This is a genomic window from Bacillus sp. FCW2, from assembly GCF_021228595.1.
Classification (GTDB): domain Bacteria; phylum Bacillota; class Bacilli; order Bacillales; family Bacillaceae; genus Bacillus; species Bacillus velezensis.
The window spans coordinates 2,637,806-2,695,476 of sequence record NZ_CP089436.1 but is presented as its reverse complement, the minus strand read 5'-3'; the positions used below and the strand labels follow the sequence as shown (position 1 = coordinate 2,695,476).

Sequence of the window (57,671 nt, the reverse complement as noted above, 5' to 3'; positions counted from 1 at the left end):
AAAGGCCCGGTAATCGGCGCCAGCATCGCCTCCGGAAGGAACGTGACCGCAATGAGCAGGGACGTGCCGATCGCGCCTTCCCCGTCAAAAATCAAAAACCATAGAATGGAATTAAAGGCAAAACCGTCGCCTGACAATTTAACCAGCCTTGAGATAAACAGAAGGGTGAAATTTTTATTCCAGATGCTCTCGCTCTTATTATATGTATCCATCTATCAAATCCCCCATTATTTTACAATGTTTCTTATAATATCTCATTTTTTAATTTTTCAGTCAATAATTCATAAGATACATTTTCCTCCTGTCAATAAAGGTTCAATTGATGGATATCTCTATAAAAAAACAGCCGGCTTGCTGCTGCCGGCTGAACAAAACATTATTCATCATCACGGAATACCGCGGCGCTTCTTTCATACTCTATATCCTGAACGCCCTGTCTTGCGTTAATCGCTCTTGCCGCCGCGAAAAAATAATCAGACAGGCGGTTCAAGTAACGCATCACCGTATCGTTTATCTCTTCTGTTTTGCCCAGTTTCACGACGAGACGCTCAGCCCGTCTCGTGACGGTCCGCGCGATGTGAAGCTGAGCAGCCGCCTTATGCCCGCCCGGAAGAATAAATTTCTCAAGCGGGGGCGCTTCAGCCGTGTAACGGTCTATGCACTCTTCCAATGCGGAAATAGATGTCTCTCTTAATGTATAGCTTCTATGTTCAGTGACCGTCGCCAAGTCGCCGCCGCAGTCAAACAGCTCATTTTGAATGTTTCGGAGTTCGGCTTTCACATCACCGCAATTCTCACAATCATCAAGTTCCGCAATCGCAAGCCCGATAAAGCTGTTCAGCTCATCGATCGTCCCGTAGCTTTCAACCCGCAGATTGTCTTTATCCGTTCTGCCGCCGATCAGGCTTGTCTGTCCTTTATCGCCGGTTTTCGTATACAGCTTCATCATTGTATTCCTCCTTCTTCCGCCGCTTTTACACATGCCGCGGTTCCTCTTCTAACGGCTCTTTCCGCTTGAGGGACGTCCATCGCCTCTCCTGTCTGCAAGGCACAAATGACAATGTCGCCTTTTGCCTGTCTGCCGGAAAGAGCCTGCATTCTCGCTTCTGCCGCTGCCGTTAACAGCCGTACAAATCCCTGTTCCGATAAACGTCCGCTGATCAGCACCCAAACGGTATGCAGCGCAGTCACGGCAATTGTGACCGAATCAAACGTACGGCAGATCAAACCAGCGGCCGCTGAGCCGGAAAGCCGGCGGCTCCACGAAAATCCCGGGCCGTCAGATGCGGTTGTCAACATTCTGAACGGCCGTTCTGTATGAAGCGTTACGGTATTTCCGCTTTTGTTTATCAGAGAGGCGAACGGAACGTTGACAGGCTCTCCTTCCTGCCGCGCTTCCGGCATGAAAGCGATCAGCGGTTTCGGCGACGATTGCTGGGCAACAGCGCTGACGGTGATACCGTAAATGTCTTCAATCGTCTCTTTTTTCAAAGCCTGATCCGGCGTCTGCTTCGGCAAAGCGCGTCCGTCTTTCATCATCAGGAGCTGATCACAATATTGGCCTGCGGCGTTTAGGTCGTGAAAAATACTGATGACCGTCAGGCCTCTTTCTCTCGTCAGCCGCTTCACCGTATCAAGCAGGTCTTTCTGATATTTGAGATCAAGAAAGGTCGTCGGCTCATCCAGACACAGTACCTCCGGCTGCTGAGCCAGCGCCTGCGCCAGATAGACGCGCTGCCGCTCCCCGCCGCTCAGATTGCGGACGGATTGCTGCGCATATCGGTCGATGCCCGTCATTTCCATCGCTTCCCGGACAATGTCTTCATCATGTTGATCCATCTGTCTGAAGAGTCCTTTTTGATACGGGTATCTGCCGAAGGACACTGTTTCCTTAACGGTAAATGTAAAAGCTTGCTCCGTATGCTGCGGCAAAACGGCCATGATTTTCGCAAGCTCCCGCGGCTTGTATCCGCCGACGGGCCTGCCTGCTACGAGCACCTCGCCTTTTGACGGAGAGAGCATTCCCGTCAGCAATTTCATCAGCGTTGTTTTTCCCGAGCCGTTCGGACCAAGTATGCCGACAAATTCACCTTTTTCGGCGGTAAAGCTGACATCTTCCACAATCATCCGGCCTCCGTACCCGCCGGACAGGCTGCTCACCCTGATCATAAGCGTTTCCCTCCATGATGCTGGCGAAGCAGAATCAAGGCAAATACAGGCGCTCCCGCCAAAGCCGTCATAATGCCGATCGGCAATTCGACAGGCTCAATGACGGTGCGGGAAAACAAATCCGCCAAAATGAGAAAACCGGCGCCCGTCAATGCTGACAGCGGCAGTAAATGGCGATGATCCGTCCCCCATAAGAGCCGTGTCACGTGGGGTATGACAAGGCCGACAAATCCGATCGTCCCCGAGACGGCAACCGCTCCTCCCGTCAGCAGAGATCCGGCGGCGATCATCAGCAGTTTTCTTTTTCCCGTACTGACGCCTAACAGCCTTGCCTTTTCTTCTCCATAAGTCATAATGTTTAATTCTTTGCCATTGATAAGCAGAAGCGCCGTCCCGGCCAGAAAAAAAGGCAGAAACAGCGCGACATAGCCCCAGCCCCTCATTGACACGCTTCCTAACAGCCAGCGGACAATCGGGAGCAGATCATTGCCCGTTAAAGCGATCACAAGCGAAATGAGAGCTCCGAGAAAAGAATTCATGATGATGCCTGTCAAAATGAGTGTCGAAACCGACATCGACGCATGAACGAGGCGGCTGAAAAACAGAACCGCCGCCATGACCGCAATGGCTGCGGCGATGCTGACAACCGGTAGTGTGAACCGGCCGATGACGGGTATCTGAATGCCGAAAAACAAGGTGATAACGGCTCCCGCCGAGGCTCCCGAAGATACCCCGAGTGTATAAGGGTCGGCGAGCGGATTTTTCAGAAGTCCCTGAAACGCCGCTCCCGCAATGGATAACGCGGCTCCGACAAGGGCAGCCAGAACGACTCTCGGCAGGCGGATATTCATCATAATATTTACATTCATAGGGTCAGCCGAGGATGTCCGGCCGATCCCGATCCAAAAAACGTCGGATAAAGGAATATGCAGACTGCCGATTGAAATGCCGAGTGCCGTACAAACGGCTAAAAACAGCAGGCTGACCGTGTAGGCCAGCGGGCGGTTACTTTTTAAACGTTTCAGGATAAACGCTTTCTGCAAGCTTCTCGACCCCTTTGACAAGGCGCGGGCCTGAGCGTGTGACAAGGTCAGGATCAACAGAATAGACATTGTGGTGTTTGACCGCATTGACGGCACCCCAGCCGGCGCGTTTTTCCACTTCAGCGGCCTTTACGCCGTCTGTCGTAATGATGACGTCCGGATTCATTTTGACAATCGCTTCATCCGTCAATTGCACCCAGCCGGTCTGGCTGCCGGCGGCGTTTTTCGCATGTATATCTTCAAGCATTTCGTTCATAAACGTGCCTTTCCCCGTCGTGTAGCCGTCAGGAGACACTTCGACGAATACTTTCTTTTCGTCTTTTTCAGAAATGGCCGCCGCTTTCTTTTCTATGCCGGAAAGGTCGGATTTCATCGATTTGATCAGCTTATCCGCCTGCTTTTCTTTGCCGGCCGCTTTTCCGATCATGCTGATTGATTTGTACACGTCTTGGAACGATTGCGCATCATTGACCGTTAAGACGGTGATGCCCGCATCTTTCAGTTGCTTCATCGCATCGGCGGAAGCGGACATAGAGGACGCGTGGGCAAGCACGAGATCCGGCTTCAGCGCGATGACTTTTTCAGCGTTCACATTCATATCTCCGACTTTCGGTTTTTTTACCGCTTCTTTCGGATATGTATCATTTGTCGTGACGCCTGCGACCTTATCTCCCAGTCCGAGCGCGTATGTAATTTCCGTATTGCTCGGCATGAGGGAAACGATTTTTTCCGGTGCCTGCTTTATGGTTATTTTTTCGTTCACGGCATCCTTAATGGTTACCGGGAATGCTTCGGTTGAGACGGCTTTTTGTTTGGCCGCGCTTCCTTCTTCCTGTGCGCCGGAACAGCCGGCGATCACAAAGGCGGTGACCAAGAGCGCCGCCCAGACGGCAGTGATCTTCTTCATTCTTTTAACTCCCCCTGATTATGGTAAACGATTGTCTCTTTGACATTCGTATCCTTTTTTCGCAGTAATTATACTATAAGTCTTTAAGGCTTGTATATCCGGCCTTTTTGCATGAAAGCAAATTGTTCGTACACACTAAAATTCATCATGTATACTGTTACACAATGGTGTAAAAAGGAGGATTATCATGGAATTACAGCTTGAACGAAAGCTCGTGTTGATTACAGGATCAACTTCAGGGATCGGAAAAGCCGCGGCAAAAAGCTTTTTAGCCGAAGGCGCCGAGGTGATTATAAACGGAAGAAAAAAAGAAACTGTGGAACGGGCGGTTGAGGAGCTTTCCGCTTACGGAACGGTTCACGGCATCGCTGCGGATTTATCGCGCCAGGATGAGGCGGATGACTTGATAAAGCGCGCCGGCGGAATCGGGGAAGTCGATATTCTCGTCAATAACCTCGGCTTTTTTGAAGTAAAGGACTTCGCTGAGGTGTCTGATGACGAATGGACTCGGTATTTTGAAGTGAATGTTATGAGCGCCGTGCGCCTGTGCCGGCGTTTTCTGCCGCAAATGCTCGAAAGAAACAGCGGACGGATTCTGAACATCTCCAGTGAAGCCGGAGTCAAACCGCTTGCGCAAATGATTCCGTATTCAATGACGAAAACGGCGTTAATCAGCTTGTCCCGGGGAATGGCGGAAATGACGAAAGGCACAAATGTCACGGTCAACTCCGTGCTGCCGGGACCGACATGGACCGAAGGCGTCGCTTCTTACATGGAAGGAGCCGCAAAGGCTGCCGGAGAAGACACGGACAGCTTCGTCCGGGATTATTTTAAAGTGAATGAACCGACATCATTGATTCAGCGCTATGCAACCCCGGAAGAAGTCGCCAATACGATTGTATTTCTCGCTTCATCAGCGGCTTCTGCCATTAATGGCACCGCACAGCGGGTTGAAGGCGGCATCATCCGCTCCATTTAACACAAAAAAGCCCGGCACAATGGGAACTTCCCCATATGCCAGGGCTTTTTTTTACATCATGCCTGCAAACGGAACCGGCTCCCAGCCGCCCGTCTCAAGCTCTGCTGAAAACAGGCCGCCCGCATGCGGCTGCTCAAGTCTTTCGGCTTCCGTCAATTTTTCCGTCGCGGTCGTAATGTATAACGTGTTCAATTCTCTGCCTCCGAACGCGCAGCAGGTGACGTATTTCGCCGGAACTTCGATAGATGCAATTTCCTTATGCAAAAACGGGTCAATCCGGACGGCACGGCCGCCTCCGAACAGAGCCACCCACAGCATTCCGTCACGGTCAATGGTCATTCCGTCGGGAGATCCTTGCGACTCCGGAAAGCGGTAGACCGTTTTCGGATCTGATACGGCTCCGGTTTCAGGATCGTATGCATAACAGACGATTTCCTGCGTCGGAGTGTCGATATAGTACATCAAGTTTCGGTCCCGATCCCAATCCAAACCGTTCGAGGTGGAGACCTGGTCTTTTATTTTGGCAAGGCTGCCGTCCGTATTCAGACGGTACAGCGAAGCCTCCTCTTCTTTGCCTTCCATGCTCGTCGTTCCCGCCCATAATCTGCCGGACGGGTCGCATTTTGCGTCATTGAAACGGATATCTTCCCGCATGTCTCTCGGCTGCTTCATCTTCGTCAATGTATCTTCCCGAAGATTGTACAGGTAAAAACCGTCTTTCATCGTCATCACCAGCTCTTCCTTTGAATACAAGGCCAGAGCTGTGACAAATGATTTGAATTTAACGGAACGGTTGATTCCGTCAGCCGGAGTGAAGATATGGAGCTGGCTGCCCAGTATATCCACCCAGTACAGGCATTGCTTGTCCTTGTCCCATAAAGGGCCTTCTCCGATAACCGCTCTCGTATCTGCTCGTAATGCTGCTTCCATGTGTGAACACCTCTTTTGCTTGTCAGTCTTCTATTGTTATTCCCGACAAAGCGGCGTCCAAACTCAATCTTTTTTAAAAAGAATCGTAATCACCGTTCCGGCGCTGATTCTGCTGTTGACATGGATGGTTCCGTTATGAAGGTGTACCAGCTCCTTGGCAATGGCGAGCCCGAGTCCCGTTCCTTCTGACGGGCCTTTCGTATTCGTTCCCCGGTAATAACGGTTAAACAGCTGGTGAATCGTTTCGTCGTCCATTCCTCTTCCGTTATCTTTCACCTTCAGAATGAGCTGTTCGGCTGATTCCTCAAGCACGACCCGAATGGCGGTCCCTTTCTTATTATGCTTAACCGCGTTTGCCAGCAGATTCTCCAGAATACGGCGGAACCACGCTTCATCAATGGCGAAAAGAATGTCTTCCTTTTTGGTTTCAAAGGCGATGTCATAGCCTTCCGAGAACGTGTTTTTCGTGAAATCGTTCGTGACGTTTCTGATAAACGGCACGACGTTGATCAGCCGCCGTTCGATCGGGAGGGCCGCGTTTTTGAGGCGGTATGTTAAGTTTAAGTCCTCAATCAGCTTGGACATATATTCTGATTTTTCCCGGACGATCTGCCCCATTTCTTTGACTTCTTCCGGGGTCCAGTCGTATTGCTTCGATTCAAGCATCATGCTGTAGCCGTAAATCGTGCTCAGCGGGGTTTTTAAGTCATGGCTCAGCCCGGCGATCCATTCTTCCCTTGTCGCCTGGATTTTTTCTCTGTTTTTCTTATCCCGCTTCAGCGTGTCGGTCAGCTGATCCATCGATTCGAAAATCTCGGCGAAAAAGCGGAACGGCTGTTTTGTTTTGCCTTTTTTGTTTTTGCTGACCGGCTGTCCTTTGCGGTTCTTCGGCTCTTCAAGCCGGCCCTTTGATAAATTGACGAGCCATTTGATGGTATGAAACAGCGGCCAGCCGAAACGGAAAGAGTACCAGATGGTCAGGATGCAGATCATAAATACCAGGATTCCGATCAAGAGGAAGAGGGTTTTCATCACATTTCTCAAAAATGATTTGTTAAACTCGTGATCGGGGATGTACACGGGGTTCGGCACCGACGCGACCATCCATTTCGTTTTATCGAGTCTTTTAAAAGAAATTTCCCGTTTGTAATTCCACGGCTTGGAACTGTATTTCAGCAATTCAAGCTCATTGACGGTGTTCCGTTCTTTTTTCGTGCTGTTGATATCCCCGAGCAGTCTGCCGCTGTCTTCGAGAAGGTAGACCGCCCCTTTTTCCCGTTTAATATAATCAATCGTGCTTTTTTTATATTGAGAAAGGGAAGCGAGGGATGGCTCCTGTGATTCGATGTAAGTGAGAAGCTGCTCACTGGCGGATTTCCAGCCGAACAGAATCAAATAGGTCTCATCATTTATCGTGACCGTCCAGTAATTCAGCTTGTAGTTGTCAAAATTCCGGTACTGATAAATGGATAAGAGGTCTTTTCTGCTGTAATGGCTCGGGACGTCTTTCGGCACTCTGTACGCGTAGTCCGTTTTTTCATTGTCATTAATGATCTGCAGCCAGCCCTTCTGCTTTCTGACCGACATCTTTAAAAACTCATCGACATCCCATGTGCCGTCTTCATTTTTATCAAGCCATGCTTCAAACGAGTCCGCCGTCGCTTTGGTCAGTCCCGCATTGGCTTCCGCTTCGCTGAAACGCCAATCCAAATAGAAGAAAGAAGCGACGGCCAAAACGGACATCAGCAAGATGACAAGCAGCAGCTGTCCGAAAAAGTGGAGCAGAAATTTTCCGCGCATTCTCATGAGCGGGTTCCTTTTTCTCCTTGATCGGGAATAAACCGATAACCGAGGCCGCGCACCGTTACAATATAGGACGGATTGCTGGGGTCTTTTTCAATCTTTTCTCTGAGCTTGCGGATATGCACCATGACGGTGTTGTTGTCGCCGTAAGACGGATATCCCCATACTTTTTCATAGATCTGATCTTTTGAGAGCACCACATCAGGGTGTTCACAGAAATATTGAAGCAGCTGCAGAAGCTGTGCGGAGCAGCTGACGGGCTCGCCCCCGACGATCAGCTCGGCGTTTTGCGGTGAATAGGAAAAATGGCTATATGAATACGTCTTTACCGCCGTTTTCTCTTCGCGCTTATAGGTTCTCTTTAACGTCGCCCTGATCCGCGCCGCCAATTCGAGCGGATTAAACGGCTTTGTTATATAATCGTCAGCTCCCAATGCAAATCCTGACAGCTTATCCGCATCAGAAGAACGGGCAGTCAGAAAAAAGATCGGAGCGTCGGTATAATTCCGGATTTCGGTGCATGCTTCAAAACCGGACATGCCTTCCATCATCACATCCAGCACGAGCAGATCCGCGGTTTCATGTTTAACAAACTCGATCGCTTCCTCAGCGCTTCCGGCTGTCTTAATGTTGTGATAGCCTTCTTTGACGAGAACGCGTTTGACCATATCAACGATCGCCTTCTCATCGTCTACAATTAAAATTGACGCATTTTCCACTTGGACGTTCCTTTCTCTTTGTTTTTTTCATCATATCATTATATGGATAAGATTTGGTACTTTTTTAGTGCGGAGGTCTTGCGGGGAAACAGAAAAGAAAAACGAGACCGGACATCTCTTCTCGTTTTTCTCACGTTGTCAGAGCGGAATATCCATCATTCCGCCGCTTTTGTCAGGAGCTTTCATTTATAAGATGAAGAATAAATTCCCAAAAACCCGGCACGTCCTGGCATAACAGCATGTCCGCTTTTTCAACTATTTTAATCTTCAATTCTTGTTCAAGATCTTCTCTTTCCTGGTATGATGTATTGCTCAGTTTTTTTTTTATCATTGGCGAAAAACGCGAAATCAAAAGTTCCATTTCGTCGGTATCTGTGTTCTCTTTGCTGAAGTCAAATGGCCCGTTCACTGCTTATTTTCCCCCTTTTTTTGCTTGTCCAGATGCTTTCTGAGATTATCGAGCCCTTTTTTATGAATATTAGAAATGTTCTGCCGTGATTCACCCAGCGACTCGGCAATCTCCTTCATCGTCGCTCCGTGAAGATAAATATTCGTCAGCACGCTTTTTTGCTTATCGGTTAACGTCTGAAGCGCTTCGTATAAATCACGGTTTTGGACATGCTGGCTCAAATCCCCCTGCTTCCGCAGAAACTCTTCATACGCGTCTTTTCCCATTTCATAGGGAAGCGCTTCACCTCCCTCCGGCTGATCCACCGTCAGCGGATAGCGCTTCTGATTTTTACGGATGCGCTTGTCAAAATCGATTGAGAAAATCCGGATCATAGAGTTCATATATTTGATGATCCGGATTTCCTTATAAAACTGCTTAAAATGGTCATCCAATGATTTTGCATCCTTCTCGTCTGAATGTTCCAGCACATTTTTAAATTTCTCGTAATGCTTTGGGTCACTTAAAAAATGTTTAACGATCGGATGTTTCATAATTTCCTTGCATTTTGACCGTAAAAGAACTTGATAGTCCATAAAACCGCCCCCTATTTAAATTAAATGAAAGAAAGCAAAAAAAAGTAAACTACTCCTTTCCGACTAAGATTCCGTATTCCTTATGTCCCGGTTTTGCCGGAACAAAAAAAAGACCCTCAACCGGGATATCAGGTTTACAGGAGCCGCTCTTTCTTTCACTTATATACATGACTGCAGGTCAAGTCAGGAGGTGGCTGATAATGGATCAGGTTTTTATAGAAGAAACGGTCAGACAGATCGGCAATCTCGGCTTTCCGGCTCTGATTGCCATGTATCTTCTCACACGGTTTGAGAAGAAGTTTGACGCCCTGATCGAACTGATGACGGAACTGAAAGATCAGAAAATGAAAAATTAATTTTCACTCGAAGTTGACTTTTCATCGGAACGCATCACTTAACAAAGCAGAAGGGAAAACGAAAGGCCTTTCACATTCTCTTTCTGAAAAAACAAAGCTTGAGAGGAGACGATTTACATGTCAAAAGAAAACAACTGCAATATCCCGCAGCCGATCAGAGGAGACAAAGGGGCGACCGTCACGATACCGCGCAACCTTGAAAGAGACCGCCAAAATCCGGATATGCTGACGCCGCCGGAAACGGATCACGGCACAGTGGATAATATGAAATTCTCTTTCTCAGATGTGCACAACCGGCTGGAAAAGGGCGGATACGCGCGTGAGGTGACCGTTCGCGAGCTGCCGATTTCTGAAAATCTGGCATCTGTCAACATGCGTTTAAAACCGGGTGCCATCCGTGAGCTGCACTGGCATAAAGAAGCGGAATGGGCATATATGCTGACGGGCAAAGCGCGGGTCACGATTGTTGATGAACAGGGACGCAGTTTTATCGATGACGTGAAGGAAGGAGATCTGTGGTACTTCCCGTCAGGCCTGCCGCACTCCATTCAGGCGCTGAAAGAAGGCTGTGAATTCCTCTTGGTTTTTGATGACGGTTCCTTCTCAGAAAACAGCACATTCCAAGTGACTGACTGGCTTGCCCACACACCGCTTGATGTCATCGCCAACAACTTCGGGGTTTCAGAAAAAGACCTCGCCGGCCTGCCCGGGAAAGAAAAATATATCTTTGAAGAGCCGGTTCCCGGGAAGCTGAAAGATGACATCGTGGAAGGCCCGAACGGTGAAGTGCCATATCCGTTCACTTACCGCCTGCTGGATGAAGGCCCGACTGCTGAGACGGATGGCGGCAAAGTATATATCGCGGATTCCACAAACTTCAAAGTGTCCAAAACGATCGCTTCAGCGCTTGTCGTGGTCGAACCGGGCGCAATGAGAGAGCTGCACTGGCATCCGAACACGCATGAATGGCAGTATTATATTTCCGGTAAAGGGCGGATGACGGTTTTTGCATCGGACGGCCATGCAAGAACATTTAACTATCAGGCCGGGGATGTCGGTTACGTTCCGTTCGCAATGGGCCACTATGTGGAGAATTTGGGAGATGAGCCGCTCGTCTTCCTGGAAATCTTCAAGGATGACCACTATGCCGATGTGTCCCTGAACCAATGGCTTGCCATGCTTCCCGAGAAATTCGTCCAGCAGCATCTGGATCTGGGCAAAGACTTTACGGATATTCTTTCAAAAGAGAAACACCCTGTCGTCAAAAAGAAATGCTGAAGAAGATACACACCGACTTGCAGAGTTCCGTCTCTGCAAGTCTCCTCTGTGTGAAAAGGAGCTGAACAGATGATCAATCAAAACGGGACGAAAATGTTATTTCTTCAGGTGCTCCGGTATGCCCTGGCAGCCGCTGCCGTATTATTCGGGTATTTTATCGTGATGATGGCTGTATTTTCATTAGCCGGGACGAGCTACGGATCGATGGCGTACGTCCTGCTTTTTTCCGTGCTTTTTATTCTTCTCGGTTTATGTTTTGAACCGCTTGAGCGGCTGATGATACATAGCTTTACCTTTTTTGGGACGGGCAGGCTGCCTTTTCTCCTTTTAGCCAGCACCGTTCAGCTGCTGTTCCTCTGGATGACCGCGTATACGACGGATAAACTGATTGAAAAGATTTGGCTGTCAACGACGGAGGAGCTGATTGTGGCGGGAGTTTTTTTCGTTTTGGATAAATGCGTCTCCGGACAAAAGCAGCCCCGGGCGCAATAAAAAAAAACGCAGGCCGGAATGGCTCTGCGTTTTTTTTCATCATACCGTTGCGTTTTCATGCCGGATTAAATCGTAGGTTAAGCAGACCGGTTTGTTCGTGCGCGGATCTTTTACAATCTGTGCGTCAATCTGAAAAACGTCTTCCAATATGCCGGGAGTCATGACTTCCTCCGCCGTTCCTTCCTTGATGACGCGCCCTTTTTTCAGGGCGATCATGTAATGGGAAAAACGGGCGGCATGGTTCAGATCATGAATGACCATTAAAATGGTGCGGCCCTGCTCCTTGTTTAATTTGTCCAGCAGCTGCAAAATTTCAAGCTGATGGGCGAGATCTAAATAAGTGGTCGGTTCATCAAGAAGCAGCAGCTCCGTTTCTTGAGCGAGCGCCATGGCGATCCACACACGCTGCCGCTGTCCCCCGGAAAGCGCTTCGATCGGCCGGTCGTAAAATTCGGCCATCCCCGTCTCTTCAAGCGCCCATTTGATCATGTCACGGTCTTTATCACTCAAACGGCCCATTCCGGACTGATGCGGAAACCTGCCGTAAGAAACAAGTTCGTACACCGTCAGCCCGCTCGGCGCTTCAGGCGTCTGCGGAAGAATTGCCATTTCCTTGGCGATGTCCTTCGTGGATTTTTGCATGATCGCCTGTCCGTTTAAATAGACGGCGCCGGATTTCGGTTTCATGATTCTTGACATCGTTTTGAGAACCGTCGATTTTCCGCAGCCGTTCGGACCGATCAGCGTTGTAATTTTTCCTTTCGGGATGGCGATATCCAATTCTTTCGCTATCAAACGGTCACCATAACCGACAGTAAGCTGTTCCGCCGATAATGAGTTCATCGCGGCAGCCTCCTTCCTCTATTTCGTTTTCATCAGCAAATATACAAAATACGGCGCTCCGAGCACGGAAATCACCAGGCCGACGGGAATTTCGGACGGTGCAAGCACATTTCTCGCCAGCGTATCGGCAAGCAGAAATAAAAATGCTCCGATTAAAGCCGAAACCGGGATAAGCGTCTGGTGGCGCGGCCCGGTAAGCCTTCTGGCCAAATGCGGTGCAATGAGTCCGAGAAAAGCGATTCCGCCGGCTGCCGCAACACATGACGCGGTCAGGGCAACGGCGGACATCAGCAGAACGCGCCGCTCCTTTTCAACCCGGGTGCCAAGCCCCGCCGCCAGCTGATCACCGAGCTGAAGCACATTTAAATACCTGGCTTTATAGAGGCTGAACGGTAAAAGAACCAGCAGCCACGGCAAAATGGACAGCACCATTTTCCAATTGGCGTTCCAAATCGAACCGGAAATCCATACAAGCGCCTGCATGAAATCCCGCGGGTCCATTTTCAGCTGAAAAATCAAGAGAAGCGCATTAAACCCCGCATTGACGCCGATCCCGACCAAAACGAGCCGGACAGGTGAAACGCCTTTTTTCCAAGCCAGAACATAGATGAGCAGCGCAGCCAGAAAAGCCCCCGCCAAAGCGCTCACCGGAAGCAGCCATGTACCGGCCATGCTTAAATCAACAGCTGATCCTTGGAAAAAGAAGATAAACAGAACGACCGCCAAAGACGCTCCGGCGTTAATACCGAGAATGCCCGGCTCCGCCAAGTCATTTTGAGACACGCTTTGAAAAATCGCGCCTGAAACCGCGATTCCGGCGCCGACCAGCAATGACAGCACCATGCGCGGCAGTCTGAATTCAAATAAAACGAGCTGATCCCGGGCATCCCCCTGTCCGAAAAAGACACGCAGCGTATCAAGAGGCGCAATCCGGATCACCCCCATGTTTAAACTGATAAAAAAGACGATGCATATGAGCAAAAACGTAACGGCCATGACCGCCAGCGGTTTTTTCGATTTTACATTCATTACAGCCCTCTCCTTTCCCTGCGCGCCAAATAAAAGAAAAAGGGAACGCCGATAAGGGCGGTTAAAGCGCCGACCGGTGTTTCAAACGGCGCATTGACGAGTCTTGCGGCAATATCACTGAAGACTAACAGAACGGCGCCGAATACCGCCGAACAGGGAATGATCCACCTGTAATCTACCCCGACTAAAAACCGGGTGATATGCGGAATCACCAAGCCGATAAAAGAAATGGCTCCGGCGACTGAGACTGAAGCCCCCGTCAAGAGGACAACGACAAACATTCCGATTACTTTCACAAGCGATGTGTACTGCCCGAGCCCTTTGGCCAGTTCCTCACCCAAGCTCAGCACCGTCACTGAGCGCGCAATCAGAAATGCCAGCAAAAGCCCGATAACCCCGACCGCCAAAAGCAGCTGCACGCCTTCCCATTTCACGGAAGCAACTCCTCCGGCATACCAGAACTTCACATCCTGGGCGACATCAAAACGGATCGCAATCGCGCTTGAAAGCCCCGTTAAGAAATAGCCGACTGCCGTACCGGCCAGCGCGAGCTTCACCGGTGTCAGACCGCCTTTTGAAAACAGGCCGATGCCAAACACAATAAGCGCTCCGATTCCCGCTCCCGCAAAGGACCACAAAACAAGTCCCGCCGCAGACAGACCCGGAAAAAAAGCAAATGCCAATGCGATCGCAAATCCTGACCCCGACGTCACGCCCATAATGGAAGGCTCAGCAAGCGGGTTCCGCGTCAGCCCCTGCATAATCGCCCCGGACACAGCTAAAAAAGCCCCGACGAGCGCGGCGGCGGCAGTTCTCGGCAGCCTCAGATCGCGTATGATTTGATGAGATGTATTTTGCGGCTGAAAGTGAAAGAGAGCATCCCACACCGTCCGCAGATGAATATCGGCAGCTCCGATGGAAACAGACAGAGCCGCGCCGATCAATAAAACCGCAATACCGGCACACAGCAGCACAGCAGCCCGGAATGAACGCGCCGTCCACTGGATTTCACTCCCTGATGCCCCTTGAGCCGTCATTGTCTGTTTCTTTTTCAATAGACCCAACACTCGTTCTTCCTTTCTCAAAACAAGAATGGTAATGATAATGATTATCAATGACTTGTTTCAGTATAGCACTTTTATCTTCTCTTTTAATAGACCTAATTTCATATAAAAAAAGAAAGTTTTTCTTAAAAAAGAGCGTGCTTCTCTATGAAAGCAGTGATATAATCACACTGATAATGATTCTCTTTATCACTAATTTTTATGAAAGAAGGAATGTCAGATGTTCCATACATACAAGAAAATCGGCGCAGCGCTGATTGCCGTGCTGCTCATCGCCGCTTTGGCCGCATGCGGCAATTCTTCAGACACGAAAGGTTCTTCTGAAAAAGAAGAAACCATCACGTATAAAGCCGAAAACGGCAATATTAAAATTCCGAAGCACCCGAAACGGGTCGTCGTCATGGCTGACGGCTACTACGGCGACTTTAAACAGCTCGGCATCAATGTTGTCGGCGCGCCGCAAAACGTATTTAAAAACCCTTATTACAAAGGGAAAACAAAGGGTGTGACAAACATCGGCGACGGCACGTCCGTTGAAAAAATCATTGACTTAAAGCCGGATTTAATCGTTGTCTGGACGACACAAGGCGCCGACATTGAAAAACTGGAAAAAATCGCGCCGACAATCGCCATTAAATATGACAAGCTCAGCAACATTGATCAATTCAAAGAGTTTGCGAAAATGACAGGCACTGAAGATAAAGCAGACAAATGGCTGACTGAATGGGATAAGAAAACCGCTGCCGCTAAAACAAAGGTTCAAAAAGCGGTCGGCTCAAAAACCATCTCCATCATGCAGACAAACGGAAAAGACATCTATGTATTCGGTAAAGACTTCGGCCGCGGCGGAAGCATCATTTATGACAAACTCGGGCTGAAGGCCACAAAACTGACGCAGGAAAAAGCCATTAATCAAGGGCCGGGCTACGCCAGCATTTCACTCGAGAAACTTCCTGACTTCGCGGGAGACTACATCTTTATGGGGCCATGGCAGGCCGGCGGTGACGACAAAGGCGTGCTTGACAGCTCAATCTGGAAGAACCTCGATGCCGTCAAACAAAACCATGTCTACCGCATTGATCCGATCGGCTTCTATTTCTCAGACCCGATCTCACTTGAAGGCCAGCTCGACTACATCACAAAAAGCTTAACGAAGTAACCCCGAAGCCGCTGTCACAGCGGCTTTTTATTACGCTTGAAACTTGACAAAAAAATTTATTTATGCTATAATTTACATTTTTGGATTAACATGTATAATAAGATTCTCCCGGCCGGAGATTGATGTAAATAACGGAGGATCTTTATATGAAAGAAAACAAGGCGAGTATGACTTCCCTGCTGTCCGCTTTCGGAAGGGCGTACCACAGTAAATACGACACCCCGGTGATATTTGATGATTTTTTGGCACAAGATCTGATTTCTGAAAAAGAGCATTCGGACATCCGCGATCATCTGATTCAAGGTATATCATTTTTCAGCAAAGACATGGCCCAGAGGCTTCAAGGCCAACCGGATGACATCTTAAAATGGGTGACTCAAGTCCAGCTGTCTCCTACACCGTTAGCCCGTGCCGCATATTGTGAAGAAGTGCTTTTCAATGAAGTGAAGCTCGGGGCCAAACAGTATGTCATCCTTGGCGCGGGGCTGGATACTTTTTGTTTCAGGCATCCTGAGGTGACAAACGCCTTAGACATATTTGAAATCGATCATCCCGCTTCACAGGAAGACAAAATAAACAGATTGAAACATCTGAACCTCGGCATTTCCCATCATCTGCATTTTGTACCGATGGACTTCGCCGCTTCGCTTTCTTTCAGCCGTCTGCATCAGGAAGGTTTTTCACGCCAAAAAACCTTTTTCAGCCTGCTCGGTGTGTCATACTATCTTACGAAAAAGCATCTCGCCCGCCTGCTCACACAATTATGTGCCGAAGTCCCGCCGGGAAGCTCTATCGTGTTTGATTATGCAGATGAGTCCCTTTTTGAAGAAAGAGGACTGTCAAACAGAGTGGAAAACATGGTAAAAATGGCTGCAGCAAGCGGAGAACCGATGTTATCGTGTTTCAGTTATAAAGAAATCGAAAAAATATTAGAATCATCAGGTCTGCTTATTTATGAACATTTATCTCCGGCGGACGTCAATGACCGTTTTTTCCGCGGACGCACTGACCATTTAACCGCATTCGAGACCATTCATTATATACACGCCGTCAAAAAGTAATCCGCTGCCGCAAATAAAAAAGACATCTCACAGACGTGAGATGTCTTTTTGTCATACCGATTGTCTGTTGTTTGCAAATTTCTTTGAGACGAAAGGATATAACAGCAAACCGACGAAAAACAGCCCGATACCGAGAATAAAGGTCGTTAAATCGGCCGTTCCGGTAATAATGACGTAAAAAGAATAAATGCAGGCAAGGATGGCGATGATACCGTCTCTTACTCTTGAACCCTTTATCTCGTCATACGTTTCACCCGTAAAAATGAGCTTCAGGCTGTAAAACGCTGATACGAGATACGGAATCAGATAAGCGAGCGTCGCCGCCGTCGTTAAAAACGTAAACGCGTCACTGATCGTCCGGGAAATAACTGAAAAGATAAAGATCTGTGACATCACGTTCGTTACGATTAACGACACAACCGGGCTTCCCTGTTTATTCGTTTTTGCAAAAGCAGCCGGAAAGTCTCCTGATTTCGCCGCTTGATACGGAACTTCAGAGCCGAGAAGAATCCAGCCGAGCATCGTTCCGAACAGACACAAAATCGCCAGAATCGCCATGATGACGCTTCCTGCATTGCCGACGATCGCGTACAATACGTCAACAAACGGTTTTTCCGAGCCGACAAGCTTACCATGCGGAAGCACGCCCATCGTAATCAATGTCACGATGATATAGATGCTGAGCGCGATCAATAATCCGGTAATGGTGGCGCGTTTCACGTCGCGCTGCGAACGGGCGCGCCCGGATAAAATGACTGCCGATTCAATTCCGACGAACGCCCATAATGTTGAAATCGCCGCATTGTGGATCTGTCCGCCGATTCCCTCAACTGTGTGAGGACCTGTTTGAACCGGAAAATAAAAATGATCGAAAAACGACGTTTGAAACACAAATAAACCTGCAATGATAAAGAAGATAAATCCTAATACTTTTGAAAACGTCGTGACAAAATTTAATTTACTCGCACCGTTAATGCTGGTGACGAGAATCGTGTGAGTGCCCCATAATAAAACCGTACATACGGCAAACGTCAGCAGCTGGCCGAGCGTAACAGCCTGACCGCCGATCGAAAACATTTCACGCTTATCCGTTAAAATCGGGAAAAATGATGTTAAATATCCGGCAAGGCTCGTGATGATCGCCACGTTGCTGATCCAGCTCGCCACCCAGTAGCCCCACACCATCGTGAAGCCCGCTGCATTCCCTTTTTTCCGATCACTGAACAGCGCACGCGCATAGCTTTGCGGCCCCGCCGTCAGCTCAGGCTTGCGGATGGATAAGTGGCCGAAGACCAGCGCGATCATTAACACACCGGCTCCCGTTAAAAGCCATGCCGATGTGGCGCCGAACGGGCTCGCGATTTTTGCGAGCGAACTCGGAAGCGAAAAGATGCCCGAGCCTACCATATTTCCTACGACAAACGCCGTTAATAACCAAAAACCCCATTTTTTCGTCTGTTCCATTCCTGTACCTCCTGGTTGTTCATTCGTACGGACCAGACCCCGAGACCATATTTACACGCAAAAAAAGCCTGAACAAAAGTCCATGCTTAAAGAAACACACACACCCTTGATCTCCGGATAGCCCTCCGCGAAAAAGCACGCGGCAGTCCTGCACTTATTCAGATACAGTCCCAGCATAAAGAAGGATCGGCTTTCTTTACACTTCGGCGCTGATGCCTTTAACACATGTTTTGCGGCCCCTATCAGCCTGGCATGTGCGACTCATCATCAAGCGCAACCTCTACCTCACCGAGAAAGAGTGAGGATTTTTATCATTCAATTCTACTCAGAGGTTATCAGAGATAAAAAGATCTGTCAAAGGGAAAAATTAGATGGAAAACGGATAGAGCGTTCGCCCTACCCGTCTTATATGGTCAGCGGTTGTTTTTTTTCTTTTGAACAGCCTCTTGAAGCGGATCGTCTTTCAGAGCTGCACCGGCGTCGTCAAGCGCGCCTTGAATGACGTTTTTGTTTTTATCGCTGTTTTTTCCTTTTTCTTTGTTAAAGAAAGCCATCTGTATCACCTCTTTATCAAATATAGGTACACCTATAATGTGTCTTTTTCCGCGGCAGAATATGCGGAATCCGCCTCTCCTTCCTTTTGGCGGAACAGGTAAAGTTTGTTGATCAAACATGCATTCTCTTGATATATTTGTAATTCAGGGGATTTTGGCAAAAATAAAAAGGAGAAGCGAAAAATGACAGGAAAAACACACATCATGGGAGGCATCGCTTCTTGTTCCGCAATTGCGTATTATTACGGGTATGATCCGGTCCTTGTGACCTCAGCGGGTGCCCTTGGGGCGCTGATTCCCGACATATGCCATACGAAAAGCAAAATCGGCAGAACGCTGCCCGTTCTGTCCAAAATCGTAAGCACGGTGTTCGGCCACAGAACGTTTACACACAGCCTGCTGTTTATGCTTATTATGTTTTTCATTACGGCATCCTATATTCCGAATCCGAGCATTTCCGCCGGACTGATGATCGGAATGGCGAGCCATCTTGTGCTTGACGCATGGACCGTCAACGGCATTAAACTGCTGTTTCCGTCCGCCATCCGCTTCCGTCTTCCCCTTTATATGAGAACGGGGAGCTTTTCGGAGCAGCTTGTGCTGGCCGGCTTAACGATTGTATCCTGCTATTATTTATACGAACTGGTTCACGGCCGCATCTCTTAAACAAAAAGCGTCTTTCGCTTTTAGAGTGAGGAGTCATACATATGAAGAAAACCTTTTTCAGCAATCATCGGTTTTTATGCCTGTCCATCCTGTTCATGTGGATGAAAACCTATGCCGTGTATAAGCTCGGTTTTGGTCTGCAGAACAATTCCGTTCTTGAGGAATGTCTGCTCCTCATTAATCCGCTGAGCTTCATTGTGCCGCTGTTCGGCATCGCCCTGCTGCTGACGGAAAAAAAACAGCGGATCTTTCTGCTTTCGGCAAATGTGATGCTGACGGGAATTTTAATCGCGAATACGGTGTTTTACGGGTTTTATATTGATTTTATCACCATACCGGTTTTGTTTCAGGCGAGCAATATGGGTGATATGGGAAGCAGCGTCCAAGAGCTGTTTCACCCGCTTTATATCGCTTTATTTTTGGATATTGCGGTTTTGTTTTACCTTGGTAAAAGGCATAAAGCCGATAAAGGAAAAGCGGGCGCCCGTACCGTTAAAGCGTATGCGTGGGCATCAGCCGGCCTCATGCTGTGCAACCTTGCACTGTCTGAGGCCGAGCAGCCGAAGCTGTTCAAGCACCCTTTTGATCGTGAAGCGCTCGTAAAAGGAATCGGCCTGTTCCACTTTCATTTGTATGACACCATTTCGCAGACGCTGAATGCAGGGGCTAAAGCGTTTGCCGACGAAGACAGCCTTGCCGCGGTCGCAAATTACACTCAAGCCGACTACAGCAGGCCGTCCGAATCAAAGTTCGGGCTGGCAAAGGGGCGCAATGTGATTTTTGTTACGCTCGAATCAACACAGCGTTTTGTAATGGATGAGCGGGTCAACGGGCGGGAGATTACCCCGTTTTTAAATAAACTGCGGAAAAAAAGTTATGACTTCACTCATTTTTATCAGCAGACTGAACAGGGAAAAACCTCAGATTCAGAATTCATTACTGCAAATTCGCTGTATCCGTCTTCAAGCGGCGCCGTTTTTTTTACAAAAAGCGGCCACCGGTTCAATACGATGTACCATATGTTAAAAGACCGTCAATACTATTCAGCCGTTCTGCATGCCAATCATAAGGCCTTTTGGAACCGGGATGAGATGTACGGGACATTCGGAATCGACCGTTTTTTCGACGCGGATGAATTTAAGGTGACACAGGAAAATTCAACAGGCTGGGGCCTGAAGGATAAGGAATTTCTCGAACAGTCAGCGGAAAAATTAAAGAAGCTTCCGCAGCCGTTTTACGCGAGCCTGCTGACTTTGACCAACCATTTTCCTTTTGAAATTGATAAACAGGATCAGCTCATTGAAGAACCGGACACAAGCAGCGATTTATTAAACCGCTATGTGACGACGGTCCGCTATGAAGATGAGGCCCTGAAACACTTTTTCAAGAAGCTGAAAAAAGAAGGACTGTATGACAACGCGATGATCGTCCTGATGGGAGATCATTACGGTATATCCGAAGCCCATAATCAAGGACTTGCCGAATTCTTAGGGAAAGAGGAAATCACTCCGTTTGATACGGTTCAGCTTCAGCGCGTGCCGTTTATCATTCATATTCCCGGGGTGACCGACCGTGCGCCGGAAACGATTGCTTCCGCCGCGGGACAGGTTGATGTAAGACCGACGCTGCTTCACCTGCTCGGCATTGAAACGAAAGGCAGCATTCAGTTCGGCAATGACCTGTTTTCCGGAGAGCGGACCCCGTTTGCGGTGCTGAGAAACGGCAGCTTTATCACGGATGATCATATTTATACGAAAAATACGTGTTACAGCCGTAAAACGGGTGAACCGCTTTCTGACATGAGCGCGTGCAGCGATGAGAAAGAAAAAGCGGAACAAGAGCTGATGCTTTCCGATAAAATATTAAACGGCGACCTGCTGCGGTTTTACAAGCAATAAAAAAAATCCCTCCGTTATATGGAGGGATTTTTCATGTTTCATATATGAGCCGTCCGGTCATTTTCGTATCATATCCGGATAATTGAGAAAGCTGAGACTTGAATTCCTCAGAATTCAGGATGTCCTGTACGCTTTGAACAAGCTCCCGGTTTTGTTTTAAGACGACCACATCGTACTGCTCACTGATCACCGGGATAAAGTCCGTGCCTGCCATATGCGCCGCATGCTGCGACCCGACTCCGATATCCGCCTTTCCGCTTGACACTTGTGAAGCCGCTGACAGATGATCCGTGACAATGTCATGGTAGCCGGCGACATCAGACGGCGTAATGCCGAAAGATCTGAGCTGTTCATCCAGCAGCACCCTCGCGCCTGATCCTTTTTCGCGATTGACGATACGGACATCCTTTCGGCTCAAGTCCTGAAAGCCCTGAATGTTCAGCGGATTGCCCTTTTTCACATATAATCCGGCCTGCCGCAGCACGACATGAAAAAGCGCAAACGGCTCCCCTGAAAGAATGCGCTTCACGTACGGGATGTTATACTGCCCCGTCTCCCCATCGTACAAATGCAGACTGACGATGTCACAAGCCCCGCGGTACATCTCGATCAGGCTGTTCAAACTGCCGCTGTACTTGCGGAGCGGAGCCGCCTGTATTGTTTGTTCCAGCTGTTTGCTGAGGAGGTCCATCGACACATCCTGCCCGCTGATGATAACGGACTGCCTTTTTTCCGGCTCCCGCCCGCGGGACGGGTCAGCAGCTTCTGATACGGATGGCTTTTTTGACATTCTCATGTTTGTTTTATATTGTTTTAAGTCCTCTTCATCGACCCTCATCTGTCTTCCGACCCTGTACGCCGGAATGAGTCCTTTTTTTATCAAATCATATACTGTCAGTTTTGAGACCTTCAAAAGGCCCGCAACTTCTTCTATTGTATAGGAAGTGGCTTCTGTCATATTATCACGCTCCATTTTTATTATAACTGTTCAGATATTGAAAAAAAACCGCACCATTACGTACAATTGCGTTATAATTAGTTTGATCTAATGATATTTAGCTATAAGGGGTGCACAATGTTGAAAAAGAAAGCGACACTACTCACAACTGCGGCTATGGCCGTTTTCCTCGCAACTGCGGGCTGCTCATCCGGACAATCCTCCAAAGGCGGACAAAACGAAAAAGTCACGCTGACCGTTTCTGCGGCAGCCAGCGCTCAGGATGCACTTGAAGAAATCCAGACCAACTACGAAAAATCACATTCAAACGTAACCATTCAAGACAACTTCGGATCATCAGGCACATTGCAGAAACAAATTTCACAAGGCGCGGGAGCTGATTTATTCTTCTCGGCAGCCGAAGATAAATTCGAAAAGCTCGTTCATGACGGAGATATCGATAAAAAGGACAGCACGGATCTTTTGAAAAATGATCTCGTCATGATCGTGCCTGAGAAAAACAGCGCACACCTGACACATCTGAATGACCTGAAAAAAGACAGCGCGGAAAAAATCGCGCTCGGCACGCCTGAATCCGTTCCGGCCGGACAATACGCCAAACAGTCATTGACGGCATTATCCCTGTGGGACAAGGTAAAAGATAAAGTCGTCTATGCAAAAGACGTTCGCCAGGTGCTTTCTTATGTTGAAACCGGAAATGTCGATGCCGGGCTTGTCTATAAAACAGACGCACTGATTTCGAAAAAGGTGAAAATCACCGATGAAGCGCCGGCGAAAACGCACGATCCGATCGTGTATCCGCTCGGCATCGTCAAGGATACAAAGCACCGTAAAGAAGCAGAAGCGTTTTATCAGTATCTGCAGTCTGATGAAGCGATGAAAGTGTTTAAGAAATATGGATTTACTGCCAAGTAACATTACGGCTTCGGAGTTTTTCACTCCCGTCGTACTGTCGTTTGAGGTGGCTTTGGCATCGGGCCTCGCCGTCATCATTCTCGGGACGCTTGCCGGCGCCTGGATGGCGAAAGCGCGATTTCCCGGAAAAACGGCTGTGGAGACCCTGTTTATGCTCCCGCTCGTTCTTCCGCCTACCGTTGTCGGCTTCATTCTCATTATTATTTTCGGGAAACACAGCTTTATCGGCCGGGCGATTGAGCGGATTTTTCACCAGCCCGTCATTTTCACGTGGTCGGCCGCGGTGATCGCTTCGGCTATTGTCGCCTTCCCGCTTATGTATCAGTCCGCTAAAACCGGCTTCGCCGCGGTTGATGCCGACATCGAGGGAGCGGCGAAAGTAGACGGAGCCGGCAGATGGCAGGTGTTCACCCGTATTTCCGTCCCGCTTGCCTTTCCCTCCCTCTTGACCGGAAGCATTCTCAGTATTGCAAGGGCGCTAGGTGAATTCGGGGCGACTTTAATGTTTGCGGGAAATATTCCCGGCGTCACCCAAACGCTGCCGACAGCGATTTACGTCGCGATGGACTCCGGCAATGAAACACTCGCCTGGGTGTGGGTGATCTGTATTGTGATCATTTCTTTTCTGATGCTGTTTTTCATCCAATTGAAAAAACCCGCTTAACCGATCCGCCTTCCGCGCACCTTTCGCCGGGAGGCTTTTTGATTTAAAATCGGATGGTATATAATGAAACAAAAAACACACAAAGGGTGCGGCCATGAAGATTAATGTCATTATCGCGGATGATAATTCTTTCATCAGAGAAGGAATGAAAATCATTTTGCATACATATGAGGAATTTACTGTATCGGCAACGTTGGAAAACGGCCTGGAGGCGGCAGAGTATTGTAAACACAATCCCGTCGATATCGCCTTGTTGGACGTCCGCATGCCGGTGATGAACGGCGTCGAAGCCGCAAAACGGATCGCGGAGGAAACGGATACGAAGCCGATGATCCTGACGACATTTGACGACGATGAGTATATTTTAGAAGCGATTAAAAACGGCGCGAAAGGATATTTATTAAAAAATACCGAACCGGAACGGATACGCGATGCGATCAAAAGCGTCTTCAACGGGCACAGCATTCTTCAGGACACCGTGCTGGATAAAATAAAAGACAGCCTTTTCCGGCCGGCCGAAGCCGCGCATCAGATTGATGAAAGCCAGTTTACTGAAAGAGAGCTCAGCATCATGTCGCTTATTGCGAAAGGACTGTCGAACAGGGAAATTTCAAAACAGCTTTTCATTTCTGAAGGGACGACGGCCAATTATATTTCATCTATTTTAGGGAAAACAGGGCTTGAGCACAGAACGCAGATCGCCATTTTTTATATCACCGGGAAGGTGGATAACGGGCGTTGAACGGTATGGATTTTTGGATGCTGATGAGCAGACTGATCGCCATTTTTTATACGGCTTTTTTGTTCGTATCGGCAGACCGCCCTTACACGCCGTACGCCGTCTTGTTTCTGCTGCTTTATCTGTCTTTGGGCATTGCAGTCTGCATGATCAGGCCGCCCGCTTGGAGGCGCGGGATCACCCTGCTTTCGCTTGCATTGACTGCTTGGCTTTCCGCCTTAGGCCATCCGGCGTTTCTATTTCTTTTGCCGCCCGCCATTTTTGCCGTTCTTACCGAATATCCGGTTCACCGCTATGTGTTCTGCCTGCTCGTGTTTTTGCCGTTTTTATTTATCCCGTACGGCGACCTTCCGACTTATATCGTCATGACCTTGTTCTGCTTGGCGATATTCGTTTTGGCCGCCCGGTCCAGCGACCGGCTGAAAAAATATGAAGAGCAGTCAGACAGCATGCGCTCAAGCATTGAAAAACTGACGAAACAGCTGCACAGCAGCACAGAATATATCAAACAATCGGAGTATACCGGCAAACTCGAAGAAAGAAACAGATTGTCCCAAGCCATCCATGACAAAATCGGCCATTCCATGACCGGCGCGCTCATTCAGATGGAAGCGGCGAAGCGGATGCTCGGCTCCCATCCGGACAAAGCGGCTGAACTGCTCCAAAACGCCATTACCATTTCCAAAGAAGGCATAGAGGATATCCGCATAACGCTGAAAAATATGAAACCGCCCGCTGAACAAATGGGCATTCACAGATTAAGAACGTTTATTGATGAATTTTCGGCCAAAAACGGCATGCCGGTTCCGTTTACGCATCAAGGCGATTTGGACAGGCTGACGCAAATGCATTGGAGAGTCATTCAGGAAAACGTAACCGAAGCCTTGACCAATGCAATGAAATACGCCGATGCCACGCAGATTTTCATTGATATCCATGTGCTGAACAAAGCCGTGAAAGCGGAAGTCAAAGATAACGGAAACGGCGCCGTCCGCTTTAAAAAAGGCCTCGGCATGCTCGGTATGGAAGAACGGGCGGCCGTCTTGCACGGAACCGTTATTTTTGACGGCACGGCCGGTTTTTCCGTCACGACATTGCTTCCGGTTGAATAAGTGAATATTTTCATGTGAAAAATATGAAGATTCTCACGTCAAAGGAATGAACAGCTGCACTAACGGCCGTTCATTCTTTTTTTTATAATAAGAGCATCACAAGACATAGAGGTGGAAACATGAACATTTTGGAGCTCAAACAGCTGAGTAAGAAATTCGGTGATTATGCCGCCGTTGACCAGATGTCGCTTGCCGTAAAAGAAGGTGAGATTTTCGGGTTTCTCGGCGCAAACGGAGCCGGAAAAAGCACGACGATCAATATGATCTCAGGTCTTTTAAAACCTTCAGGCGGAGACATTCTGTTTCTCGGAAAAGATATTTTCAAATATAGCAAAGCAACGAAAATGAATATCGGCATCGTCCCTCAGGACCTCGCGATTTACGAAGAATTAAACGCCTATGAAAATGTGAAGTTCTTCGCCGGGCTGTACGGCCTGAGAGGGGCGGCTCTGAGAGAACGGGTCGAGGAAGCCCTGACATTCGTGGGCTTGAGCGATAAACACAAATATTTGCCGAAGCATTTTTCCGGCGGAATGAAGCGCAGGCTCAATATCGCCTGCGCCCTTGCCCACCGGCCGAAACTGATCATCATGGATGAACCGACGGTCGGTATTGACCCGCAATCAAGAAATTATATTCTGCAATCAGTGAAAAAGCTGAATGAAATGGGCTGCACGATCATCTACACGAGCCACTACATGGAGGAAGTGGAAGAAATATGCACGCGCATCGCCATCATCGACCACGGAAAAGTCATCGCAGAAGGCACAAAAGAACAGCTGACCTCCATCATTACCGACACGAAGGACGTCGTGATTGAGCTGTCATCCGGAAACGGCATCAGCCTCGGCGATATTCAGGAGCTGCCCGGCGTCAGAGCCGCCGCACTGGAAGAAAACAGCGTGAAAATCAGCTCTGACACAGGGGTCAACAATTTAAACCGCCTGATCCGGTACTTCATGGACAAAGGCATTGAAATCCGCTCCTTGCAGGAACAGGCACCTGACTTAGAAACGGTATTTCTCACGCTGACAGGCAGAAGCCTGCGCGACTGACCCTATTGAAAGGAGGATTGCAAATGAATATTCTGCACATCGCCGGGAAAGAAATCAAAATCAGTTTCCGCGACAGACGGACTTTTATTTTCATGCTTGCTTTTCCGATCGTCTTCATGCTGATTTTTACCGCGGCATTATCAAACGCCTTTGATTCAGAGGTGACGGTCGGGAACATCAAGGTCGTATATACGGATCAATCAAACGGCACACTTTCTCATTACTTTACTGAGTTTATGAAAAACGCCAAAAAAGAGCATGTCTATTTTCAAAAAGCGGACACGGAGGCAAAAGGCAAAAACGAGGTTCGTGAAAATCAGGCGGATGCTTTCGTCACTGTAAAAAACACCGGTTTTCAAGTCTATACAAATGACCGGAGCGGCATCAACGGCACGATCGTCCAAGGCATGCTGACCGCTTTTACCAATCAATACAAAGCAGGCGCCGCCGCTTACAAGGCGCATAAGACGCCTTCCGCCGGACAAATCAAAAGCGATTATATGAAGCAGACGTCTTTACACAAAGCGAAAGAACCGAAAGCGAAAGATTTTTACGCGATATCCATGACGACGATGATCGGGCTGTACGCCTCGATTTTTGCAAGCACCTTATTCCGCGGGGAAAGAATACGGCACACCGCGGATCGCCTGATCGCCGCTCCGCTCCGGAAAAGCGATATCTTTCTCGGAAAGATGCTCGGCATTTTGGCTGTGAATGTTCTGACGATTCTTGCCGTTGTCGCCTTCAGCAAATTTATCTTAAAAGCGAATTGGGGCAGCCACCTGGGACTTGTGCTTCTGATTCTCGTTTCTGAAATTCTTTTGGCCGTCAGCTTCGGGCTCAGCCTGAGCTATTTGACCAGAAAACCCGAAAGCGCCAGATTAATCACCGTCATCATCGTTCAGGTGATGTCCATTATCGGCGGCGCCTATTACAAATATGAAGGCGGAGGAATTTCCGTCCTGTCGCCCTTATCATGGATCAATAAGGCGATTAACAACATCATTTACGCAAGTGATGTATCAGCGGCATGGCCTGCACTCGGTTTAAATACAGCATTGGCGGCACTCTTTTTGCTGATCGCCGCATTTACGTTTCAAAGACGGGAGGGATTGTAATATGAAAAACTTCTGGTGGCTGTTTGCACACACTCTCAAAGGGATTACAAAAAGCAAAAAACAGCTTATTCTTTATATCGGGGCTCCGCTGATCGGCGTCTTCCTCTCCTTCATGACCAATGCCAACGGCGGAGCCGAAACGCTCAATATCGGCATTCTCAATCAGGACGGCGGAGAAGTGGCACAGGATACGGTCACGTTTTTAAAAGGACTGGATCATGTGAAGATTTCGGAGGAAACGGCTGCGTCCGCCACATCCAAGATCGCTTCAGGAAAAATGGAGGCGCTCATTACGTTTGAAAAAGGCTTCTCCCAAAGCGTAAAAGACGGGAAACCGGCTCACATCGGCATGACCTCGCTGAAAGGCGCCCAGGTCACCGGATATGTCAGCTCTTATTTGTACAATTATATGAACAGCGCCGCCTCAATCGGCAAATCTTCCGGCGGAGACGCGAAAGCCTTTCAGGCGATGTACGCCGCTTTCAAGCATTCTCCGATTCAAACGGAGTCCGCTGTTTTACAAGATACATCGAATCATAAAGAAATGACCTACTCAGTCATCGGGTATCTCATTATCATTATGCTCTATTCCGCCGGCAACCTGACGGAACTGATGATTAAAGAGCGGGAAAACAGGACGTACTACAGGCTTCTGTCAACGCCGATCACATCAAAGCAGTATGTACTGGCAAACGCGGCGGTGAATATCATTATCATGGCCGTCCAAATTCTATTCGCCGTTCTCTTTATGGGCGCCGCTTTTCATATTCATCCGTCATTCCCGCTGTGGCAGCTGTTCGTCCTGATGATGCTGTTTGCATTAAGCGCGATCGGAATCGCCTTTATTGCCGTCGGTTTTTCCAACAGCAGCGCTTCAACATCGGCGCTTTTGAATTTGATCGTCGTGCCGACATGCTTGCTCGCCGGCTGCTTCTTTCCGAGCAATATTATGCCGAAAACGGTGCAGACAATCGCCGAATTTCTGCCTCAGCGCTGGGTGCTCGATACGGTCGATCAATTGCAGCACGGCCGCACGCTCCAAAGCCTGATGCTGAACATCATCATTTTGGGAGCCTTCGCCGCCGCCCTGTTATTAATAGCAGCATACAGGTTCAGCGTAAAACGTCAGACACAGACATTTATGTAAAGAAAAACAGCCCCGTAAAGGGCTGTTTTTCTTAGAACAGAAGCTCGTCCGGATTCGGGCCGACACGCTCGTCTTTGTTCAATGCGCTGATCTTTTCCATTTCTTCCTGTGACAGTTCGAAATCAAAAATATCGGCATTTTCTATGATGCGGTGCTCTTTAATCGATTTCGGAATGGTAACGACTTCGTTCTGAAGATCCCAGCGCAAAATCACTTGAGCAACCGATTTGTTATGTTTTTCCGCAATTTGTGACAGCACTTCGTTATCAAGGAGCTGTCCCTGCATCAATGGAGACCATGCTTCCACTTGAATGCCCTGCGCTTTGCAGAAATCTCTCACTTCTTTTTGAGTCAGGCGCGGGTGGAATTCAATCTGGTTGACCATCGGCTTGATTTCAGCATCTTTCAGCAGCTCTTCTAAATGATGCACTTGGAAGTTGCTGACGCCGATGGCGCGGATTTTGCCGTCTTTGTACAGCTTTTCAAGAGCGCGCCATGTGTCTTTATATTTATCCTTGCCCGGCCAGTGAATCAGGTAAAGGTCGAGGTAATCGAGGCCGAGGCGCTCAAGGCTTTTCTCAAACGCGTCAAGTGTCGTTTCGTATCCTTGATCTTCATTCCACACTTTTGACGTGATGAACAGCTCTTCTCTGGCAACGCCCGCAGCTCTGATGCCTTCGCCGACACCCTCTTCATTTTTATAAATAGCCGCCGTATCAATGCTGCGGTAGCCGTTTCTGATTGCCGCTTCGACGGAGTCCGCCGCTACGCTTCCGTTTTCCACCTTGAAGACGCCAAGGCCGAACCACGGCATTTCAACGCCATTATGAAGCTTTACAGTATCTTTTAAGCTTTTTGCCACGTTGAACCATCCTTTCTAGTCATTATGTAAACGGTTATTATTATCTCACATTTCCGCCGTAAGAAACCAATTATACGCTCATCGTTATCACAAAAACCATCTTTAGTGCCCAAGCACCACTGCCGTTATTATTTTCCTATTTTTCAAAAATTCCGGTTAACCGGGTAACTGTCCGGGTAAATCGCTACTGTAGCCACCACACAATTGAAGGAGGAAATCATATGAAACGTATGCGTATCCCGATGTCCGTTGCCCTTGGCGCCGCTTTGTCTCTGACTCCTCTGTCCTTTGTATCCGCAAAAGAAACCCCGGTCCCTCAAAACATGGCACAGCAATCATCAGATGTCTCAGCAAAAGATGTCGGATTAAACATTGACGTTGACCTGCTCGGCATCGGCAATTCGATTGCTGACGCGATTAAGTCGGCGCAAAACCGTGACGGCTTCGTCAAAAACTTAATGGAATCTTCATTCTACGCTTCCGGACAAAAATATAACGTCATGGTGTTTAATTTAAGCCAGGAATATGAAGATCATTTTAACGGCGTTCAGTTTTACGGTTCCGCCGTTTATGACGGCATCACGTACGGCATTTGGGTGTTTGAAGACGGAAGCTTCACCAATAAAGGTGATGGCGGCTGGATCAACTGGGCCTTCAGAGGCTGGTTTGACCGCGACGGCGATCACGTCGAATTCCATCGTCCGTAATCAAAAAAAGTCCGGCGAACAGATGCCGGACTTTTTTTATTCACCTCCGTCAAGCATGGCCGCTTCCACATCATTGATGTATTGGCGAAGCTCATGCGACATATCGCGGGAAATTTCCCGCTCTTCGAATAATGTTTGGATTTCGTTGCGGATGGCCTGCACGGCCCGCAGTTTGATTTCAAGTTTTTGATTTTCAAAACGGCGGCTCGGACTCTGTTCGTGATACGAGTGCCCCAGCCTGAAAATCAAGTGATTGTAAAAGGAAATGACGGCAAGCGTCACATCTTTATTTTCTTCAGTCATGTGTTTTTTCAGGCTTTCAATGGCCGCTTTTGCCGTTTTAACCCTTGTGGTGCGGATGAGGCCTTCTTCATTTAAAATCGACATTTCCGGCTTTTTTTGTTCACCGAAAAAGATCCAGTACATCAGGCGTTTCAGCTTTTTCTTAGATAAGCCGACTTTAAACGGATTCGTATACAGCACTTCCAGTTCATCAAACCGTTCCTGAAGGCTGTCAGCCGTTTCTTCCGGTATGTCGCCCCGCTCAATCAGCCGCAGCAATTCTTCCTGTTCAGCCTGTATCCCTTGGGCGCGGACTTTCCGCTCATCTTTTTTCGTGCGGTTTTTGACGGTGAACTGCTGAAACCTGAGATTTTTCATTTTCTCATTGTATTCGGCAATGACCGCAAAAGAAGCCGTTTTGTTTGTCTCATTCATATTTTCTTTAATGGCGGTTAAGGCAGCTTTTATCAGCTTCCGTCTCGCTGTCAGCAATTTGACTTTCTTCTCTTTCACATTGTCTTCCGGCTTATCTGTCAAAATCGGCAGTACGATTGTCGCCAGCACCAATGTGCACATAATAACGCCCGCGGCTAAAAAGAGAATCAAATTCCGTTCAGGAAACGGCGAGCCGTCAGAGAGCACGTACGGAATGGAAAAGGAACCCGCAAGCGTAACCGCTCCCCTGACGCCTGAAACCGAAATCAGCAGGGTCGAGCGCAGGCCGGGTTTATAAATGCTCTGATCCTTGTTAAAAAACCACTTGCCGTTCCAAAAAAACAGCACCCACAAAAACCTGAGAATCATTAACGTCAGCGTAATGACGATAATGTACCCGATGACCATCATATTGTTAAACGCGGTATCATTAAAGATGACAGAAACCACATCCGGTATTTGCGCACCTAAAATAACGAAAACAAGACCGTTCAGAATGAACAAAATAATATTCCACGTACTTGAAGAGACGATTTGCAGTTTGACCATCGTTGATTCAAGACGGTCCTGCTCCACCGCATGCGTGATGCCGCCGGCCACAACCGCTAAAATGCCGGAAACGCCGATTTCTTCAGCAGCGAGATAGATGACGAACGGCGTCAGAATTTGAATCAGCATATGCATCGTGACATCCTGCATGCCGAGGCGGCGCAAAAACAGCCGGAAACGGATAATCAAAAAAGAAATGACGACACCGCTGAGTAAACCTCCGGCTGAAATCAGAACGAAACTGAAGGCGGCCTGCGCCAGCGAAAATGCGCCCGTCACGGCAGCCGCAATCGCAAATTTAAAAGCGACCAGGCCGGATGCGTCATTCATCAGTCCTTCTCCTTCAAGGAGACGCAGAATGCCTTTTGGCATCTTCACTCGCCCTGACAGCGCGCTGACCGCGACAACGTCAGTCGGTGACAGTATCGCCGCCAGCCCGAACGCGGCAGCCAGCGGGATGCTCGGAATCATCCAATGAATCGTGTAACCGCCGACAATCACCGTGGCAAACACGAGCCCGAGCGCAAGAAGCAAAATCGGCGCTCTTAAATTCCAAAGTTCCGCACGCGGCGTCCGTTTTCCATCGTTAAAAAGCAGCGGAGCGATAAACAAAACAAAAAACAATTCAGTATTCAGTTCAAAATGAAGCCCCTGCGGAAATGACGCCGCAATGATACCGAGCGCCACCTGAATCAGAGGCACCGGGATAAAGGGGACAAACCGATTTACGATATTTGAGATCGCGATGATGGTTAAAAGTACGAGTACGACTAAAAATATGTCCAAAGCATGACCTCCTTCATCTGCTGCATCATATCATTATTGCCTGTTCTCTGCCTTTGCCAAAGGCCTGAGCCGATGATCGGGCAGATTCAATATATTTTCCGTACGCAACCATTCTTCTTTTATTTTACCCGTTTTTATTTAAAATTTCTCATAACGTGCTCACGGCGAACTTTTTTTGCCTTCAGCTACATTTTTTCCGGAAAAAGAAAAAGCCTGTTTTCTCTGAAAACAGGCTTTTTCGCAAGCTGCGTCATCTGTTTCATGACGCGGTGCAGCGTTTATGCTGCTTAGTAAAGGATAGAGAACGCACCGTCAGTGTGTCTCTATCCTTAGCTCATCTTATTCGTGAAAATTCGTGCCGTCTGTCGTCGCTTTAATGATGCCCGCGCGGATGACGAAATCGCCGAAGTGTTCGCCTTCCTCACGCTCTTTCGCGTAGCGCGGGAGAATGGTGCGAAGCTCACTCAGAATTTCCTCTTCACCGATATTTTCCCGGTACATTTTGCTCAAACGGCTGCCGTCAAACGCCGCTCCTAAATACATATTATATTTTCCGGGCGCCTTTCCGATAAATCCGATTTCGCCGAGCGCATGGCGGGCGCAGCCATTCGGGCACCCGGTCATACGGATGGTGATTTCTTCATCCCGCAGCCCGTTTTCGTCAACAATGTCTTCAATTTTATCAATCAATTTCGGCAGATACCGCTCGGCTTCGGCCATGGCGAGCCCGCATGTCGGAAGCGCGACGCAAGCCATTGAACTGCGGCGGAGGGCGGAATGCTGCCGGCCGTCTGTCAGACCGTATTGTTCGATTAATGCGCTGATTTGTTTCTTTTTCTGGCTCGAGACATTGCCGATAATCAGGTTTTGATTAGAGGTGAGACGGAAATCTCCCGTATGGACTTTGGCGATTTCACGCAATCCCGTCATCAGCTTATAATTCTCATAGTCCGTGACGCGGCCGCCTTCGATAAACATCGTAAAGTGCCATTTACCTTTTACGCCCTTCACCCATCCGTAACGGTCGCCGTTATGGTCAAAATGATAAGGTTTCGCTTCATCCAGCTGCCAGCCGAGGCGGTTTTCCAGCTCGGCTTTTACGTTTTCCAGCCCGAGACGGTCAACGGTGTACTTGAATCTGGCATTCTTTCTGACGGAACGGTTTCCGTAATCGCGCTGAATCGTAATGGTTTTTTCCGCTACATCATACAGCTGCTCCGGTTTGCAGAAGCCGATGACTTTTGAAAGCTGCGGATAAGTGGCCGTATCGCCGTGCGTCATTCCCATACCGCCGCCGATTGCCACGTTGAATCCGATAAGACGGCCTTCCTCCACGATGGCAATGAAGCCGAGATCTTGAGAAAAGACATCGATATCATTGGACGGAGGCACGGCGATTCCGATTTTGAATTTCCGCGGCAGGTACAGCGGCCCGTACATCGGTTCCGTTTCCGTGTCAGGAGTGCCCGCCACACGTTCCTCATCAAGCCAGATTTCATGATAGGCTCTCGTGCGCGGAAGAAGGTCATCGCTCAATTTCTTCGACCATTCGTATACTTCCGCATGAATTTCAGACTGGTGCGGATTTGAAGCGCACATGACGTTTCGGTTGACATCTCCGCAGGCCGCAATGGTATCAAGCAGCGCCGCATTGATTTTCTGAATCGTTTTTTTCATGTTCCATTTTAAAATTCCGTGCATTTGGAACGTTTCACGCGTTGTCAGCTTCAATGTATTGTTTCCGTATTTTTGCGCCAGTTCATCCATGACAAGCCATTGTTCCGGAGTTGAAACGCCGCCTGGCATCCGAACGCGCAGCATGAACTGATAAGCCGGTTCAAGCTTTTGTTTTTGACGTTCATTACGGAGATCGCGGTCATCCTGCAAGTAGCTTCCGTGATGCTTCATCAGCCGGTTGTCTTCGTCCGGGATGCCGGCTGAAATCCGGTCGAGCATGACTTCTTTCAATGTGCCGCGCAAATAATCGCTTTTTTCTTTAATTTCCTCAACATCACTTGGAGGGCCTTCCGGCGCTTTTAAAATGTTGTTCACCATGCTGAATAAGCTCCTTTCAAACCAAAATCAATATACGTCACGCTGATAGCGTTTTTTCTGCTGCATGTCTGCCAGGAAGCTTTCCGCTTTTTCACGGCTCATGCCGCCTTCTTCCTGAATGATATCGAGAAGCGCCTGGTGCACGTCATGCGCCATATGCTGTTCATCACCGCAGATGTATACGGCGGCTCCCTGCTGCAGCCATTCATACAGCTCTTTGCTTTGTTCTTTCATGCGGTGCTGCACATATACCTTTTCTTCTGAATCCCGGGAAAAAGCGACGTCCATTTTTGTGAGAACACCGTTTTGCAGCCATTTTTGCCATTCCGTCTGGTACAGAAAATCAGTGACAAAGTGCTGATCCCCGAAGAACAGCCATGTTTTCCCTTCAGCTCCGGTTTCTTCACGCTCCTGCATAAAGGAACGGAACGGCGCGATGCCTGTCCCCGGCCCGACCATAATGACCGGTGTATCCGGATTTTCCGGCAGCTTGAAGTTTTGGTTGTGCTGAATGTAAATCGGAAGCGTATCTCCCGGCTGGAGTCTTTCCGCACACAGAATGCTGCAGACGCCTTTTCGTTCTCTGCCGTGCGCGTCATATCTGACCGCTCCGATTGTCAGATGCACCTCTTCCGGATTCGCTTCTAAACTGCTTGCGATCGAATAGAGCCGGGCCGGCATTTTACGCAGGATGGAAAGAAAGTCTTCCGCGGAAGCTTCCCACGGACCGAAATCCCGGACGAGATCAAGCAGATCACGGCCGTTGATGTATGCTTTCAACTGCTCTTCGTTTCCTTCGGCCAGAAGTTCACTAAGCTTTTGGTCAGCCGTAAACTGTGCGGCCTTTTGCAGGAACGGTTTTGTTAAGACGGTTATTTCAAAGTGAGAAGTAAGCGCATCTTTCAGCGGGAGGCGCTCTCCTTGTTTATTCACCGCCACTTCCTGTTTCGGGTCCCATTTCAGCTCATTGATCAGCTCATCCACGAGCGCCGGATCATTTTCCGGATAGATGCCGAGGCTGTCTCCGGGCTGATACGCGAGGCCCGATCCTTCAAGCGAAAGCTCGAGATGGCGTGTTTCTTTATTCGAACCGCGTCCGTTCAGATTGATGTTCTCAAGAACCTCCGCCCGAAACGGGTTCGTTCTGGAATAAACGGATTCACCGAGAGCCGGCGTCTCGGCAGGCGCTTCGGCTGTTTGATTTCCCGCTCCTTCGTTCAAACCGCCGATGACGGCGTCAAGCCATTCCGAAAACGGCTCATCATAATCAAGATCGCAATCAACCCGCGGCGCAAGCTGGGTGCCGCCGAGCTCTTGAAGACGCTCGTCAAACTCTTTGCCGGTCTGGCAGAAAAATTCATACGAGCTGTCCCCGAGCGCCAAAACGGAGTAACGGAGCGCTTCAAGCTTCGGCGCGCGTCTGCCGTGAAGAAATTCATGAAAGGCCAGCGCGTTATCCGGCGGATCGCCTTCTCCGTGCGTGCTCACCACGATCAGTAAATTGTTTACTTTTTTCAGATTATTCGGCTTAAAATCGTTCATCGACGCGACGGTGACCTGGAATCCCCGTTCCTCAAGCGTCTTTACCGTCTGTTTCGCAAGACCTTCCGCATTTCCCGTTTGCGATCCGTATAATACGGTCACTTCTCTTGAGACTGCCGGGCTTTCTGCTGGAGCCGGGGCAGCGGGTGCGGCTGTTTCACCGGATTCGGACCGGGCCGCAGCCAAATAACCGCTCAGCCAGATTTTCTGTGATTCTGTCAAGGTCGGCAGAAGGCGGTTAAGGAGCTCTGCCTGCTCCTGATTAAACGGACTGTTCATGACCTGAAGTTGCAACGATATCCACCTCACAAGGAATTAAACGTAACGTACGTTATTTCTATAGGAATTGTCAAAATAATATTCTAATTGAAACTTTACCGAAAGTTTGTATGTAAGTAAAATATATAATCATGATGACAATGATTAAGATTACTAATGATAAAAAGCCCTTTGCACTTGGCAAAGGGCTTACACGAATAAGCCGGCGGGCACTTCTTTTATAAAAGGAGAGGGTTCTCCCGGAGACAATACGGTCAGATGATGCATCGCCCGCGTACAGGCCGTATATAACAGCTTACGGTCATGTTCGCTTTTGTACTGGGCAGCAGAGGCGTCAGCGGCAATGACGGCGTCAAACTCAATGCCTTTTGCCAAATACACGGGAATGACGCATACCCCTTTTTGAAAAGGCTGGTTTTCTTTATTGATCAAGCGGACACCGCTCCCGTCGCTGACCGCCTGAAACACTTTTTTGGCTTCCGCGGCCGTTTTGCAGATGACGGCGACCGTCTCCCAGCCTTTTTGTCTGAGCTCCCGGATTGTATCCGCCAATTGTTCCCGCCGCGCATTTTCTGTATCCGTCCGCAAAACACGAGGTTTTTCCCCGTTCCGGTTAAAAGGCTCAATATCATCGCCGTCAGCCAGCAGCGCTTTCGTAAATTCAACAATCTGCCGCGTCGATCTGTAAGTCCGCTTCAGGCTGACATACTTTTCTGCACCATTGCGAAAGCAGCCGGCGAGGGAAGAAGGGCCCGTAATGGTGTGGGCATAAATCGACTGGCTGACATCACCGAGCACCGTCATCTTTGCCGCTGGGAAGATGCTTTGAATATACGTGAGCTGAAATGGGGAATAATCCTGCGCTTCATCAATGAAGACGTGCTTCATTTGTGTGTTTTTTCTTTTTCCTTCTAACAGATCCTGCAAATACAGATACGGAGCGGCATCTTCATACGGAAGTGACCGTTCTGCAAATGCGTTTCTGGTCAAAGCGCCGATGCTCTCCCAATGATCGGGCTTTTCATCAGCTCCCCAGTCTGAAAACAGCCGGAGATACATCCGTTTTATATCGAGAAAGCCGAGCCGTCTGACGGCCTGCTTAATCGGTTTAAAGGCTTTGCCGACAATAATGGCGCCAAGCAGCCGCTGTTCGCGCTGATGGTCGTCAAATACAGGTTCATCATCTGCCGCCTGCTTCTTGAGTGTTTGATAAACCTCAGCATAGTCTTCCTTATCAAGCAGCTCGCTCTCCTGCAAGACCCATTCCTTCTTACGCTCCTTTTTTTCGAGAGCGCTGATTTCCGCGAGAAGCCATTCCGCCGTCAGTTCAGCTCTGTTCGGAATCGGCAGCTGCTGATCAAGTGAATAAAAATAGTCTTCAATCCGCTCTTTTGAAATCAGGATGTCTCCCCGGAAGCTGATCTGTTTACACATCAGGCCCGAGCCGGAAAGCGAGCCGGCATAGCGGTCAATCATGGCCTGGAAAGCTGATGACGCTTTGTAAGCAATGGCTGCGAGCCTTACGGAAAGTGCGTCCTGGTTTTGTTCAGTCAGGCAATATTCAAGCTGCTCGTACGGGCTTTCACAATCAAACTTTCGTCCAAGCCGGCGGATGATATATTCTTGAAAGGTGGCCTGCTCCATATTCTCTTCTCCCAATTCCGGCAATACGGCGGACACATAACTGTTGAACAAAATGTTCGGGGAAAACAATACAATCTGACGGGCATCAAGCACCCCGCGCCCGCGGTACAGCAAATAAGCGGCCCGCTGAAGCGCTGCGGATGTTTTCCCGCTTCCGGCAGCTCCCTGAACGATGAGATATTTACTTTTTTCATCCCGGATGATTTCGTTCTGTTCTTTTTGGATGGTTGACACGATGTTTTTCATATGCTGTCCGGAATGGCCGCTCAGCACCTCTTGCAGCATTTCGTCACCAATCGTCATATCCGTATTAAACATCGCTTTAAGCGTCCCGTTTTTAATGATAAACTGCCGCTTCAGTGTGATGTCTCCCTCTATCGTTTCTTCCGGAACTTCATAGCGGGCTTTTCCCGGGGAATATTGATAGTAAAGAGATGAGATGGGCGCGCGCCAATCGTAAATGAGAAATTGCTCGTTGTTTTCATCCATCAAAGAAGTCAGCCCGATATAAATCCGCTCGGAAGAGGACTCCCCTTTTTCCGTAAAATCGACACGGCCGAAGTAAGGAGAGGTTTTCAGCTTTTGGATTTTTTGAAGCTGCCGATATTGAAGCCGATGAGTCCGTTCACGTTCAGAAAGCATTTCTGCCTGCTGTTTAATGCTTGAAAATGTCTCAGCCGCTTCGTGGGCATCATCCATATTCACGGTGACATCATCCCAAAACGTTTTTCTCAAGCCCACAATATCCTGCTTCAATCCGCCCGATGAGGCTTCAAGATGAGTTTGTTTCTGTTCCAGTTCCTTCATGACAAAATTGATTCTTTCCTGCTCTTCTTTCCACTCTTTATCACGTTTTGCCATCAGCGGCACCTCCGACATCAAGCTGACAAATCCGGCTTTCATCATACAAACATATATGCAACATATTATTCAGCATTATGGTCAAATACCCTTTTTCTTATCATATCGGGCGTCTTTTTTTATCAGAAGCCGTTATGAAAAAAACCGATTTCGTTTGTGAAATCGGTTTTTTTACTGATCTATATGATAGGAACGATTCGGCAGGCGCCACCTGAACACATAACTGCAGATGCGGCATGCCACAAGCACAAGAAACAGCACATACAAACCGGCGGCATCCCCGGCCCAGCCGAGGCCCACGATTAACCCTCCGAGCGCGGCCCAGACCGCGTAAATTTCCGCTTTCAGCACAAGCGGCTTTCGTCCGGCAAGAAGATCCCGTATGATGCCGCCCCCGCTGCCGGTCAGGACCGCTGCCGCAATCACCGCACTGAGCGGATGGCCCATTTTCACGGCATATAAAGCGCCTTGGATGGCAAACGCCGAAAGCCCGATGGCATCGGATAGGTTGCCCCATTTACTCCAATGCCTTAACAGCAGCTTCGGAAACAAAAAGACAATCGTAACTGATGCGAGAGCGATTTGAAAAAACGCGCCTTGCTCCCACAAGGCGGAGACCGGAACACCGATCAGCAGATTTCGGATCGCTCCTCCGCCGAACGCCGTTACAATCCCCAAAATATACACGCCTAAAATATCATACTCCTCTTCCATCGCAACAATCGCTCCGCTGACCGCAAACGCAATGATGCCGATTACACTAAGCAGCTCCCAGGCCATTCCATATGCTCCTTTTTATTTGTTAAATTTTCTGACGACCATTAGATTTTATAATCGCTTTCTCTTAAAATCAACCTTATTTTTGAAAGATTCTGATTCCTAACCCGGGACAACCTCACCCGCAACGGCTGAGAGCGAGAGTATTTTCCTATTTTATACTTTAATGGAAGGTTTATTAGAAGTTTCATTGAATACTTTCTCTAACAAAAAGGGGGTTATGAGATGAAAATCAGTTCACTTGTTTTTCCTGTTTTATTGGCCGCCGGATTAATTCCCGGCCTGCCGTCAGCCGAAAGCCATACACATTCGCACACTCATGCGGAGCCGGCGAAAACGGTGTATACGGACCCGCTTCCGAAAGCCGATCATTTTAAAGATCTGAAGGGCCCGGTCCAAGTTGAACAGACGGTTGACACAAAAATTCTGGATGAAAACGGCAAGCAGGTCGGCACGAAACGATTTAATGCCAATGTCAGTCAGGATAAAGCCTCAACTAAAGCCAGTACGGGCAGCCAGAAGGTCAGAGTGCTGGCGGTGGCGGACGCTGAATACCGCGCCAAATACAGCGACTGGCAAACGCGAATCGTCCAGATCGTGGAGCAGGCGGATGTCGCTTTTAACCGTGATCACAACATTGATTTCGTCGTACAGGCCGTGCAGGCTTGGAATTCCTCCGGCTCAAACAGTTCTCAGATTTTATCGAATCTCCAAGGCAGCTTCAGAAATCAAAATTATCATTTTGTCGTCGGTTTTACCGCAAAATCAAGTTTTGACGCCGGCGGTATCGCGTATGTATATAACGGCAAACCGAGCGGCCCGGCTTTCAGCGTGAACCTTGATCAAGGAACGGCCAACACGGCGAAAGCGGCACAGCACGAGTTTTCCCATAACTTCGGACTTCAGCATGACGCCCAAGGCAGCGGCATCCGCTGCGTCATGAATTATGATTATGCCTATTCCGTGGATATTTGGGACAGCTCCCATAACAGACAGATTGAGACAAACAAAGCTTGGTACAAATAATAGAAAAAGAGCCGCTCCCATGGAGCAGGCTCTTTATTTTGCCGTGCGTTCCGTTTTGACAAAACACATGCAGATAATAATGAGAATAAATGCCGTCAATGCCAAGAAAGGAATGGTAATGAAACCGAACCAGTTAATATATTCAGATGAGCAAGGCACGCCGTAGACACACGGCTTGATGCCGCTGAAACCGGGCACCTTCTGCTCAAGGTAATGCATGGTCGATATAAATGCGCCGATGACGGCCATCGGCAGCACATATTTTTTCACGCGCGTGTCACCCTGGAAGGTGGCGATTCCTAAAATCAGGACAAGCGGGTACATGAGAATTCTTTGATACCAACACAGCTCGCACGGTATGAATTTTCTGATCTCGCTGAAATAAAGGCTGACGAGCATGGCAGCAAGAGCTATCACCCAAGAAGCATATAAAAATACGATTCTATTTTTCATTTTTCAGCTCTTTCTTAATCGTTTTTGAAATCTCATCATATTTAGAGAAGTCATTAATCACCTTGTCATTTACATAAATCGTCGGTGTCGCCGTAATGTTTAATTTATCATTCAGGTCAGTGTCAGCTTTCAGCTCTTTTGCAAAGGTTTCTTTATCAAGGTTTTCCTTCAGCTTGTCAGGATCAACCTTTTTCGCGGTGCTTTTGACCGTTTTTTCAAGCAATGCAGGCGTGACCCATTCCTGTTCGCTTGACGGCTGCTGTTCAAACAGCTTTTCATGGAAAGCCCAGAATGATGCCGGGTCTTCTTTCCACACCTCTTCTGAAGCAAGAGCCGCCAGACGCGAGCCGCTTCCGTGGTACATGACGTTCACAAATGAAAATTTCACGTCGCCTTTATCGATAAAATCTTTTTTGATTTTCGGAAAGATATCGCTGTTAAATACTTTGCATGACGGACATTTGTAATCTCCGAATTCAACTACCGTAACTGGCGCGCTGTCTTTGCCGAGCACGGGCTGTCCTTTAATGGAAGGCTGTTCGGCGACTGTTTCGCCCGCTTTTTCCGTTTGGTTGTTAATAATTACGATGGCCGCAAATAAAACGACAACGATTAACGTCAGTATCACCGCAAATTTCGCAGACGATTGTTTCTTTTTCACTCAGACACCTCATTGTTTTTAAAATAAAAAAGAAGCGGATGCCGGATGGCCCGCTTCTCTATTTTACCAAGACAACCTTGTTTAAGAAAACCCTGAAAAACGAATTATCTTTGACAATTATTCCGCTTTCACTCTCATGACGCGCATCGCGTTGGCAACAGCGATCAGCGTGACGCCTACATCTGAAAAGACCGCTTCCCACATGGTGGCAAATCCGAATGCGCCAAGCAGGAGAAAAATGATTTTTACGCCTAAAGCAAATCCGATGTTCTGCCAGACGATCCGGCGTGTGCGGCGTGCAATCCGGATGGCTTCGGCTGCTTTTGACGGCTGGTCTGTCATCAGGACGACATCGGCCGCTTCGACGGCGGCATCAGAGCCGAGAGCCCCCATGGCAGCTCCGATGTCAGCTCTGGCAAGCACAGGCGTATCATTAATCCCGTCGCCGACAAACATCAGTTTTTCATTCGGTGCAAGCGCCGCTTCAAGTTCTTCGACGCGGTCTACCTTGTCACCCGGCAAAAGCTCTGTGTACACGTCATCAATACCGAGCTCTCGGCCGACAGCTTCTCCGGTCTGCTTTGAATCACCCGTCAGCATCACTGTCCGCTTCACGCCGAGCGCTTTTAAATTGGCAATGGCCTGTTTGGCGTCCTCTTTGATTTCGTCGGCGATCACGATCGCCCCCGCATACCGCTGATCAACGGCGACATAGACGACGGTTCCGTTGTTTTCAGCTGTGCCCGAAGCGATTTGTTCTTTTGCCATCAGTTTTTGATTTCCGGCCAAAATCGTTGATCCGCCGGTTTTCACCCGAATGCCGTGTCCGGGTATTTCTTCATATTCTTCAATCTCGTCTGCCGCGAGCGGTTGATTGTAAGCTTCACGGATGGAAGAAGCAATCGGATGATTGGAATGGACTTCCGCAAGCGCGGCCGCATGAAGCAGGCTGTCTTTTGTAAACCCCGCCGCCGGTTTGATATCAGTAACGGCGAAATTGCCTTTCGTTAAGGTTCCCGTTTTATCAAACACGGCGTATGCCACCTGATTGAGCGCTTCTAAATAGTTGCTGCCTTTCACGAGCACCCCTGCTTTAGACGCAGCTCCGATACCGCCGAAAAACCCGAGCGGAATGGAGACGACGAGTGCGCACGGACAAGAAATCACAAGGAAAATCAGCGCGCGGTACACCCAGTCGGATAGCGCGGCTGAAGGCACGAGAAGCGGCGGTAAAAAGGCGAGAAGCACCGCAACAATGACAACGGCCGGTGTATAATACTTTGCAAACTTCGTAATAAAGTTTTCCGTTTTCGCTTTACGTCCGGCCGCATTTTCGACCAGATCCAATATTTTTGACACGGCAGAGTCTTCATATCCTTTAGAGGTTTCAATATGAAGCACGCCGTTCTGATTCATAAATCCGGCCATCACATCTTGCCCCGGCTCCGCTTTTCTCGGCACGGATTCGCCCGTTAAAGCGGATGTATCAACCATCGAAGAACCGCTCAGCACCTTTCCGTCCAGCGGAATCCGTTCTCCGGGATTCACGACGATGACCTGTCCGACTTTGACGTCCTGCGGCGGAACGGCAGTCATGCCGTTTTCCGTTTTCACATTGGCGTACTCAGGACGGATGTCCAATAACGCGCTGATCGATTTTCTGGATCGGCTGACGGCCGCTCCCTGAAACAATTCACCGATTTGGTAGAACAGCATGACCGCGACGCCTTCCGGATACTGATGAATCACAAATGCGCCGATCGTGGCAAGCGCCATCAGAAAATGCTCATCAAATACCTGGCCGCGGACAATGTTTTTTCCCGCTCTGGCTACGATATCGCCGCCGATGATCAAATATGAAGCAAAAAAGAGCAGAAACTCAAGGACGGCGCCCGTGTGCGCGAAGTAAGCGATGACGGCCAAAACGGCTCCCGCTGCCAGCCTCACTAACATCAGCTGCAGCTTTTTGCGGTATTCATTCTCGCCGGGTTTATCTTCATGTTTCGCACGGACGGTCACATGAGGATCAATGGACTTTACTTTTTTCGCGACTTCGTCTTTCATCCATTGCTCGTTTTTGCCGCCGGCTGAGACCGTGATGGTGCTTGCCGCAAAATTGACAGCACAGCCGTCTATGCCGTCAATGGCTTTTACGCCGTTTTCTATTTTTTTTGCACAGTTGCTGCAATCAAGTCCGTCTAAAACAAATTCACCTTTGGCTGCTTTCATTTTCGACTCACCCTACTTTCCGTAATAGGATTCCCATAACATCAATACAGCTAAACGAATTTATATATATGAACATATACTCATATATGTGTTTTCTCTATTATATGCAGGCTTTGAATAAAGTGTCAATAAAAAAGACAAAACAGGCATCAGCCCATTTTGTCTTTTTTCACCTTCTGTAAACGCAAAGCATTAAGCACGACCGATACTGAGCTGAACGCCATGGCAGCGCCTGCCACCCACGGGGCCAGAAAGCCGGACGCCGCAATCGGAATGCCGATGCTGTTGTATCCCAATGCCCAGCCTAAATTCTGCTTGATGTTTCTCATGGTCAGCCTGCTCATGCCGATGGCGTCGGCAATGCCGTTCAGGTCACCGCGGATCAGCGTAATATCCGCCGCTTCCATTGCGATATCTGTGCCGGTGCCGATGGCCATTCCGATATCGGCCACAGCCAGCGCCGGAGCATCATTGATGCCGTCACCGACCATCGCCACGCGCCGGCCTTCTTTTTGCAGCCGGGAAATTTCCGCCGCCTTTTGTTCGGGAAGCACTTCGGCGATCACGCTGCCGATGCCCGCGGCTTTTGCAATGGCTTCCGCGGTCTTTTTGTTGTCACCGGTCATCATGATGACGTCAAGCCCCATATCATTCAGGCGTTTCACCGCGGCCGGAGATGTTTCTTTGATTGTATCGGCGACTGCGATAAGCCCCGCCGCTTTGCCGTCTGCCGCAATAAGCATCACCGTTTTTCCTTCCGCCTCCAAGCGGGCCATTTGCGGAAGCAGCGCCTCATGTTCAATGTGTTCTGATTCCATCAGCCGTCTTGATCCGGCTAGAATCGTTCTGCCGTCAGCCTCGGCGTATATTCCGGAACCGATCCGGGCTTGGAACCGGGTGATTTTCGGGATGGCAATCCCCCGTTTTTCGGCTCCTGACACGATGGCTTCTCCAAGCGGGTGCTCTGATCCCGTTTCGGCGGCCGCCGCCAGCCGCAGGAGTTCCTCTTCGTTCATTCCCTCTGCCGGCACGGCGTCTGTCAGAACAGGTCTGCCGTTTGTCACCGTTCCTGTTTTATCCAGTACGATTGTCGTCAGACGCTGTGTTTTTTCTAAATGCTCTCCGCCTTTAAAAAGAATGCCGAATTCAGCTGCGCGGCCGGAGCCCGCCATAATGCTCGTCGGAGTGGCGAGCCCGAGTGCGCACGGACAGGCAATGACAAGCACGGCGATGAATTTGCCGATCGCTTCAGAAAACTGTCCCGGCGCGGCCCATACATACCAAATGAGAAAAGTCAGCACGGCCAGCCCCAGCACAATCGGGACGAAAATGCCTGAAATGTGATCCGCGAGCCGCTGAATGGGGGCTTTTGATCCTTGGGCTTCTTCCACGATTTTTATAATGTGTGCAAGCGCGGTATCTTTCCCGACATTCACCGCTCTGATTTTGAGAAAGCCGTTTGCATTGATCGTCGCCCCGGTGACGGTGCTTCCGGGAGACTTATCGACAGGCATGCTCTCTCCCGTAATCATCGATTCATCAATTGCGGAATGGCCTTCAATCACTTCGCCATCGACAGGGACGCGTTCTCCCGGTTTCACGTATACGATGTCCCCCGTCCGGACCTCATCAATCGGAATCACCTGAACTTTGCCGTCCCGCTCAACCGCCGCCGTCTTCGCCTGAAGCTTCATTAACTTTTTAATCGCTTCTGATGAGCGGCCTTTCGCTTTCATCTCTAAAAGCTTTCCAAGCAAAATCAAAGTCAGCAAAATGGCGCTCGTTTCATAATAAAGCCCCTCAACATGTCCGTCTCGTCCGAGAGACGCAATCGTCATGTACAGGCTGTATGCGTAAGCGGCCGTCGTTCCGAGCGCAACGAGAACATCCATATTGGCGCTTTTGTTTCTCAGCGCCTTGTACGCTCCCGTATAAAAAGGCCAGCCGATGACGAGCTGCACCGGGGTGGCAAGCGCGAATTGCAGCCACGGATTCATCAGGATATCCGGCATCCAGATAAAAGAAGTAAAAGAAAAATGGCTGACCATCGACCATAGAAGCGGAAAGGAGAGAACGGCAGAAAATATCAGCCTGATCAGCTGTTTTCGCTGCTCTTTCTCCTTTTGGGATAATCCGCCGTCTCCATCAACCGCTTTCTTCTCGTCTAATCTGTAGCCGAGTTTTGCCACGGTCTCTTTCAGCTCTTTCGGTGTCACCTCTTTCGGATTGTATTCAACGGTGACTGTTTCCAGTGCGAAATTCACCGGTGCGCTGTCAACTCCCCCTATTTTGTTCAGGCGCTTTTCAATCCGGTTGGCGCAAGCGGCGCACGTCATGCCTTCAATCTGAAACTCGGCTTTTTCCGTCACGACGTGATAGCCGAGTTTTTCAATTTTTCCTTTTATGGCGCTTGCTTCGATTTTGTCAGGGTGATAGGAAATGTTTGAAGTCTCAAGCGCAAGATTGACGGAAGCGTCATTGACGCCGTCCATCCGTTTCAGCCCTTTTTCAATTCTTGAAGCGCAGGCGGCGCATGTCATGCCCCCCACTTGAATGGTCATTTCTTTCGGTTCACTCAATGTCCTCATCTCTCTTCATAAACCCCAGGGGGGGTATAATTATGATAAAAGAAAACCGCGCCCGTTTCCGCAGCGCGATAAATCCTATACGACGTCATAACCTTGATCTTCAATCGCGTCTTTTATATCTGATACGGAGACTTTGTTCTCATCAAACGTCACATCCACCTGTCCGGCTTCCAATTTCACCTGAACCGCCGTCACTCCGTTCAGTTCTCCTACTCCGGTCTCTACTGCTTTGACGCAGTGCTGACAGGACATGCCTTCGACTTGCAGTGTTTTTTGTTCCATGATGATTCCCTCCACGTCTTGTTTTTTCTTCTTCATGTTACCATACCCCTGTAGGGTATTTCAAAACATTTTATTTTACGATTTTGCGATTTTTTTCACAACGTCAAGCAGCTCGGCAATCGCCTGCTCCCCGTTTCCGCTCTCAATGGCGCCGGCTACGCAGTGATGGGCGTGATCTTCCAGCAGATGAAACGCGACTTTCTGCATGGCTGCCTGTACGGCTGAAATCTGCACAAGAATATCCACGCAGTATCGTTCGTTCTCCACCATATTCTGAATGCCCCTGACCTGGCCTTCAATCCGTTTCAGCCGGTTCAGGATCTGGTCTTTTTCTTTGGCGCTTTTATGATTTAACGATTGATGCTCGGTATGTTTGTCCATTTTCCACCTCGGTTTTTTTCTTCGTTATCTTCATTATACAGACTTGAAAATCCGGTGTAAAAAATTTTCAACACACAAGTTTTACCAGTACACCCGCGGGGTATATATTGTTATCACATATCAAGAGGGGGAAATTCATTGAAAACGATACAGGTTGGCATATTGGGATATGGTTTGTCGGGTAAAGTCTTTCATGCGCCGCTTTTGGACGTCCTTGATGATTATCAGATCAAAAAAGTCATGACGTCCAGAACGGAGGAGGTCAAACGTGATCTGCCGGGGGCTGAAGCCGTGCGCGCGATTGAAGACATTACCGGTGATCCTGACATTGACCTCGTCATCGTCACGACACCGAGCGGAATGCATTATGAATCAGCGATGAAATGTCTACTGGCGGGAAAACACACCGTCGTGGAAAAACCGATGACGGCGACTTCAGCAGAAGCGGAGGAACTGAGAAGAACGGCTGAAGATAAAGGCGTCTTACTGAGCGTGTACCACAACCGGCGGTGGGACAATGACTTTTTAACGATACAAAAGCTGATTCGGGACGGGGCGCTTCAAGACATTCATACATATCAAGTCAACTACGATCTATACAACCCGGTTGTACAGGAAAAATGGCGCGAAAAGAACGGACCCGCCACGGGAACGCTGTATGATCTCGGTTCACATATTATTGACCAGACACTTCTGCTTTTCGGAATGCCGGAATCCGTCACCGCACATGTGATGAAGCAGCGGGACAACAGCGAAACCGTTGATAATTTTCTGGCCGCGCTCCATTACGGCAAGCTTCAGGTCATCCTTCAATCCGGCTCCATGAATGCGGCAAGCGGCCCGCGCTATCAGATTCACGGACGGAATGCAAGCTTTATCAAATACGGAATGGATGGACAGGAAGATGCGCTTTCAGCGGGCAAAAAGCCGGTTGACGAGAGCTGGGGCGCCGATGATCCTGACAACTTCGGAGAGCTGACAACCGCAGCGGATGAAAAACGGCATACAGAAACAATCCCCTCTGAGAACGGCTCTTACCTTACGTACTACAAACTGCTGGCAGACAGCATCTTAAACGGAAAACCGCTTCCCGTTACGGCAAAAGAAGGCATCGATGTCATCCGTGTTATTGAAGCGGCGATGAAAAGCAGCGAACAAAAACGGACGATTGCCCTTTAATATGAAAAACCTCCCAGCCGTGTCAGCTGGGAGGTTTTTTTAAGATCAGAATGATTTTCCGGCTTCTTTCGCGCGGGCAATCGCATCTTCTTTAATTTGCTGTGCTTTATTCGGTTCAGCATTATGGCCTTCAACGATTAATCCGTCGAAAGAAGGAACGCCGAAGAAGTTCATCATGATGCCGATGTAACGGTGGCCCATTTCCATGTCAGCCGCCGGTCCTTCAGAGTAATAGCCTCCGCGCGCCTGAATGTGGAGCGCTTTTTTGTCTGTCAACAGACCGATCGGGCCTTGCTCTGTATATTTGAATGATTTTCCGGCTACAGCAACGGAATCAAGGTACGCTTTCATAACCGGCGGGAATGAGAAGTTCCAAAGCGGTGTGACGAATACGTATTTGTCAGCTGCCGCGAATTGATCGCTCAGCTCGTTCAGACGGCCGACTTTCGCCTTTTCGTTTTCAGAAAGCTCTTCAAAACCTGTGCCGGATTGAAGTTTTCCCCAGCCGCTGAATACATCCGCGTCGATATGAGGAATGTTCTCTTTGTAAAGGTCGATATGTACAACCTCATCATTCGGGTTTGATTCTTTATAAGAATCGATAAACGCTTTTCCTGTCGCCATGCTGTAAGATGTCTTTTCATCATGAGGATGAGCAGTGATATAAAGTACTTTTGCCATTATAAACAGCCCTTTCGTTTTCAGATTACACACACATTTATTATGAAATATGAATGTTTTTTTATACTGATCAGTTCTGTAATAATTATAGTTACAAAAAAATCATTTAGCAACAATAATATCTCGAAATCAGTATATTTTTTTGAAAAGGCTGTAATGACGGGAATGGCAAGCAGCAGAAAAAGCAGAAACCTCAGTTTCTGCTCAAAATCGGATTGGGTCTGCAGGCCGGAATATCCAATCCGAGATTCCCCCGCAGTGTATCGGCCGGATAGCTTTTTCGGTACAGCCCCTTTTCCTGAAGGATCGGTATGACTTGATCCACAAAGGCTTCAAGCATGCCGGGGATGTCAGAGTGAATGATAAACCCGTCCGCCGCTTCGCGCTGAAACCATGTTTCAATTAATGACGCCACACGTTCCGGTGTGCCGATAAAATGGGTTCGCGGAAACGCGGCTTCGCGCGCCACTTGACGCAGCGTAAGATTCCGGGCTTTCGCCTCTCTTTTGATACGGTCTGTCGTGCTTTGAAACGCGTTTTTCCCGACGTCGCCCAAATCAGGAAACGGCTCATCCAGCGGAAAACGGCTCAGATCATAATCGTCAAAGAATCTGGCCACATATTTAACAGCGTTCTCTATCGGAATCAGCTCGGCGAATTCTTGGTATTTCGCTTCCGCTTCTTCTTGTGAGCCGGCTATAATCGGACTGATTCCCGGAAAGATCCGCAGCTTGGAAGCGTCCCGGCCGTAATCCGCCGCCCGCTTCTTCACATCATCATAAAAAGCTTTCGTTTCCTCAAGTGAATTGGAGTGCGTAAAGACTGCATCTGCATTCCTCGCGGCAAACGACCGGCCGGTTTCTGAAGACCCCGCTTGGAAAACGACCGGCTCTCCCTGTTTGGACCGGCCGATATTCAGCGGGCCCTCCACTTGAAAATACTCGCCTTTGTGATACAGGCGATGCAGTTTGTCAGGGTCAAAAAACTGCCCGGTTTCTTTGTTGCGGACGAAGGCATCTTCTTCCCAGGAATTCCACAGACCGCGCACCACGTCCACATGTTCCTGGGCGATGGCATAGCGCCGGCTGTGGTCGGGAAGGCTTTCTTTGCTGTGATTGCGCGCGGCTCCCGCCTGCGGAGAGGTGACGAGATTCCAGCCCGCCCGGCCGCCGCTGATATGGTCAAGAGACATCAGCTGTCTTGCGATGGTGAACGGCTCAGTGAACGATGTGGAAAATGTGCCGATTAAACCAAGATGGGTTGTAGAGGCGGCAAGCGCCGATAAAATAGTGATCGGCTCAAACCGATTTAAGAAATGCGGGATGGACTTTTCAGAAATGAACAAGCCGTCCGCAATAAAAGCAAAGCTGAACAGCCCTCTTTCAGCAGTCTGCGCTTTTTGCCTGTAAAACGCCGCATTCGTGCTTGCTGTCGGATCGGCGTCGGGATGACGCCAGCCGTCCGTTGTGCCGCCGACACCGTGAATCATGGCTCCGAATTGAATAAGATCCGTCCGGCTCATTTTCTCTCCCCCTTTTTCCCCTCGTAATCGGCAAGCGCCCGTTCTACATGTTCAATGCCGACTTGAGTAACGGCCTGATACACACGGCTGTCACCGCTGCCGATTTCAACGACGGGGACATGACGGATGCCGTACTTCGTCTGCAGCACGTCGCGCAATTCATCCCGCTCTGTCACATCAATTGTTTCGTATGCCACGGCTTTTCCCCGCAAGTATCCTTTCACTTCATCGCAATAGGAGCAGCCCTGTTTGCTCCAGACCACTACGTTTACTTCATGACTCATGTTCATCCCTCCTATAATTGTCTTACCGGCTGCACCGCTTCGCTTAACAGCCGGTAAGACAATCGTTTTTCCTCAGCGTTTTTGATAGGCGACAAAATCACAAAATCAGTAATGCTGTATTGAACGGATAATCGTCGCAGCTCGGCGGCGGTCTCTTCTTTTGTCCCGGCAATCACACCCGTCTTTTGTGTAATCAGCTTATATGGCTGCGTGACTTGTTCAAGAAACGCTGCCGCTTGTTCCCGGGAACCGACATTCACCTTTTTGCCGTCTTCGAGAATGATTTTGACCGACTCACGCGATACCACGTGTTTTTCCGCTTCTGCTTTTGTATGCGCGGTAAATACCATCGGCGCAAGGTGAAATTCCGCCTTCGACCCTTTCGGCAGATGCTCGTCAAAGGCGTGGCGCGCTTTTTCTAACGCAGCCTCTTCACCGTTTATGAAATAGGCGAAAACGAAGGAAATGCCGAGTTTGGCCGCGGATATCGCGCTTTCCGTGCTGCCGCCGAGCAAAAAGATGTCAGGCGCATACTCAGTATGCGGCGCCGGCCGCAATGACGCGTAGCGGTGCGAGTCCGGAAAATCATTTCGGATGAAATGAGTCAGCTCCTCAAGCTTTTCTTCAAATAAACGGGCGGGCTGAATAAGCTCCCGCTGCAGCGCATCGGTTGACAGCTGAAATCCGCCGGGCGCTTTGCCGACACCGAGCGCCACACGGCCGGGAGCAAGGGCGGACAGAACCCGGAACTGCTCCGCCACTTTATAAGGACTGTAATGCTGCAGCATCACCCCGCCGGATGCGAGACGGATTTTTTTCGTGCTTGCGGCAAGATACCCCAGAACAATTTCCGGAGCTGATCCTGCTATCTCTTCATTGTTATGATGCTCCGCCGCCCAGAAACGGTCATATCCGTATTGTTCGGCCTCCTGAGCCAATTTCACCGTTTGCCGCAAGGCTTCTTCTGCGGTTTGGTTTTCCGCGGTGACACTTTGGTCTAAAATGCTTAAACGAATCATACGACAGGCTCCTTTATGCGCTCTTTTATGTCATAACCGTAATCAGGCAGCACGCGGCGGAGGAACTTCTTCGTTCTTTCTTTTTTCGTCTTGTAAAAGACTTCCTCAGGCGTTCCTTGTTCCACGATTGCTCCTTCATCCATAAACACAATTTGGTCGGACACTCTTCTGGCGAATTCCATTTCATGTGTGACAATGATCATGGTGGCGCCGGTCCGCACAATGTTAAGCATCACATCGAGCACCTCGCCGACAAGCTCCGGATCAAGGGCTGCGGTCGGTTCGTCAAACAGCATCACATCAGGATGAATGGCAAGCGCCCGGGCAATTCCGACCCGCTGCTTCTGTCCTCCCGATAGCTGATTCGGATAGGCGTGCAATTTATCCTGAAGCCCCACCTTGGCCAGTTCCCGCTCGGCAATGGCGTACGCATCTGTTTTTTTCATTTTCCTTGCGACCGTCAGGCCTTCCATGACATTTTGAATTGCCGTTTTATGCGAAAACAAATGATATTGCTGAAAAACCATCGCCGTCTGCTTCCTCAGTCTGAGAATGTCTTTTTTGGCAGGCTTTTTGCAGTTAATGACTTCACCGTGCAGCGAAATGGCGCCCTCATCCGGCCGCTCAAGTAAATTAAGGCAGCGCAGAAAAGTGGTTTTCCCGGAACCGCTCGGGCCGATGATGGTCACGACTTCTCCTTTCCGGACACTTAAATTGATCCCCTTTAACACGTGATGACTGCCAAAATGTTTTTGAATGTTTCGGATTTCGATCATAATGCGCCTCCTTGATATCTGGCCGCCCTTTTTTCCGCCAGACTGTTTACAGCTTCGAGAATCAGCGTTAATCCCCAATAAATCACGGCCGCCCCGATAAATGCTTCCAGAAACGCATAGTTATCGGATGCCGCAATCGTCGCCGTTCCTGTAATTTCAGGCACTGCAACAATTGCAGCGATGGAAGTGGTATGCAAAAAGCCGATGCCTATGTTGGTGAAGTTCGGCAGCGATATCATGAACGCCTGCGGCAGAACCACGCGCCGAATCATCTGTCCCCGCGTCAGGCCGATTGAATATGCCGCCTCCGCCTGCCCTGTATCGACGGCCATGATCCCGGATCGGAGAATTTCCGTCATATAAGCGCCTGCCGTTAATGACAGTGCCATGATGACAAACACGGCGACCGGAATCTGATTGGCCGACCAGCCGAGATGAAACGCGCGGCTGAATTGATCGGCAATCAGCGGAACCCCTAAATAAATCAGCATAATATGGAGAATCGCCGGGGTGCTGCGGAAAAAAGACACGTAAAACGATGAGCAGGCCAGCAGCCATTTGATGCGGAATATACGCACCGTGATATTGCCGAGAGCTATGAAAAATCCGGTGATAATCGGAATGACCGTCATCGCCAATGTAAGCGGAACGGTTTTCACCATTTGTTTTATCGCAGTGCCGATAAACGGAATGTCCAGCTCCACTGTTCTCCCTCCTTTTCAGCCGTGCGCGCTCATGTCAAAAACCGTCACAAGGCGCGTCTCATCTTTCTTGATTCGTTTTTCGGCCCATCTGAAGACACATTCAAATAAAAGGGCGGCCGCATAATACAGAACAGAAAGCGAGATATACACTTCTAAAGAATGATTGCTCGATGTAATCAAGGTCTGTCCTCTGCCCGACATATCCATCACCCCGATCGAAAAAGCGAGTGATGTATCTTTTAAGAAACCGATCACCATATTCCCGATGTTGGGAAAGGCCTGCACAAGCGCCTGCGGCAGAATGATGCGCCGGAATGTCTGCCCCCCGTTCAGCCCGATGCTGAACGCCGCCTCCGCCTGCCCGCGGTCGACGCTGTTCACACCTCCCCTGATGATTTCGGCCGCTCTTGCCGCGCTGCTCAGCGCATACGTGGCGATGGCCGCATACAAAGGGTCCATTTTGGAGGTATCAATTCCGGCGAGCGCCGTGAGCGCCGGAATGCCGTAAAATACAATGAACAGCTGCACCATGATAGGCGTTCCTCTGAAAAAAGAGATATACAGCTTCGCAAACTGATTCAAAACGGGAATGCGATAGATGCGGGGCAGCGCCAAAAGCAGCCCCAATAGAAAGCCGAACAGCAAAGACACCGCCAATATATACAGCGTGACGGGCAAATACCCGAGCAATGTCGGCACAAAGGACGCGATCATACTGATAAACGCTTTTTCCATTGCCGATCCCTCTCTTTTTCACTTAATATTGCTCCTTTGAATAATCCGCGCCGAGCCACTTTTCACTCAGCTTTTTAAGCGTGCCGTCATCAATGATTTCCTGCAGGGCTTTATCAATGTCATCGCTCAGCGTTTGTTCATTTTTGTTAAACATAAAGAACACTTTGGCATTTGACAGCACCCCGCCGACTGTTTTTTCTTTGATCGCGCTCGTTTTGTTTTGGAAATCGACGGCAAACGGCGTAGAAATCGTCGCATCGGCGCGGCCGGATTTCAGCTGATTGGCCGCATCGTTTGAACCTTGGCCGGCATAAGCGATTTCAAACGGACTGCCGTGTTTTTCATTCCATTTTTTCAGCACAAGCGCGCCGTTTGACGTCGGACTCGTAATGACCCGCTTCCCTTTCAAGTCATCAATGCCGTGAATGTTCCCGTTTTCTTGAAGCACCGTGATTTTCAGCGGGAAGTTGTTATACGCGACTTGATTGAACAGAAATTTTTTCTCCCGTTCGGCGCTTTTCTCCATTTGATGGGCTACGATATCGACTTTATGCTGGCCGAGGCTGACAAGCAGGTTGGAGAAATCCATCGTTTTAAAAGTGAAACGATAGTCCGGCAGGCGCCTGTCAAGCTCTTTCACCAGCTCAACGTCGTAGCCCGTCAATTTGCCTTCATCATCAATAAAGCAAATATTCGGAAATTGAGTTCCCGTGCCGACCGTGATGTTCTTCACGTTTTTCTGATTGCCTGATGCCGCCTCCCCGCCCGCGCCGCAGGCTGATAACGCCGCCGTTGCGGCAATTGTTAATGACATGACCGCCAGTCTTATTTTCATGTGATCGCCCCGTTTTCTGCTTCAGTTATTTCGTGAAACTTGATTTTGAATAATCCGCGCCGAGCCATTTTTCACTCAGCCTTTTCAATGTGCCGTCCTTCTCAAGCTTTTGAATCGCCCGATCCGTATCGTCCGCCAGGGTTTGGCTGTTTTTATTGAACATAAAATACACCTCGGTATCCAGCAGCACATCACCGACCGTTTTTTGTTTGAACGCGTGCGTCTTATTTTGAAAATCGACGGCAAACGGCGTGGATACGGTGGCGTCAGCGCGTCCCGTCTCAATTTGGTTTGCTGTATCATTGCTGCCCTGCCCGGCGTATTTCAAATGTATCGGGCTGCCGTGGGTTTTGTTGTATGCCGTCATATAGTCCGCCGCGTTTGACGTCGCGCCGACGATGACGGTTTTCCCTTTTAAATCCCGGAGCGTGTGTATCGCGTCATTATCCGCCTTCACCGTGATGTACATCGGCGAGTAGTTATACGGGATCTTGTGATACAAAAAGCGTTTCTCCCGTTCCTTATTTTTCGCCATATTGTGCGCGATCACGTCAATTTTCCTGTTTCCGAGACTTGTGAGCAGATTCGAAAAATCCATCGTCTTAAAGACAAATTTGTATTGCGGCAGCTGTTTATCAATGGCTTTCATCACTTCAATGTCATAGCCGGTCAGCTCGCCTTTTTCATCCATAAAAGCAATGTTCGGAAAATCAGTTCCCGTGCCGACAATGACGGTCTGCACGCCGCTCCCCGCTTTTGTGCTTTCTCCTTGCCCGCACCCGGCCAGCACGCCGAGCAGCAGAAGCAGACAGCCGGCTCTGATCCGTTTTTTTATCATTGCGCCCAGCTCGGTGTGCCTAACAGCGACGCGTCAAACCGCTCCGGTATGAGCACCTTTCTCATCATGACTCCGATGTCTCCGTCTTTCTCCTGCTCAAAATACACTTCATACCCCCTCCGTCTGTACATATCTACAAGCCAGGGATGCTTGCGCGCCGAAGTGCCGAGCGTGATGGCCGGGGCCTTCAGCGTATCCCGCAGCACGTGTTCTTCCACATAAGTCAAAAGTTTGCTGCCGATGCCCTGCCCCTTCAGCTCAGGAAGCGTCGCAAACCACCAGACAAACGGATATTTTGACGGAGGCGTGTCACTCTCCCACGGAAAACGGATCGTAATTGTTGAAAGAAGCCGTCCGTCCCGTTCGAGCACGACGGCTGAATGATTTTCAATATTTTCTGTTACCATATCGATGTCGGCCCGCGCCGACGGCCAGTCAATCTCCAAATTGCGGATCGGCTGAAACGCGCTGTACAGCAGCTCTAAAAACTCCGGCGCATCCTTTTTCTCAGCCAATCGAAAAATGTCTTCACTCATTCAAGTCACTCTCCCCGCAAAAATATATAATTCCAATTTGTTTACTAAGCTTTGATTGTTTATACTATAAAGCAAACTGATTTATTTGACTAATCAAAAAAAGTAAAGGAAAGGTTCAAGAAAATTAATGAACAGCCGGGAGGGGATTTCGTTGGAATTACGCACCATTAAAACGTTTCATACCATCGTACAGTCAGGCAGCTTTTATAAGGCCGCCGAAATTCTGAACTACTCACAGCCGACGATTTCAATGCGGATTAAACAGCTGGAACAGGATGTAGGCGCGCAGCTGTTTGAACGGGGAAAGAAGCTGAAACTGACAAGGGCGGGGCGGCTGTTTCATGAGCGGGCCGGGCAGCTTCTCGCGCAATACGAGGTGCTTGACCATACTTTGGCCGACATCAGACAGGGCCAGGCCGGCCTTATTCAGATCGGCATATCCGAACCGACGGCAAGCCTGATCTTCCCTGCCGTACTGCGGGGTTTCTTACATGATTATCCTGACATGTCGGTCAATGTCAGCGTGGATGATGCCAATACATGCAGCCGCAAACTGCTGGAGGGCGCCATTGATTTTGCCGTATGCGGCGAGCCGGAGCTGATTCTGGAAAATTATTTCGATCCGTTTTTCCATGACTCGCTCAATGTCATCGTGTCAGACAGACATCCCCTTGCCGACAAAGCAAGCGTCAATCTCGAGGATTTAGAAAATGAATGCCTGATTTTCACGCCCGCCAATTGCCCGATCCGGATTCAAATTGAACAGCACCTGCAGCGTGCCATCGGGAGCCGCTATCGAAAAATGGAGCTGACCAGCAGCATGGCTCATCAATACTATGTCAGGGAAAATATCGGCGTCTCAATCTTTACGGCGACGGCGCACTCAGAACCGATCGAGGGCACGAAGGTCATTCCGATCAATAACTTAACAATTTCACCACCGGTCGGGCTGTTGACAAACCAAAAAGAAGAGCATTTTGACTGCGCCACAAAAGATTTAATCAGCAGGATCATCGGCCGGTTTCAGCGTGATCCGCATTAAAAAAACCCCCGCTTT

The 57,671-nt window shown here is 49.1% G+C and carries 57 protein-coding genes and 1 riboswitch (1 of these 58 cut by a window edge); of the genes, 19 read left to right on the top strand and 38 right to left on the bottom strand.

Features of this window, described 5'->3' with window-relative positions; genetic code table 11:
- The 5 genes from K3G25_RS13580 to K3G25_RS13560 all read right to left on the bottom strand — a co-directional run.
- Positions 1-212: the 5' portion of an MFS transporter gene (locus K3G25_RS13580; RefSeq protein ID WP_014418851.1), read on the bottom strand. 1,057 nt of this gene lie to the left of the window's left edge; only the first 212 of its 1,269 coding nucleotides appear in the window; it begins with the start codon at positions 210-212; its stop codon lies beyond the left edge, outside the window.
- Between the two features lie 164 nt (positions 213-376).
- Positions 377-946 (bottom strand): cob(I)yrinic acid a,c-diamide adenosyltransferase, encoded by a 570-nt coding sequence (locus K3G25_RS13575; RefSeq protein WP_232489748.1) that lies wholly within the window; start codon positions 944-946, stop codon positions 377-379.
- Entirely contained in the window at positions 946-2,169 is a 1,224-nt protein-coding gene (locus K3G25_RS13570; RefSeq protein ID WP_014418853.1) for an ABC transporter ATP-binding protein, read from the bottom strand. Before K3G25_RS13570 ends, K3G25_RS13575 begins: the two co-directional genes overlap by 1 nt.
- On the bottom strand, positions 2,166-3,212 hold the full coding sequence (locus tag K3G25_RS13565; protein ID WP_014721787.1) for a FecCD family ABC transporter permease: 1,047 nt from the start codon (positions 3,210-3,212) through the stop codon (positions 2,166-2,168). The genes K3G25_RS13570 and K3G25_RS13565 overlap by 4 nt, the downstream gene beginning before the upstream one ends.
- Positions 3,175-4,119 (bottom strand): ABC transporter substrate-binding protein, encoded by a 945-nt coding sequence (locus tag K3G25_RS13560; protein ID WP_014418855.1) that lies wholly within the window; start codon positions 4,117-4,119, stop codon positions 3,175-3,177. The genes K3G25_RS13565 and K3G25_RS13560 overlap by 38 nt, the downstream gene beginning before the upstream one ends.
- 187 nt (positions 4,120-4,306) lie before the next feature.
- On the opposite strand from K3G25_RS13560, the gene K3G25_RS13555 reads away from it, so the two are divergent.
- A complete protein-coding gene (locus K3G25_RS13555) occupies positions 4,307-5,098 on the top strand; it encodes an SDR family NAD(P)-dependent oxidoreductase (protein WP_029973589.1) in 792 nt (263 codons plus the stop codon).
- A gap of 51 nt (positions 5,099-5,149) precedes the next feature.
- Here the strand turns inward: K3G25_RS13555 and K3G25_RS13550 are convergent, their stop codons facing one another.
- The 5 genes from K3G25_RS13550 to K3G25_RS13530 all read right to left on the bottom strand — a co-directional run bounded on the left by K3G25_RS13550 (position 5,150) and on the right by K3G25_RS13530 (position 9,492).
- The gene (locus tag K3G25_RS13550) at positions 5,150-6,028 is read right to left on the bottom strand and encodes an SMP-30/gluconolactonase/LRE family protein (protein ID WP_025649271.1); all 879 of its coding nucleotides are present in this window, start codon (positions 6,026-6,028) and stop codon (positions 5,150-5,152) included.
- Between the two features lie 63 nt (positions 6,029-6,091).
- Entirely contained in the window at positions 6,092-7,834 is a 1,743-nt protein-coding gene (locus K3G25_RS13545; RefSeq protein ID WP_012118418.1) for a HAMP domain-containing sensor histidine kinase, read from the bottom strand.
- The gene (locus K3G25_RS13540; protein ID WP_003151779.1) at positions 7,831-8,550 is read right to left on the bottom strand and encodes a response regulator transcription factor; all 720 of its coding nucleotides are present in this window, start codon (positions 8,548-8,550) and stop codon (positions 7,831-7,833) included. Before K3G25_RS13540 ends, K3G25_RS13545 begins: the two co-directional genes overlap by 4 nt.
- Before the next feature lie 172 nt (positions 8,551-8,722).
- Positions 8,723-8,959, bottom strand: coding sequence for a sigma-O factor regulator RsoA (rsoA, locus tag K3G25_RS13535; protein ID WP_014418858.1), 237 nt, complete (start codon positions 8,957-8,959; stop codon positions 8,723-8,725).
- Positions 8,956-9,492, bottom strand: a complete 537-nt coding sequence (locus K3G25_RS13530; protein ID WP_088056565.1) for a sigma-70 family RNA polymerase sigma factor — start codon at positions 9,490-9,492, stop codon at positions 8,956-8,958. The genes rsoA and K3G25_RS13530 overlap by 4 nt, the downstream gene beginning before the upstream one ends.
- A gap of 242 nt (positions 9,493-9,734) precedes the next feature.
- On the opposite strand from K3G25_RS13530, the gene K3G25_RS13525 reads away from it, so the two are divergent.
- The 3 genes from K3G25_RS13525 (at position 9,735) to K3G25_RS13515 (ending at position 11,660) form a co-directional block, all read left to right on the top strand.
- Complete coding sequence (locus tag K3G25_RS13525; RefSeq protein WP_014418860.1) at positions 9,735-9,890, top strand: YvrJ family protein; 156 nt, start codon at positions 9,735-9,737, stop codon at positions 9,888-9,890.
- 117 nt (positions 9,891-10,007) lie between these two features.
- A complete protein-coding gene (locus K3G25_RS13520; protein ID WP_007410043.1) occupies positions 10,008-11,168 on the top strand; it encodes an oxalate decarboxylase family bicupin in 1,161 nt (386 codons plus the stop codon).
- A gap of 69 nt (positions 11,169-11,237) precedes the next feature.
- Positions 11,238-11,660 carry an acid stress-sensitive anti sigma factor RsiO gene (locus tag K3G25_RS13515; protein ID WP_014418861.1) on the top strand — a complete coding sequence of 141 codons (423 nt, stop codon included), beginning with the start codon at positions 11,238-11,240 and terminating at the stop codon, positions 11,658-11,660.
- A 39-nt stretch (positions 11,661-11,699) separates the two neighbouring features.
- Here K3G25_RS13515 and K3G25_RS13510 read toward each other — a convergent pair whose 3' ends face one another.
- The 3 genes from K3G25_RS13510 to K3G25_RS13500 are packed head-to-tail and all read right to left on the bottom strand — an operon-like array spanning position 11,700 to position 14,569.
- Positions 11,700-12,503 carry an ABC transporter ATP-binding protein gene (locus tag K3G25_RS13510; protein WP_007613715.1) on the bottom strand — a complete coding sequence of 268 codons (804 nt, stop codon included), beginning with the start codon at positions 12,501-12,503 and terminating at the stop codon, positions 11,700-11,702.
- An 18-nt stretch (positions 12,504-12,521) separates the two neighbouring features.
- On the bottom strand, positions 12,522-13,532 hold the full coding sequence (locus K3G25_RS13505; RefSeq protein ID WP_014418863.1) for a FecCD family ABC transporter permease: 1,011 nt from the start codon (positions 13,530-13,532) through the stop codon (positions 12,522-12,524).
- Positions 13,532-14,569, bottom strand: a complete 1,038-nt coding sequence (locus tag K3G25_RS13500) for a FecCD family ABC transporter permease (protein WP_029973587.1) — start codon at positions 14,567-14,569, stop codon at positions 13,532-13,534. The genes K3G25_RS13505 and K3G25_RS13500 overlap by 1 nt, the downstream gene beginning before the upstream one ends.
- Positions 14,570-14,816: 247 nt before the next feature.
- On the opposite strand from K3G25_RS13500, the gene K3G25_RS13495 reads away from it, so the two are divergent.
- Together K3G25_RS13495 and K3G25_RS13490 are read left to right on the top strand one after the other, a co-directional pair.
- On the top strand, positions 14,817-15,755 hold the full coding sequence (locus K3G25_RS13495) for an iron-hydroxamate ABC transporter substrate-binding protein (protein ID WP_014418864.1): 939 nt from the start codon (positions 14,817-14,819) through the stop codon (positions 15,753-15,755).
- A gap of 146 nt (positions 15,756-15,901) precedes the next feature.
- Positions 15,902-16,816, top strand: coding sequence for a class I SAM-dependent methyltransferase (locus K3G25_RS13490; protein WP_232489352.1), 915 nt, complete (start codon positions 15,902-15,904; stop codon positions 16,814-16,816).
- 51 nt (positions 16,817-16,867) lie between these two features.
- On the opposite strand, the gene K3G25_RS13485 is transcribed toward K3G25_RS13490, so the two are convergent.
- Complete coding sequence (locus tag K3G25_RS13485) at positions 16,868-18,280, bottom strand: amino acid permease (protein WP_043020704.1); 1,413 nt, start codon at positions 18,278-18,280, stop codon at positions 16,868-16,870.
- 110 nt (positions 18,281-18,390) lie between these two features.
- A riboswitch (Lysine riboswitch) is annotated at positions 18,391-18,571 on the bottom strand.
- A 122-nt stretch (positions 18,572-18,693) separates the two neighbouring features.
- The gene (gene sspJ, locus K3G25_RS13480) at positions 18,694-18,834 is read right to left on the bottom strand and encodes a small acid-soluble spore protein SspJ (RefSeq protein ID WP_021494114.1); all 141 of its coding nucleotides are present in this window, start codon (positions 18,832-18,834) and stop codon (positions 18,694-18,696) included.
- 183 nt (positions 18,835-19,017) lie between these two features.
- Here sspJ and K3G25_RS13475 point away from each other — a divergent pair, with 183 nt between their 5' ends.
- Positions 19,018-19,500, top strand: coding sequence for a metal-dependent hydrolase (locus K3G25_RS13475; protein WP_232489351.1), 483 nt, complete (start codon positions 19,018-19,020; stop codon positions 19,498-19,500).
- Positions 19,501-19,541: 41 nt separating this feature from the next.
- Complete coding sequence (locus tag K3G25_RS13470; RefSeq protein ID WP_232489350.1) at positions 19,542-21,398, top strand: LTA synthase family protein; 1,857 nt, start codon at positions 19,542-19,544, stop codon at positions 21,396-21,398.
- 31 nt (positions 21,399-21,429) lie between these two features.
- On the opposite strand, the gene K3G25_RS13465 is transcribed toward K3G25_RS13470, so the two are convergent.
- A complete protein-coding gene (locus tag K3G25_RS13465; RefSeq protein ID WP_014418869.1) occupies positions 21,430-22,356 on the bottom strand; it encodes a substrate-binding domain-containing protein in 927 nt (308 codons plus the stop codon).
- A gap of 117 nt (positions 22,357-22,473) precedes the next feature.
- Between K3G25_RS13465 and modA the strand changes: the two genes are divergently transcribed.
- From modA to K3G25_RS13430, 7 genes are all read left to right on the top strand, one after another.
- Entirely contained in the window at positions 22,474-23,271 is a 798-nt protein-coding gene (gene modA, locus K3G25_RS13460) for a molybdate ABC transporter substrate-binding protein (RefSeq protein WP_040238895.1), read from the top strand.
- Positions 23,252-23,935, top strand: coding sequence for a molybdate ABC transporter permease subunit (gene modB / locus K3G25_RS13455; protein ID WP_017418930.1), 684 nt, complete (start codon positions 23,252-23,254; stop codon positions 23,933-23,935). Before modA ends, modB begins: the two co-directional genes overlap by 20 nt.
- A 94-nt stretch (positions 23,936-24,029) precedes the next feature.
- Positions 24,030-24,677: a response regulator transcription factor gene (locus tag K3G25_RS13450; RefSeq protein WP_003151754.1), complete on the top strand. Its 648-nt coding sequence runs from the start codon at positions 24,030-24,032 to the stop codon at positions 24,675-24,677.
- 5 nt (positions 24,678-24,682) lie between these two features.
- A complete protein-coding gene (locus tag K3G25_RS13445; protein WP_196213800.1) occupies positions 24,683-25,786 on the top strand; it encodes a sensor histidine kinase in 1,104 nt (367 codons plus the stop codon).
- A 119-nt stretch (positions 25,787-25,905) separates the two neighbouring features.
- Entirely contained in the window at positions 25,906-26,841 is a 936-nt protein-coding gene (locus K3G25_RS13440; RefSeq protein ID WP_014418872.1) for an ABC transporter ATP-binding protein, read from the top strand.
- Between the two features lie 23 nt (positions 26,842-26,864).
- Positions 26,865-27,959 carry an ABC transporter permease gene (locus K3G25_RS13435; protein ID WP_137987878.1) on the top strand — a complete coding sequence of 365 codons (1,095 nt, stop codon included), beginning with the start codon at positions 26,865-26,867 and terminating at the stop codon, positions 27,957-27,959.
- Position 27,960: 1 nt separating this feature from the next.
- Positions 27,961-29,106 (top strand): ABC transporter permease, encoded by a 1,146-nt coding sequence (locus K3G25_RS13430; protein ID WP_025649279.1) that lies wholly within the window; start codon positions 27,961-27,963, stop codon positions 29,104-29,106.
- A gap of 31 nt (positions 29,107-29,137) precedes the next feature.
- Here K3G25_RS13430 and K3G25_RS13425 read toward each other — a convergent pair whose 3' ends face one another.
- Positions 29,138-29,968 (bottom strand): aldo/keto reductase, encoded by an 831-nt coding sequence (locus K3G25_RS13425; protein ID WP_007410023.1) that lies wholly within the window; start codon positions 29,966-29,968, stop codon positions 29,138-29,140.
- 221 nt (positions 29,969-30,189) lie between these two features.
- Here K3G25_RS13425 and K3G25_RS13420 point away from each other — a divergent pair, with 221 nt between their 5' ends.
- Positions 30,190-30,675 carry a hypothetical protein gene (locus tag K3G25_RS13420; RefSeq protein ID WP_007613741.1) on the top strand — a complete coding sequence of 162 codons (486 nt, stop codon included), beginning with the start codon at positions 30,190-30,192 and terminating at the stop codon, positions 30,673-30,675.
- A 36-nt stretch (positions 30,676-30,711) separates the two neighbouring features.
- Here the strand turns inward: K3G25_RS13420 and K3G25_RS13415 are convergent, their stop codons facing one another.
- The 5 genes from K3G25_RS13415 to K3G25_RS13395 all read right to left on the bottom strand — a co-directional run bounded on the left by K3G25_RS13415 (position 30,712) and on the right by K3G25_RS13395 (position 39,888).
- Positions 30,712-32,727, bottom strand: a complete 2,016-nt coding sequence (locus tag K3G25_RS13415) for a Na+/H+ antiporter (RefSeq protein ID WP_007613743.1) — start codon at positions 32,725-32,727, stop codon at positions 30,712-30,714.
- A 339-nt stretch (positions 32,728-33,066) separates the two neighbouring features.
- On the bottom strand, positions 33,067-34,782 hold the full coding sequence (cysI, locus tag K3G25_RS13410; RefSeq protein WP_017418922.1) for an assimilatory sulfite reductase (NADPH) hemoprotein subunit: 1,716 nt from the start codon (positions 34,780-34,782) through the stop codon (positions 33,067-33,069).
- Between the two features lie 27 nt (positions 34,783-34,809).
- Entirely contained in the window at positions 34,810-36,618 is a 1,809-nt protein-coding gene (locus K3G25_RS13405; protein WP_038459825.1) for an assimilatory sulfite reductase (NADPH) flavoprotein subunit, read from the bottom strand.
- A 174-nt stretch (positions 36,619-36,792) separates the two neighbouring features.
- On the bottom strand, positions 36,793-39,108 hold the full coding sequence (gene helD / locus K3G25_RS13400; RefSeq protein ID WP_025649284.1) for an RNA polymerase recycling motor HelD: 2,316 nt from the start codon (positions 39,106-39,108) through the stop codon (positions 36,793-36,795).
- A 171-nt stretch (positions 39,109-39,279) separates the two neighbouring features.
- Positions 39,280-39,888, bottom strand: coding sequence for a trimeric intracellular cation channel family protein (locus tag K3G25_RS13395; RefSeq protein WP_007410017.1), 609 nt, complete (start codon positions 39,886-39,888; stop codon positions 39,280-39,282).
- A gap of 222 nt (positions 39,889-40,110) precedes the next feature.
- Here K3G25_RS13395 and K3G25_RS13390 point away from each other — a divergent pair, with 222 nt between their 5' ends.
- A complete protein-coding gene (locus K3G25_RS13390) occupies positions 40,111-40,911 on the top strand; it encodes a zinc-dependent metalloprotease (RefSeq protein ID WP_015418210.1) in 801 nt (266 codons plus the stop codon).
- Positions 40,912-40,944: 33 nt separating this feature from the next.
- Here K3G25_RS13390 and K3G25_RS13385 read toward each other — a convergent pair whose 3' ends face one another.
- From K3G25_RS13385 to csoR, 6 genes are all read right to left on the bottom strand, one after another.
- The gene (locus tag K3G25_RS13385; RefSeq protein ID WP_014418879.1) at positions 40,945-41,364 is read right to left on the bottom strand and encodes a disulfide oxidoreductase; all 420 of its coding nucleotides are present in this window, start codon (positions 41,362-41,364) and stop codon (positions 40,945-40,947) included.
- A complete protein-coding gene (locus K3G25_RS13380) occupies positions 41,354-42,025 on the bottom strand; it encodes a disulfide bond formation protein BdbD (protein ID WP_012118444.1) in 672 nt (223 codons plus the stop codon). The genes K3G25_RS13385 and K3G25_RS13380 overlap by 11 nt, the downstream gene beginning before the upstream one ends.
- 117 nt (positions 42,026-42,142) lie before the next feature.
- Positions 42,143-44,254: a heavy metal translocating P-type ATPase gene (locus tag K3G25_RS13375; protein WP_100262007.1), complete on the bottom strand. Its 2,112-nt coding sequence runs from the start codon at positions 44,252-44,254 to the stop codon at positions 42,143-42,145.
- Between the two features lie 149 nt (positions 44,255-44,403).
- The gene (locus K3G25_RS13370) at positions 44,404-46,833 is read right to left on the bottom strand and encodes a heavy metal translocating P-type ATPase (protein WP_173613633.1); all 2,430 of its coding nucleotides are present in this window, start codon (positions 46,831-46,833) and stop codon (positions 44,404-44,406) included.
- 84 nt (positions 46,834-46,917) lie between these two features.
- On the bottom strand, positions 46,918-47,124 hold the full coding sequence (gene copZ, locus K3G25_RS13365; RefSeq protein ID WP_015240581.1) for a copper chaperone CopZ: 207 nt from the start codon (positions 47,122-47,124) through the stop codon (positions 46,918-46,920).
- Positions 47,125-47,199: 75 nt separating this feature from the next.
- Positions 47,200-47,505, bottom strand: a complete 306-nt coding sequence (csoR, locus tag K3G25_RS13360) for a copper-sensing transcriptional repressor CsoR (protein WP_013353610.1) — start codon at positions 47,503-47,505, stop codon at positions 47,200-47,202.
- A gap of 138 nt (positions 47,506-47,643) precedes the next feature.
- On the opposite strand from csoR, the gene K3G25_RS13355 reads away from it, so the two are divergent.
- Positions 47,644-48,684, top strand: a complete 1,041-nt coding sequence (locus K3G25_RS13355) for an oxidoreductase (RefSeq protein WP_021494129.1) — start codon at positions 47,644-47,646, stop codon at positions 48,682-48,684.
- 45 nt (positions 48,685-48,729) lie between these two features.
- On the opposite strand, the gene K3G25_RS13350 is transcribed toward K3G25_RS13355, so the two are convergent.
- The 10 genes from K3G25_RS13350 to K3G25_RS13305 all read right to left on the bottom strand — a co-directional run bounded on the left by K3G25_RS13350 (position 48,730) and on the right by K3G25_RS13305 (position 56,614).
- Complete coding sequence (locus tag K3G25_RS13350; protein WP_012118449.1) at positions 48,730-49,365, bottom strand: FMN-dependent NADH-azoreductase; 636 nt, start codon at positions 49,363-49,365, stop codon at positions 48,730-48,732.
- A gap of 193 nt (positions 49,366-49,558) precedes the next feature.
- A complete protein-coding gene (locus K3G25_RS13345) occupies positions 49,559-50,887 on the bottom strand; it encodes an LLM class flavin-dependent oxidoreductase (protein ID WP_021494130.1) in 1,329 nt (442 codons plus the stop codon).
- The gene (locus K3G25_RS13340) at positions 50,884-51,171 is read right to left on the bottom strand and encodes a glutaredoxin family protein (RefSeq protein WP_029973575.1); all 288 of its coding nucleotides are present in this window, start codon (positions 51,169-51,171) and stop codon (positions 50,884-50,886) included. The genes K3G25_RS13345 and K3G25_RS13340 overlap by 4 nt, the downstream gene beginning before the upstream one ends.
- An 11-nt stretch (positions 51,172-51,182) precedes the next feature.
- Positions 51,183-52,190, bottom strand: coding sequence for an LLM class flavin-dependent oxidoreductase (locus tag K3G25_RS13335; protein WP_232489349.1), 1,008 nt, complete (start codon positions 52,188-52,190; stop codon positions 51,183-51,185).
- Entirely contained in the window at positions 52,187-52,966 is a 780-nt protein-coding gene (locus K3G25_RS13330; protein WP_014418886.1) for an amino acid ABC transporter ATP-binding protein, read from the bottom strand. The genes K3G25_RS13335 and K3G25_RS13330 overlap by 4 nt, the downstream gene beginning before the upstream one ends.
- Positions 52,963-53,670 carry an amino acid ABC transporter permease gene (locus K3G25_RS13325; RefSeq protein WP_232489348.1) on the bottom strand — a complete coding sequence of 236 codons (708 nt, stop codon included), beginning with the start codon at positions 53,668-53,670 and terminating at the stop codon, positions 52,963-52,965. Before K3G25_RS13325 ends, K3G25_RS13330 begins: the two co-directional genes overlap by 4 nt.
- A gap of 15 nt (positions 53,671-53,685) precedes the next feature.
- Positions 53,686-54,405: an amino acid ABC transporter permease gene (locus K3G25_RS13320; protein WP_232489347.1), complete on the bottom strand. Its 720-nt coding sequence runs from the start codon at positions 54,403-54,405 to the stop codon at positions 53,686-53,688.
- 22 nt (positions 54,406-54,427) lie between these two features.
- Complete coding sequence (locus K3G25_RS13315) at positions 54,428-55,240, bottom strand: amino acid ABC transporter substrate-binding protein (RefSeq protein ID WP_014418888.1); 813 nt, start codon at positions 55,238-55,240, stop codon at positions 54,428-54,430.
- A gap of 25 nt (positions 55,241-55,265) precedes the next feature.
- On the bottom strand, positions 55,266-56,078 hold the full coding sequence (locus K3G25_RS13310; RefSeq protein WP_014418889.1) for an amino acid ABC transporter substrate-binding protein: 813 nt from the start codon (positions 56,076-56,078) through the stop codon (positions 55,266-55,268).
- Entirely contained in the window at positions 56,075-56,614 is a 540-nt protein-coding gene (locus K3G25_RS13305; protein ID WP_003151702.1) for a GNAT family N-acetyltransferase, read from the bottom strand. Before K3G25_RS13305 ends, K3G25_RS13310 begins: the two co-directional genes overlap by 4 nt.
- Before the next feature lie 151 nt (positions 56,615-56,765).
- On the opposite strand from K3G25_RS13305, the gene K3G25_RS13300 reads away from it, so the two are divergent.
- A complete protein-coding gene (locus K3G25_RS13300) occupies positions 56,766-57,656 on the top strand; it encodes a LysR family transcriptional regulator (protein WP_017418907.1) in 891 nt (296 codons plus the stop codon).
- Positions 57,657-57,671: the final 15 nt, after the last annotated feature.

Coding starts and splice junctions, on each gene's coding strand:
- K3G25_RS13575 (WP_232489748.1), bottom strand. CDS start 946: ATGAAGCTGTATACGAAAACCGGCGATAAAGGACAGACAAGCCTGATC.
- K3G25_RS13570 (WP_014418853.1), bottom strand. CDS start 2,169: ATGATCAGGGTGAGCAGCCTGTCCGGCGGGTACGGAGGCCGGATGATT.
- K3G25_RS13560 (WP_014418855.1), bottom strand. CDS start 4,119: ATGAAGAAGATCACTGCCGTCTGGGCGGCGCTCTTGGTCACCGCCTTT.
- K3G25_RS13555 (WP_029973589.1), top strand. CDS start 4,307: ATGGAATTACAGCTTGAACGAAAGCTCGTGTTGATTACAGGATCAACT.
- K3G25_RS13550 (WP_025649271.1), bottom strand. CDS start 6,028: ATGGAAGCAGCATTACGAGCAGATACGAGAGCGGTTATCGGAGAAGGC.
- K3G25_RS13545 (WP_012118418.1), bottom strand. CDS start 7,834: ATGAGAATGCGCGGAAAATTTCTGCTCCACTTTTTCGGACAGCTGCTG.
- K3G25_RS13530 (WP_088056565.1), bottom strand. CDS start 9,492: ATGAAACATCCGATCGTTAAACATTTTTTAAGTGACCCAAAGCATTAC.
- K3G25_RS13525 (WP_014418860.1), top strand. CDS start 9,735: ATGGATCAGGTTTTTATAGAAGAAACGGTCAGACAGATCGGCAATCTC.
- K3G25_RS13520 (WP_007410043.1), top strand. CDS start 10,008: ATGTCAAAAGAAAACAACTGCAATATCCCGCAGCCGATCAGAGGAGAC.
- K3G25_RS13515 (WP_014418861.1), top strand. CDS start 11,238: ATGATCAATCAAAACGGGACGAAAATGTTATTTCTTCAGGTGCTCCGG.
- K3G25_RS13510 (WP_007613715.1), bottom strand. CDS start 12,503: ATGAACTCATTATCGGCGGAACAGCTTACTGTCGGTTATGGTGACCGT.
- K3G25_RS13505 (WP_014418863.1), bottom strand. CDS start 13,532: ATGAATGTAAAATCGAAAAAACCGCTGGCGGTCATGGCCGTTACGTTT.
- K3G25_RS13500 (WP_029973587.1), bottom strand. CDS start 14,569: ATGACGGCTCAAGGGGCATCAGGGAGTGAAATCCAGTGGACGGCGCGT.
- K3G25_RS13495 (WP_014418864.1), top strand. CDS start 14,817: ATGTTCCATACATACAAGAAAATCGGCGCAGCGCTGATTGCCGTGCTG.
- K3G25_RS13490 (WP_232489352.1), top strand. CDS start 15,902: ATGAAAGAAAACAAGGCGAGTATGACTTCCCTGCTGTCCGCTTTCGGA.
- K3G25_RS13485 (WP_043020704.1), bottom strand. CDS start 18,280: ATGGAACAGACGAAAAAATGGGGTTTTTGGTTATTAACGGCGTTTGTC.
- sspJ (WP_021494114.1), bottom strand. CDS start 18,834: ATGGCTTTCTTTAACAAAGAAAAAGGAAAAAACAGCGATAAAAACAAA.
- K3G25_RS13475 (WP_232489351.1), top strand. CDS start 19,018: ATGACAGGAAAAACACACATCATGGGAGGCATCGCTTCTTGTTCCGCA.
- K3G25_RS13470 (WP_232489350.1), top strand. CDS start 19,542: ATGAAGAAAACCTTTTTCAGCAATCATCGGTTTTTATGCCTGTCCATC.
- K3G25_RS13465 (WP_014418869.1), bottom strand. CDS start 22,356: ATGACAGAAGCCACTTCCTATACAATAGAAGAAGTTGCGGGCCTTTTG.
- modA (WP_040238895.1), top strand. CDS start 22,474: ATGTTGAAAAAGAAAGCGACACTACTCACAACTGCGGCTATGGCCGTT.
- modB (WP_017418930.1), top strand. CDS start 23,252: ATGGATTTACTGCCAAGTAACATTACGGCTTCGGAGTTTTTCACTCCC.
- K3G25_RS13450 (WP_003151754.1), top strand. CDS start 24,030: ATGAAGATTAATGTCATTATCGCGGATGATAATTCTTTCATCAGAGAA.
- K3G25_RS13445 (WP_196213800.1), top strand. CDS start 24,683: ATGGATTTTTGGATGCTGATGAGCAGACTGATCGCCATTTTTTATACG.
- K3G25_RS13440 (WP_014418872.1), top strand. CDS start 25,906: ATGAACATTTTGGAGCTCAAACAGCTGAGTAAGAAATTCGGTGATTAT.
- K3G25_RS13435 (WP_137987878.1), top strand. CDS start 26,865: ATGAATATTCTGCACATCGCCGGGAAAGAAATCAAAATCAGTTTCCGC.
- K3G25_RS13430 (WP_025649279.1), top strand. CDS start 27,961: ATGAAAAACTTCTGGTGGCTGTTTGCACACACTCTCAAAGGGATTACA.
- K3G25_RS13420 (WP_007613741.1), top strand. CDS start 30,190: ATGAAACGTATGCGTATCCCGATGTCCGTTGCCCTTGGCGCCGCTTTG.
- cysI (WP_017418922.1), bottom strand. CDS start 34,782: ATGGTGAACAACATTTTAAAAGCGCCGGAAGGCCCTCCAAGTGATGTT.
- helD (WP_025649284.1), bottom strand. CDS start 39,108: ATGGCAAAACGTGATAAAGAGTGGAAAGAAGAGCAGGAAAGAATCAAT.
- K3G25_RS13395 (WP_007410017.1), bottom strand. CDS start 39,888: ATGGCCTGGGAGCTGCTTAGTGTAATCGGCATCATTGCGTTTGCGGTC.
- K3G25_RS13390 (WP_015418210.1), top strand. CDS start 40,111: ATGAAAATCAGTTCACTTGTTTTTCCTGTTTTATTGGCCGCCGGATTA.
- K3G25_RS13385 (WP_014418879.1), bottom strand. CDS start 41,364: ATGAAAAATAGAATCGTATTTTTATATGCTTCTTGGGTGATAGCTCTT.
- K3G25_RS13375 (WP_100262007.1), bottom strand. CDS start 44,254: ATGAAAGCAGCCAAAGGTGAATTTGTTTTAGACGGACTTGATTGCAGC.
- copZ (WP_015240581.1), bottom strand. CDS start 47,124: ATGGAACAAAAAACACTGCAAGTCGAAGGCATGTCCTGTCAGCACTGC.
- csoR (WP_013353610.1), bottom strand. CDS start 47,505: ATGGACAAACATACCGAGCATCAATCGTTAAATCATAAAAGCGCCAAA.
- K3G25_RS13350 (WP_012118449.1), bottom strand. CDS start 49,365: ATGGCAAAAGTACTTTATATCACTGCTCATCCTCATGATGAAAAGACA.
- K3G25_RS13345 (WP_021494130.1), bottom strand. CDS start 50,887: ATGAGCCGGACGGATCTTATTCAATTCGGAGCCATGATTCACGGTGTC.
- K3G25_RS13340 (WP_029973575.1), bottom strand. CDS start 51,171: ATGAGTCATGAAGTAAACGTAGTGGTCTGGAGCAAACAGGGCTGCTCC.
- K3G25_RS13335 (WP_232489349.1), bottom strand. CDS start 52,190: ATGATTCGTTTAAGCATTTTAGACCAAAGTGTCACCGCGGAAAACCAA.
- K3G25_RS13330 (WP_014418886.1), bottom strand. CDS start 52,966: ATGATCGAAATCCGAAACATTCAAAAACATTTTGGCAGTCATCACGTG.
- K3G25_RS13320 (WP_232489347.1), bottom strand. CDS start 54,405: ATGGAAAAAGCGTTTATCAGTATGATCGCGTCCTTTGTGCCGACATTG.
- K3G25_RS13315 (WP_014418888.1), bottom strand. CDS start 55,240: ATGAAAATAAGACTGGCGGTCATGTCATTAACAATTGCCGCAACGGCG.
- K3G25_RS13310 (WP_014418889.1), bottom strand. CDS start 56,078: ATGATAAAAAAACGGATCAGAGCCGGCTGTCTGCTTCTGCTGCTCGGC.
- K3G25_RS13305 (WP_003151702.1), bottom strand. CDS start 56,614: ATGAGTGAAGACATTTTTCGATTGGCTGAGAAAAAGGATGCGCCGGAG.